The sequence below is a fragment of the Rathayibacter sp. Leaf296 genome (assembly GCF_001423045.1).
GTDB classification, from domain to species: domain Bacteria; phylum Actinomycetota; class Actinomycetes; order Actinomycetales; family Microbacteriaceae; genus Rathayibacter; species Rathayibacter caricis.
This window is the reverse complement of the sequence record NZ_LMNR01000001.1, coordinates 90,449-148,119: the sequence shown is the minus strand read 5'-3', so window position 1 is coordinate 148,119 and position 57,671 is coordinate 90,449. Positions and strand designations below refer to the sequence as shown.

Genomic DNA, 57,671 nt, shown 5'->3' with positions numbered 1-57,671 from the left:
CGCTCACCGTCGCGACCGTCGTGCCGGTAGCCCTGGGCGGTCTCGGTCAGCGCCTCGGGGGCGAGGGCGCGGAGCTCCTCGACGGGCACGTCGACCCGGGTGGGCACCACGCGGGAGCTCCCGCCCCCCTGGAGCCGCGGCTCGGTCGCGAAGGGACCGACGACCGCGAGCCGTCCCGACCGCTCGAGGGGCAGCGTCCCGCTGTCGTTCTTCAGGAGCACGATCGCGCGCGCGGCGACCTCGCGGGCGAGGGCGTGGTGCGCATCGACATCGAGTCGCGCGTCCGGGAACTCCCGCCGCGCCCGCTCGGCGCGGGCGGCCAGAGCGATCATCCGACGGCTGCCGGCCGTGACCACCTCCTCGTCGAGAGCGCCGGAGCGGACGGCTGCGACGATCTCCTCATCGGCAGCGGAGTGCCCCGTCGCCGCGTCGCTCGAGGAACGACTCAGAGCGCGCGCATCCGGACCGCGAGGGACGGCCGGCCCGGCAGAGGGACCGTGACCGTGCCCTCGTGGATGCCGGGGAGAGGCTCGACCGTCATCGCCCAGGTGTCGAGGACGTCGATCGCAGCCCGGCGCCCCTCCGGCACGACGAGGGTGAGCGAGCGCGGCTGGGAGAGACCGAGGTACTGGACCTCGTACTGCTCAGCGACACCGCCCACGTGGCCCTGGAGCCCGCTGCGGATCGGATCGAGGCGACCGGAGGGCGAGGCGGCCACGACCTCGGAGAGGAAGGCGATCCTCGCCGGCGCCTCGCCGACCAGCTCGCCGCCCTTCGACCAGAAGAGCTCCTCCCGCTCGTTCCGGTAGACCTCGCCGTGCGTCACGTACGTCCCGCCGGTCATCGCCTCCCAGAACTGCCGCACGACCTCGGTCGCGGTGACGTTTCCCCACTCCCACTCGATGTCGCCCTCGTAGCCCGGCTCGTCGAAGACGACGGGCCTCCCCCAGCGCCGGCGCACCTCCACCGCCACGTCCGTCGAGCGGATGCTGTCGCACCGCTGGAGGCTCGCATGCGTGGTCCACGGCGAATCGGGATCGAACGGGTGGACGCCGTTGTGGATCGAGAGGAGGTGGGCCGCCGGGTCCTCCTCCTGGACGACCTCCGCGAGCCGGTTCCAGTCGTCGACGTCCTTGGACGGGAGGAAGTCGTACTCGTTGGCGAGCGACCACCAGACGTTCGGCTGAGCCGCCAGTCGGCGGACGACGTAGCGGAGGTAGCGCTCGTCGACCGCCGGCCCGAGGTCGGAGAACCCCCACTTGTCGTAGGGGTGGAAGAGGATGAGATCGGCCTGGATCCCGAGCTCGTCGAGGTCGCGGATTCGCCGCTCGAGAGCCCGGAAGAAGGCCGGATCGAAGCGGGTCGTGTCGTATCCGTCGCCGTCCCGAGCGAAGGGCAGCAGCTCCGGCTCCACGTGGGTGAAGTCGTACCACTTCGGGAACAGGCACATCCGCACCTTGGTGAACGGCGCGGCCTCGAGCGTGGCGAGCGTGCGGCGCTGGAGGTCCTCGGACTGGTGCGTCCAGGCGTACAGGGTGGTGCCGACCGGAACGAACACGGTCCCGTCCGCGTGCGCGAAGCCGAACCGGTCGGCGACGCGGACCACGCCGTGAGCGGTGCCCTCCGCCACGCGGACCGCACCGCGGATGCCCGCGAGCGAGCGGGCGTTCGACTCGGTGACGAAGGTCCACTCGCCCGGGGTCTCGGGCAGGAACCGGAGCAGATGGGCGCCGTTCCCGTCGTAGAAGCCGCCGACCCGACGGACGGACCCCTGCGGGTCGACGATGTCCGCCGAGAACTCCACGTCGACGAACGGGTTGCCCACCGAGTGGCCCTCGAACCGGATCTCGACCGGTCGGTGGACGGAGGCGGTGTCCGGGAGGCGCACGACGGCGGAGGCCGGCGCGCCCGGATCGGCGTAGTCGGCGTCGACGGCGAGCGCCGGGCCGTGGTCCCCGGAGGCGCGGGGAACAGTACCGAGGTCCGCCTCGATCCGAGCGGCGCGGGCTCGGGGCACGTCGCCGAGCAGCAGCGCGATGGAGATCGGCTGCACGCGCCTGCCCGGAGGCAGATCGCCGAGGGCGTCGCCGAGGGCGTCGCCGAGCAGTTCGCGTGCCCGGGGGTCCGCGAGGACCTCCTCGAGCGTCGAGTGCGGACCCATCATCGTCATCATCGGACTCCTCTGCTCGTCACCGTCGCGCTGTCCAGCGCTGTCCATACATCTCGGCGCACCGTTCCGGCTGGGGCTTCTCCGCACGAGCGAGCCGGCCGCTCGGCCACGTCAGTCCCGACGGTGCGGAGGCGCCGTCGTCGCGCGGACGACGAGATCCGAGCCCACGACGTGCCGCTCGGCCGCGATCCGGCCGCCGATGCGCTCGAGCAGCAGGCGGCCGGCCGCGAGGCCGGTCGACCGACCCGACTGATCGACGGTCGTGAGCGCGACCCGGCCCGTTCCGGAGAGGAAGATGTTGTCGTACCCGGCGACCGAGAGATCCTCGGGCACGCGCAGGCCGCGCTCCTCCGCCGCCCGGAGCACTCCCAGCGCCGCGATGTCGGCACCCGCGAAGACGGCGGTCGGACGATCGGGCCTGTCGAGGGCCTGCAGAGCCGCCCGATGGCCACCCTCCTCCGAGTACTCGGTCACGATCACCTCGGGCTGCAGACCGTGCTTGCGCATCGCGGCCTCGTACCCGGCCGCTCGGGCGGTGTGCGAGAGCACGTGCGGGAACTCGAGGCCGCCGGCGCTCTGACCGGTGTGCAGGATCCGCCGGTGCCCGAGCCCGACCAGATGGTCGACCACGAGCTCCGCACCGCGCGCGTCGTCGTCCACGATGGTGTCGAAGTGGGCGGCACCTCCGTGCCGCGCGACCGCGACCAGGGGGATCCGCTCCGCGATCTGCTCGAGCCGCGCGTGCTCGATCCAGGGGGCGATCAGCACGAGGCCGTCGACCTGCCGGTCGAGGAGCGCCTGGATGCGGGCGATCTGGCGGCGGGGCTCGATACCCGCGGCGATCACGACCTCCTGGAACCCGGTGCCCTCCAGCCCGGCGCCGAGACCGTCCACGATCTCGACCTGGAACGGCGAGGACATCTCGGTGAGCACGACTCCGACAGTGAAGGACCTGCCGCGCATGGCGCGGGCGCCCGCGTGCGGGCGGTAGCCGAGGCGGTCGATGACCGCGGTCACCGTGCTGCGCATCTGCGGACTGACACCGGGGGCGTCCCTGACGACCTTCGACACCGCCGAGACCGATACTCCGGCGTCGCGCGCGACGTCGCGGATGGTGACCCGCCGGAAGTCGCTCGGGCCCGGATCCGCCGTCGTGCGCCTGATCTCAGTCATGATCCCCGAACCGTCATGGGAGGTTCCCGTACAACGTTCTACACGGCGCAGAGCCGGGGCTCAAGATGACGGAGGGCCTTTTGCGCAAACGCTTTGACGACCTGCGAGGCCGTCCTTACTCTCGCCGTAGAACGTTATCCGCGGCGCTCTCGGCACACTGTGCGCCGGCTCCCCCTCCGCCGCGATGGAGACGTTCCCCCTCAACAAAGGAGTTGTCATGAGAAGCATGCGGCGACGCATCCTCGTCACGCTGGCCATCCCCGCCGTCGCCTCACTCGCGCTCGTGGGATGCTCCCCGAGCTCGGGCGGCGGCACCGCCGGCGGCGGAGAGAACGATCACGCCAAGCTGGTCCTGGGCATGACCCAGGACATCCAGGGCTGGGACCCGACGGCGCAGCCGTCCTACCAGGGCTGGGGCGCGGACGCCGTCTACGACTCCCTCGTCGCCTGCGACGAGAACGGCGAACCCCTGCCCGACGTCGCCGAGTCGTGGGAGCTCAGCGAAGACCGGACCTCGGTCACCGCGACCATCCGCAGCGGCATGACCTTCTCGGACGGGTCGCCGGTCGATTCCGCGGCGGTCAAGGCATCGTTCGAGTACGCCTCCGAGAACGGTGGATCGGCCACGCGCTTCGCCGGCATCACCATCGACACGCCGGACGAGTCGACCGTCACCATCGCCTGGCCCACTCCGCAGCCGCTGATCGTCCTGCGGCTGTGCGAGGCGCGCATCGCGAGCCCGGACTACCTCGCCTCCGGCGACACTCAGGTCGCTCCGGTCGGCAGCGGACCCTACACGCTGGACGCCGCCGCCACCACCGGCGGCTCGGTCTACTCGTTCGTGAAGAACGACGACTACTGGGACGCGGACGCTTACCCCTACAAGACCCTCGAGCTGCGCGTCCTCGAGAGCGAGACCGCGTCGCTGAACGCTCTGACCACAGGCCAGATCCAGGGCACCCTGCTCTCCGCGACGACGGCAGAGCAGGCCGAGGCGGCCAAGATGAACCTGCAGACCCTCCGCGGCAACACGACGCGGCTCCTCATCACCGACCACCTCGGCGAGAAGATCCCCGCCCTCGGCAGCGTGGACGTGCGCCGCGCGATGAACATGGTCTTCGACAAGGACGCCATGACCTCTCAGCTCTACCGCGGCCAGGGCGACCCGGCCTACCAGATCTTCCGACCCGGGACGACGGCGTACATCGAGGATCTCGAGGACCCGTACCCGTTCGACCTCGAGGGCGCCAAGGCCCTGATGGAGAAGGCCGGCTACGCCGACGGCTTCACCCTGCCGATGCCGTTCCTCGAGGGCCAGAACCTCGACATCCTGCTGCCGTACATCACCTCGCAGCTCGCCGAGATCAACATCACCGTCGAGCAGCAGACCCTCTCGGGCCCGACGGCGATCACCTCCCTGCTCAGCGGCGACTACCCGGTGCCGCTCTGGCAGCTGGGCAACTACGGCGAGTCCCTGCAGGACATCTCGGACTACGTCCTCACCGACGGCAACTGGAACGTCTCCCACCAGCCGGACGCCACGATCGACGGGCTCTGGAACACCGTCCTCACGGGAACCCCGGAGGAGGCGGCGCAGGCGCAGCAGGACATCAACCGCTACATCACCGAGCAGGCGTGGTTCGTGCCCATGGTGTACCCGGACGGCTTCTACGCCACGAGCCCGGACATCGAGGTCGCCCAGTCGACCGACTACGGATCGCTGCACCCGCTGCTGCGCGACTTCAAGTAGACCGAACCGCGACACCGACGGGATCCGAACTGTGCTCTCCCTCCTGAAGAACCTCCTCCGCTCGATCGGGGTGCTGCTGCTCGTCAGCTTCGCGACGTTCTGCCTGATCTTCGGCAACGGCGTGGGCATCGCCCGCGGCATCCTCGGGATCACGGCGAGCGAGGAGGCCGTGCAGATGAAGGTGGTGGAGCTGGGCCTGGACCAGCCGCTCCTCGCGCAGTTCGGCGAGTGGATCTCGGGAGTCGTCACTGGCGACCTGGGCCGGTCGTACTTCACGGGTCAGCCCGTGCTGGGCGCGCTGTCCTCCCGGGTGCCCGTGACGCTCACCCTGATCGTGCTCACCCTCGTGCTGATGACGATCATCAGCGTGCTCGTGGGAGTCGCGGCCGCCCGCTACGGCGGCTGGCTCGACCGCGTCGTCCAGTTCCTCTCGGGACTGGGCGGCGCGGTGCCGGCCTTCATCGTGGCCGTCGTCCTCGTCTTCGCCTTCGGCGTCGCGATCCCCCTCTTCCCCGCCACCGGCTACGTGCCGCCACAGCAGGGTGTCGGTGCCTGGCTCGCCTCGGTGACGCTCCCGGTGATCGCGCTGCTGGTCGGCTCCGTCGCCAGCTCCGCGGCGCAGATCCGCGGGGCGGTGCTCGACGCCCTGTCCCGCGACTACGTGCGCACGCTGCGCGCCCGGGGCATCCCGGAGAGGGCCGTGGTCTTCCGCCACGTGCTCCGCAACGCCTCCGGTCCCGGGCTCACCGCGCTCAGCCTCCAGACGATCGCCCTGCTGGGAGGCGTCGTCTTCGTCGAACAGGTGTTCGCTCTGCCGGGCATCGGTCAGCTCGCCAACACCTCCGCGCAGCAGGGGGACGTGCCGGTCGTGATGGGCACGGTCCTGGCGACGATCGTGATCGTGCTCTGCGTCAACTTCCTCAGCGACATCCTCAACGTCGCGCTCAACCCGAAGGCGAGGACCCGCTGATGTCCCGACCCACCACCGAGGCCATCGCCACCGCCCCGGCGACGCGCCCCTCGACCCGCCCGCTGTGGCTGCGGCTGCTGAGCAACCCCCAGGGCGCGATCGCGATCGCCTTCCTCCTCCTGCTCGTCGTCGTCGGGATCTTCGGCTCCGCCTTCGCACCTGTCGCACCCAACGCGACCGACCTCGCCGCCGCGAACGCCCTGCCGTTCAGCGACGGGCACCTCTTCGGCGCCGACGCGTCCGGCCGGGACGTCTTCTCCCGCCTCGTCATCGGCACACGCGAGACGATCATCGGCTGCCTCGTCGTCCTCGGCGTCTCGGTCGCCCTCGGCGTGACCGCCGGACTGATCGCAGGCTTCTACCGCGGCGCCGCGGAGGCCGTGCTGAGCTTCGTGTCGGACTCGATCATGTCCCTCCCCGGCATCGTGCTGCTGATCGCCCTCTACGCCCTGACCGGTCCGAACATCCTCGCCGCCATGGCCGTGTTCGGCGTCCTGATCGCGCCGGCGTACTTCCGGCTCGTCCGTGCGGTCGTGGTCGGCGTGCGCTCCGAGCTCTACGTCGACGCGGCGAAGGTCGTCGGCCTGTCGGACCTGCGGATCATCGGCAGGCACGTCCTCTGGGCCGTCCGCGGGCCGGTCGTCATCCAGAGCGCCTTCGTCCTCGCGGCCGGCATCGGGATCCAGGCCGGAGTCGACTTCCTCGGCCTCGGCAACCCCTCCGTCCCGTCGTGGGGCGGCGTGCTGCAGGACTCGTTCGACAACATCTACGGCGCCCCCAGCGGAGTGGTCTGGCCGGCCGTCCTGATCAGCGTCACCATCCTCGCGCTGGTCCTGCTGGGCAATGTCCTGCGGGACGTGCTCCAGTCCTCCGGGTCGACCCGCGCCCTCCGCCCCCGCCGCCGGCGCGAGCTGGCCGACGCCGCGGCGAAGGACCGGGTGCGCCCGGGCGACGACGCGCTCGAGAACGACGCGATCCTCTCCATCCGGGGCCTGCGCATGGGGTACCCGCGCGACGAGGACTCAGTGACCGAGGTGCTGCACGGCGTCGACCTCGACGTCCGCCGGGGCGAGATCCACGGACTCGTCGGCGAGTCCGGCTCGGGGAAATCGCAGATCGCCTTCTCGATCCTCGGGATCCTGCCGAAGGAGGCCGTCGCACTCGGCGGCAGCATCCTGCTCGACGGGGTCGACATCCTCGCCGACCCCGCCGCCCTGCGCGCCGCACGCGGCCGCCGGATCGCCTACATCCCGCAGGAACCGATGTCGAACCTCGACCCCTCCTTCACCATCGGCGCCCAGCTCGTCTTCGGCCTCCGCGCCGTCACGAAGACCAGCGCCTCCGCCGCCCGAGCGCACGTCCTCTCGCTCCTGGAACGGGTCGGGATCCGGGACGCCGAACGCGTGATGAAGCTGTATCCGCACGAGATCTCGGGCGGCATGGCCCAGCGCGTGCTCATCTGCGGCGCCCTCGCCGCCGACCCCGACGTGATTATCGCCGACGAGCCGACCACCGCCCTCGACGTCACCGTGCAGGCCGAGGTGCTCGAGCTGCTCCGCGGGCTGAGTGCCGAGCGCGGTCTCGCCATGATCCTGGTGACCCACAATCTCGGCGTCGTCGCGGACCTGTGCGACACGGTCAGCGTCATGCAACGGGGCGAGATCGTCGAGCACGGCGACGTGGAGTCGATCTTCGCGAACCCGCAGAAGCCCTACACGCGGGAGCTGCTCAGCTCGTCGCGCAGCGTCGAACTCACGGAGGTCACGGAATGAACGCCCCCATCCTCGACGTGAAGGACCTCGTGGTCCGCTTCGGCCACCGGTCCAAAGCCAAGACGGTCATCCACGACGTCTCCTTCACGCTCCACGAGGGCGAGACCCTCAGCCTCGTCGGCGAGTCCGGGTCGGGCAAGACGACTATCGGCCGCGCGATCCTCGGACTCGCTCCGGTGTCGGGCGGATCCATCGATTACCGCGGTCGCGAGATCAGCGGCCTCTCCCGCTCCGCGCGCCGCAAGGCCGCGCGCGACGTGCAGGTCGTCTTCCAGGACCCGTACTCCTCGCTCAATCCGTCGATGCGCGTCGAGGACATCCTCGTCGAACCGATGGCGGCCGCCGGGGTGACCGGCGGGCGGGCCCGCATCCGCGAGCTGCTCGATGCGGTGGGCCTGCCCGCCGACACGGCGACGCGGTACCCGCGGGAGTTCTCCGGCGGGCAGCGCCAGCGCATCGCGATCGCGCGGGCCCTCGCACTCGAGCCCTCCGTGATCATCTGCGACGAGCCGACGAGCGCCCTGGACGTCACGACGCAGGCCCGGGTGCTCGCGCTGCTCAAGGACATCCAGCGCAGCACCGGGGTCGCCTACCTGTTCATCAGCCACGACCTCGGAGTCGTGAACGAGATCAGCGACCGGATCGCCGTGCTCTACCAGGGCCGCATCGTCGAGCTGGGCGAGGCCCACCAGGTCGCGACCGCGCCGGCCCACGAGTACACGCGGAAGCTCCAGATGGCGGCGCCGGTCGCCGACCCGGTGCTGCAGCGGGCCCGGCGCGCCAAGCGCCTCGAGGTCCTCGCCCTCTGACCGGGCGCCGCTCCGCACGTCCCCGCTCCGCACACCGGGGCACGCTCCGCCGTGCCCGCACAGAAGAGGATCACCATGGTCATCGCCGCGCGTCCGCACGCCCCCCGACTCGAGCACCGGACCGGTTCCGGCACCGTGCTCGCCCTCGGCTCAGCCGCCCCCCGGCTGTCGTGGAGCGTGCCGAGTGCGGACGAGGGCTACGAGCAGACCGCGGCCGAGGTCGAGATCCGGCGCGCGACCGGCACGTCAGCGCACCTGCTCGAGGGCCCGGAGCAGGTCCTCGTCGCCTGGCCCGCAGCGCCCCTGCACTCCAGGGAGGAGATCGCCGTCCGCGTCCGCGTGGCCCACGGCTCCGACTGGAGCCCGTGGAGCGAGCCGACCCTGGCCGAGGCCGGCCTGCTGGATCCCGCCGACTGGACCGCCCGCTTCGTCACTCCGGTGTCGATCGGCGGCGATTCCGATCCCGCTCCGCTGCTCTCGGGCCGGATCGACATCGCGGGGCGGGTCGTCAAGGCACGCCTCTACGCCTCCGCACACGGCGTCTACGAGGCTCGGATCAACGGGCGACTCGTCAGCGAGGACGCTCTCGCCCCCGGCTGGACGTCGTACGACCACCGCCTCCGCTACCACGCCTACGACGTCACCGCCCTCGTCACCGGCGGCGAGAACACGCTCGACGCCGTGCTCGGCAACGGCTGGTACCGCGGCCGCCTGGGCTGGGAGGACCGGCGCGCCGTCTACGGCGATCGCCTCGCCCTGCTCGCGCAGCTCGAGATCACCACGGACGACGGCGCCGTCCACGTGCTCGCGACGGACCCCGACTGGACGGCCCGCCCCAGCGGCGTCCTCGCCGACGATCTCTACGACGGTCAGACGACCGACCTCCGGCACGAGGACTCCGCGCAGACCCCGACGGCCGTCGAGACCGTGGCCGTCGATCTCGGCACCCTGGTCGCCCCGCAGGGCCCGTCTGTCCGACCGCTCGCCGTGCTGGACGCGCGACGGATCTGGGAGTCCCCGACCGGGTCGCTCCTCGTCGACTTCGGCCAGAACGCCGTCGGGCGCCTCCGGCTGCGCGTGCGCGGGCTCGAGGAGGGCGCCCGGGTGGTCCTGAAGCACGCGGAGGCGCTCGAGGACGGCGGACTCGCGACCCGCGCGCTCCGGTCGGCGCAGGCCACCGACGTGTTCGTCGTCCGTGGCGACGCCGAGGAGGTGCTCGAGCCCACCCTCACCCTGCACGGCTTCCGCTACGCGGAGATCACGGGTGTGCCCGAGCTGCGGCCCGAGGACGTCGACCTCGTGGTCGTCGGCACGGATCTGCGCCGTACCGGCTGGTTCGACTCCTCGCACGCGCTGCTGAACCGGTTCCACGAGAACGTCGTCTGGTCGCTCCGCGGCAACTTCGTCGACGTGCCGACCGACTGCCCCCAGCGCGACGAGCGTCTGGGCTGGACGGGCGACATCCAGGTGTTCACCCCCACCGCCGCGTTCCTCTTCGACGTCAACGGCTTCCTCGACTCCTGGCTCGCCGACCTCGCGGCGGAGCAGCTCCCGGACGGCTCGCTCCCCCACGTCGTCCCCGACGTGATCCGCAGCGAGCTCATGAGCACTCCCGCCGCCGCGTGGGGAGACGCCGCCACCGTCGTGCCCTGGGTGCTGCACCAGCGCACCGGCGATCTCGAGGTGCTGCGGAGGCAGTACCCGAGCATGCTCGCCTGGGTCGAGGCCGTGCTCCTCCGCGCCGGGGCCGACAGGCTCTGGACGGGCGGATTCCAGTACGGCGACTGGCTCGACCCGACCGCGCCTCCGGAGGACCCCTACCGCGCGAAGGCCGATCCGGACGTGGTCGCCACCGCGCACCTGGCCCGCTCGACCTCGATCCTCGCCGCGACCGCCCGCCTGCTCGGTCTCGACGACGACGCCCGCGCCTACGAGTCGGTCGCCGCCGAGGTGCGCGCGGCGTTCGCGCAGGCCTACGTCACTCCCGCCGGCCGCGTCCTCTCGGACGCCCAGACCGTCTACGCGCTCGCCCTGCAGTGGGCGCTCCTCCCCGGCGACGACCAGCGACGTCTCGCGGGCGAGCGCCTCGCCGACCTCGTCCGCGCGAGCGGATTCCGCATCAGCACCGGCTTCGTCGGCACTCCGCTGATCTGCGACGCCCTCACCGACGCCGGCCACCCGGAGCTCGCGCACCGCCTGCTCCTGCAGACCGGACTGCCCTCGTGGCTCTACCCCGTGACGATGGACGCCACGACGATCTGGGAGCGCTGGGACTCGATGCTGCCCGACGGCACCGTGAACCCGGGCGAGATGACCTCGTTCAACCACTACGCCCTCGGCGCGGTCGCCGACTGGATGCACCGCAGCGTCGCCGGTCTCGCACCGGCCGCCCCCGGGTACCGGCGCCTGGAGGTTCGACCCCTCCCGCCGGCGGAGCTCGAGCACGCGCACGCTCGGCACCTCACGCCCTACGGCGAGGCGTCCGTGTCGTGGCGGCGCGCCGGCGGTCGGCTGGTCGTCGAGGCGACGGTGCCCGTCGGCGCCACCGCGACGGTCCACCTGCCCGACGGCTCCCCCTCCTTCGAGGTCGGCCACGGCCGGCACTGCTGGGACGTGGCCGACCCCGATCGACGAACGGGTGCCCCGGCGGTGATCCGCGACGTGCTCGACGACGAGGCGACCTGGCGTGCCGTGGTCGACCGCGCGGTCCGAGAGGGCGTGGTCGACGGGGAGCGGACGGCGGCGACCCGGCTCGCCGCGTACCTGGACGCCCCGGTGTCCGAGCTGGCGCGAGCACTCGTCCCCGACAACACCGACGTCTCCGCTCTCCGCGGCGACCTCCTCTCGACCGTGGCAGGCGGACGAGCATGAATTCCGAGACGGCACCGGTGCTCCCCGGCTTCCACCCGGATCCGACGATCTGCCGAGTGGGCGAGGACTACTACCTCGCGTGCTCGAGCTTCGAGTACTTCCCCGGCGCTCCCCTGTTCCACAGCACCGACCTCGTGTCGTGGACGCAGATCGGCAGCATCCTGACCCGGCGCACGCAGTTCCGCCGCGGCGACGGGCGCCCCTCCGGCGGCGTCTACGGATCGACGCTCCGTCACCACGACGGCCGGTTCTGGTTCGTCACCAGCAACATGAGCGACCCCGAGAGCGGCATGGTCCTCGTCAGCACCGACGACCCGCGCGGCGAGTGGAGCGAGCCGACCTTCGTGCCGGCCGCCCTCGGCATCGATCCGGATCTCTGCTGGGATGAGGACGGCACCTGCTACCTCACCTGGAACGCGCTCAGCTTCCGCACCGGGTACCACGGGGTCCTCCAGGCACCGGTCGACCTCTCCACCGGCGAGCTCCTCGAGGAGCCGTATCCCGTGTGGCAGGGCAGCGGCCTCCCCGCGGCCGAGGGCCCGCACCTGTACCCCGTCGACGGCGTCTGGTACCTCCTGCTGGCAGAAGGCGGCACGGAGCGAGGGCACTGCGTGACCGTCGCACGCGGTCCCAGCCCCCGCGGGCCCTTCGAGGGCCACCCCGCCAATCCGATCTTCAGCAGGCGCAGCTCCATCCACCCCGTGCAGAGCGTCGGCCACGCGGACCTCGTCGAGACCGCCGACGGCGGATGGGCCGCGGTCCACCTCGGCGTGCGCCCCCGGGGGTCGACACCGGGCTTCCACGTCCTGGGCCGCGAGACGTTCCTCAGCGGCATCGCCTGGTCCGACGGCTGGCCCGTCTTCGTGCCCGACCGCTACACGCTGCCCGAGGTCGATCGCTCGTTCGTCGACGACTTCCGCGCGGACGCCCTCGACGCGCGGTGGATCGTGCCGGGCGGGGAACCCGGCGCCTTCACGGCGCCGAGCGCCGACGGCCTCCGGATCAGCGCCGGTCGCGAGTCGCGCTCGCTCGCCTTCCGCGTCACCGACGAGGCCTGGCGCGCCGAGGCGGAGACGGCGGGGGACGGCGTGTTCCGCCTCCGGATCGACGACCGCCACTGGGCGGGCCTGGTCCGCCGCGGCGCGACGGTCTCGGCACGGGTGCGCGTCGGCGACCTCGAGCAGGAGCTCGGCTCGACGACGGTCGCGGAGCACGGCGTAACACTGCGGATCCAGAGCACGGCGCCCGCCTCGAAGCCGGTGCCGCTGGGCGACGCCGGTCCGGACGACCTGATCCTGTCGGTCGTCGTCGGCGAGCAGCCGGCGATCCCGCTCGCCCGGGTCGACGGCCGCTACCTCTCCACCGAGGTCGCCTCCGGCTTCACCGGGCGGGTGCTCGCGCTCAGCGCGCTCGATCCCGCCTCCCCTCCGCTGGCGGTGCGGACGGTCCGGTACACCCCGGACCCGCCCCTCGCCTGACGCCCGCGATCCCGCCCACCTCCCCCCAGATCCACCGATGAAGATGGAGAGAACCAGAATGACCGGACGATCCACGCCGCCCCGCGCGGTCCGTCGACGCGCCTCGCGCGTCGCCCTCGGGAGCGTCGCCGCCGCGACCTCCCTGCTCCTCGCGCTGTCCGCGGCTCCCGCTGCCCTCGCGGCCGACGCGCCCGTGCCCTGCGCCGCGGCCACCCCCGGCGGTCCCGTCCTCGTCGACGCGACCTGCATCGATCCCACCTACTCGACGCCCGTGATCGACGCGGAGGAGGACATCGACGTCCCCGTCCCCGTCCACCGGGTGTCGGGGCACTTCGAGGGCACCACGACGAAGTTCACGATCTACCTGCCGCCCGCCGAGCAGTGGGAGGGGCGCTTCTTCCAGTGGGCGTACCCGATCCAGACCGAGGTCGCGAAGGACCGCACCATCGTGTTCGGCGTCGAGAGCGGCGGATACACGGTGCAGACGACGGGGACGGCCGGCTACCGCCACGACGCGGCGGCGGCGAAGTTCGCCCGGGAGGTCGCGGCCGACTACTACGGACAGCCCGACCGCGAGATCTCCGGCTACGTCTACGGCGGCAGCGGCGGCTCGTACCAGTCGATCGGCGCGGCCGAGAACACGACCGGCGTCTGGCAGGGTGCAGTGCCCTCGATCATCTCGAACCCCACGGGCTACGCCACGACGGCGAGCGTCCGTGCACTGGCCGGCTTCGTCCTCCGCGACCGGGCCGCCGCGATCGAGGATGCCGCCGCTCTCACCGGGAGCATCTCCTCGGTCCCCGGCCTCTCGCCCCTGCAGCAGTCGATCGCCGTGCAGGCCGACCGCTTCGGCCTGCCGCCCCGCGCGTGGGAGGACTTCGACTACGTCGACACCTCCGACACCGACCTCTTCGTCCCGACCGTGCGGAACATCGACCGCACGTACGCGACGGACTTCTGGAGCCTTCCCGGCTATCTGGGGACGGAGCAGAGCGAGCTCGGCGACCGCATCCGCGCCGCGAAGGTCGATACCACGACCACGGTCCGGTCGATCGCCGTGAACGCGGACGGCACCAGGACCGTGACCTTCTCCGGCGTGCCCGCGTCGGTAGACGGCGTGACGTTCGACTTCACGGTGAACGGCGCCGACGGCACGACCCCGGTGGGCCGCCTGTCCGGCACGTTCGACGCGGCCGCCCGGACCTACACGACCTCGGCCACCACCTCCCCCGCCGTCCTCGCCGCGCTGGTCGCCGGCCGCACCGTCCGCCTCGACAACCTGTGGCACCTGGCGATGTACGGGTACCACCGTCACGTCGTCCCCGCGTCGGCCGAGTTCACGCAGTGGGACCAGTTCCGCAAGGCCGACGGCACTCCCGTGTACCCGCAGCGCGCCGTGCAGGTGTCGCCCCTCATCGCCCGGAGCGTCTCGGGCGGAGCGGCGTACAGCGGCGCGGTCACGATGAAAACGATCGTCGTCGACAACCTGTACGACACCGACGCCCTGCCGTGGGGCGCCGCCTGGTACACGAGCAGGGCGAAGGCGTCGCTCGGAGCCGCGTTCGATGACACCTACCGCGTCTACTTCAACGACCACGCCGACCACCAGGAGGGACCCGTCGTCGGGGAGAAGGCGTCCCGCCTGGTCGAGTTCACGGACAGCATCGAGCAGGCCCTGCGCGACGTGAGCGCCTGGGCCGAGGACGGCGTCGCCCCGCCGGCGTCGACGCAGTACCGCGTCGTGGAGAACCAGGTGCTCGTCCCGCAGAAGGCGTCGCAGCGACTCGGCGCGCAGCCCGTCGTCGATCTCACCGCTCGCGGCCGGACGGACATCGAGGTGAAGGCCGGGCAGCCGGTCTCGTTCACCGCCAAGGCCCAGACGCCCCCCGGGGCCGGGCAGATCGTGTCGGCCCGCTGGGACTTCCTCGGCACGGGCGAGTACGGCTCCTCGACGCTGACCGCGGTCGGCGACTCCGTCGTCACGAAGGCGAGCCACACGTACACGACCCCCGGAACCTACTTCGCGACCGTCCAGGTCGCGTCGCAGCGGGACGGATCCACGGACTCCCCGGTCGCGAACGTCGCGAACCTGAGCCGGGTCCGCGTGACCGTGAAGTAGCACGGCGGCGGGGAGGCGGGGAGCGATCCCTCCCTCCCCGCCCCTCGCCGGGGCGGCGTCCGCCGTCCCCTGCACAAGTCCGGGCCCGTACCGGCTGCACCCGCAGCGGGCACGAGCCCGTTCCGCGTTCCCCTCGACGAGGAAGCACTTGTGAGCACACTCCCCCTCCCCGCACGACGATCACTCGTCCTCGCCCTCGGCCTCCTGGTGGTCCTCGGACCCCTGACCATCGACCTCTACCTGCCGGCCTTCCCGTCCGTGAAGTCCGACCTCGGGGCGACCGAGGCCGCGGTGCAGCTGACGCTGACCGCGACCACCCTCGGCATCGGCATCGGGCAGTTCGTCGTGGGCCAGTGGAGCGATGTGATCGGCCGCCGCAAGCCGCTCCTGATCGCCACCGCGGTCCACATCGCGGCGAGCATCGGTGCCGCCCTCGCCCCCGACATCGGCTGGCTCCTCGCGTTCCGCTTCCTGCAGGGCGCGGGTGCAGCGGGAGGAGCGGTCATCGCGACCGCGATGGCCAGGGACCTGTTCGAGGGGAGGCGGCTCATCCTCGTGCTCGCCCGTCTCGCGCTCATCGGCGGGCTCGCTCCGGTCGTCGCCCCGGTCCTCGGCGCTCAGCTGCTCCTCGTGCTCGACTGGCGCGGCGTCTTCGTCGCGGTCGCCTTTTACGGAGCGCTCGTGCTGGCGCTGTCCTGGCGCCTCATCGGCGAGACCCTGGCACCGCTGGACCACTCCTCCCCGCAGCGCCGGCGGCACTCGTCGCGGCTCGCCTCGCTCCTGCGCGATCGCTCCTTTCTCGGGGTCGCTCTGATCGGCGGCCTGATGGTCTCCGGCGTCTTCAGCTTCATGTCGACCTCGCCCTTCGTGCTGCAGGGCACCTACGGACTCGACCCGCAGCAGTACGGCTGGATCTTCGCGATCCACGCGGTCGCCTTCGTGGTCGGCTCGCAGACCTCGTCGCGGGTCATGCTGCGCGTCGGGCCGCAGTGGATCCTCGCTTTCACCCTCCCGGCGGCCGCCTGCAGTGGAGCGGCGGCCGCCGTCCTCGCCGGCACCGGCGCCGGTCTCGCGGCGCTCGTGAGCAGCACCGTCTGCTTCCTGCTCTTCGCCGGCGCCACCGCCCCCTGCACCGGAGTGCTCGCGCTCGCGAACCACCGGGAGGAGGCAGGAACGGCCGCGGCGGTCGTCGGCGTGGTGAACTTCGGCCTGCCCGGCGTCTCGGTCCCCCTCGTCGGAGTGCTCGGTCAGGGATCCGGGACCGCGATGGGGATCTTCATGGGCGGATGCATGGCCCTCGCGGTCGTCGTCCTCCATCTGGTGGTCCGGCCGCGGACCGTCGGGGTGATCCGGTGACCGGGTCCGCACCCTCGGGCTACAGTCTCAGCGGAGGTGCCCCGTGCCCGACGCTCCGATCGTGACACTGCGCGATGTCGCCGCGCGGGCGGGAGTGTCGATCTCCACCGCGTCCCGCGCCCTCTCCGGAGGCGGGGACCTCGGCTCCGCCACCCGGAGCCGGGTTCTGACCGCGGCCACCGAGCTCGGCTACGACAGGGGTTCCTCCCCTCGCGGCCGGCCGCGGAGCGGCGACAGCCGGATGATCGAGCTGATCCTCGGATTCGTCGAGGACGAGTGGACCGACACCGTGACGACGGCGGTGCGCCGGGCCGCCTTCGCGCACGGATACGACCTGGGGCTCACCCTCGAGAGGGACGATGCGGCCGACGACTGGCCCGTCAGGGTCGCGGTCCGCCGACCCGCGGGGGTGATCCTGGGGCTCATCCGCCCGACCCGTGCGCAGCTCCTCCGGCTGCGCGAGCTGGCCATCCCCGCGGTCCTCCTCGATCCGCTCTCGGATCCGGAGGGCGAGGTCGCGAGCGTGGGGACGACGGACTGGCAGGGCGGCTACGACGCCGGGGAGCACCTGGCGGGCACGGGACTGCAGCGGTTCGCCGTCGTCCTGGGGACGCCGCGCTTCCGCTTCGGCAAGGCCCGCGAGGAGGGCTTCCGGCACGCGCTCGACGAGCGCGCACCCGGTGCCGCGGTGAGCAGGATCGACGCCGACTGGAACGACACCGACCTCACCGCGCATCTGCGAGCCCTGTTCTCGTCGGACCGCTCGCCCCTCGGCGTCTTCGCCGCGGACGACGCCCTCGCGCTCGCGATCTACAGCGGCGCGTCCCGTCTGAGTCTGCGGATCCCGGAGGACATCAGCGTCGTCGGCTTCAACGATGAGCCCCGCTGCGCCCTGGCCGTGCCACCACTCACCACCGTGCACCAGCCCTTCGCCGAGATGGCCGCCCGCGCAGTCGAGCTCGTGCACGAGCAGCGCGTGCTGCCGAGCGGATCGTTCGAGCGGGTGGAGGTCCCCACCCGTCTCGTCGTGCGCAGCAGCACTCGGCACTCCGCGAGCTGAGTGCGTCCGGGCTTTTTGCGCAAAGGTTCGCCTCGCCCCCGCCGACGCTGGAAGAGTGATCGAGTCGGACGCGCACTCCCGATCCTCCTGCGAGCGTGGGCGCCGCTCGATGCGCCTCCACGAACGGTCGGGACCCCGACCGGCCGCGGCTCGACCGTGGGACGCGCGGAGGCCGACCCCCGAGGACACCGTGGTTCAGACATCCTTCACCAGCGGCTGGCGCGTCCAGCCGAAATCGAGCATCTTCGGGCAGCTGTTCGCCGCGGCACAGGAGCCGCCGACCGTCACGCTCCCGCACGACGCGATGCTGGGCCTGACCCGCTCGCCCGATGCGGTCGGCGGCTCCGGGAACGGCTACTTCCCCGGCGCAGCGGTGCAGTACACCAAGCTCTTCGACGCCCCGTCGTGGTGGAGCGACCGCCGCGTGTCGGTCGAGTTCGACGGCGTCTACCGCGACGCGATGGTCTTCGTGAACGGCGTCTTCGCCGGGCAGCGCCCCCACGGGTACATCCCGTTCCGGATCGCCCTGGATCCGTTCCTGCGCTACGGCGAGCAGAACGAGATCCGCGTCGAGGCGCGCAGCCACCAGGACTCGCGGTGGTACTCGGGCCTCGGCATCCACCGCGGGGTCATGCTCTCGGTCACCGCGCTGCAGCACGTCCGAGCGGGCGGGACGAGGATCACGACGACGGATGTCGATGCTCGACGAGCCGTTGTCGAGATCGAGCTCACGCTCGAGAACGAGGAGATCCTGACACGGACGCTCCGCGTGCGCACCGAGATCCTCGATGCCGAGGGCACTCTCGTCGCCTCCGATTCCGCGCCGATCACGCTGCGCCCCCACTCCAGCGGCGTCCTCCGGCACCGGCTCGTCGTCGCAGCGCCGCACCTGTGGAGCACCGAGGACCCCCACCTCCACACCTGCACCACGACGATCGAGGTCGACGCGTTCGTCGTCGACGAGCAGCGGACGCGGTTCGGGATCCGCACTCTGCAGCTCGATCCCCTCGAGGGCCTGCGCATCAACGGCGAGGTCGTGAAGCTGCGCGGTGCGTGCATCCACCACGACAACGGGGTCCTGGGAGCCGCGGCGATCCCGCGCGCCGACGAACGGCGGATCGAGATCCTCAAGTCCGCCGGCTTCAACGCCGTCCGTTCCTCCCACAACCCGCTGAGCACCGCGATGCTCGACGCGTGCGACCGCCTCGGCGTCCTGGTGCTCGACGAGGCCTTCGACATGTGGGCGGAGTCGAAGAACAACTTCGACTACTCCCTCGCCTTCCCGGAGTGGTGGGAGCGGGACATCGAAGCGATGGTGGTGCGCGGCTTCAACCATCCCAGCGTGATCGCCTACTCGATCGGCAACGAGGTCCTCGACGCGGGCAAGCCCCTGGGCGCAGGCATCGGCCGCGCCTTAGCCGAGAAGGTGCGCTCGCTCGACCCCACCCGCTTCGTCACGAACAGCATCAGCAGCTTCGTCGCCACCATCTCGGATCTGCTGCCCGTCTTCCTCGCGGAGGCGGACGTCGTGCGCTCGCAGGGCAACGTGAACGATCTGATGGCCGAGCTGCACCACCTGATGGACCGCTTCGGGCTCTCGGACAGCGTGACGGACGCGACCGAGGAGTCGCACGCCGTCGTCGACATCGTCGGGCACAACTACGGCGACGACCGCTACCTCGGCGATCGCGAGCGCTTCCCGAACCGCGTCGTCCTCGGCACGGAGACCCTCTCGCACCGCATCGACCTGCTCTGGGACCTCGTGATGAGCAACCCGCACGTCATCGGCGACTTCACCTGGACGGGCTGGGACTACCTCGGCGAGGCGGGCCTCGGACAGACCCAGTACGTGCCCGCCGGCGAGGAGCCCGCCGGACCGGCGTACCCCTGGCTCCTGGCTTGGTGCGGGGACATCGACATCACCGGGTACCGCCGCCCCGCGTCCTACTACCGCGAGATCGTCTTCGGGCTCCGCGCCGAGCCCTACCTCGCCGTCCACCGGCCCGCCCCTCCGCACGAGCGGGTCACGACCCTCAACTGGGCCTGGAGCGACACCGTCGGCAGCTGGACCTTCGATGTCGAGGCCGGAACACCGATGACAGTCGACGTCTACAGCGCAGCACCCGAGGTCGAGCTGCTCCTCAACGGCCGCTCCCTCGGAATCCGGGGCGCCGGCGCGGAGAGCCGCTTCACCGCCACCTTCGACGTCCCCTATGAGACGGGGGATCTGGAGGCCGTCGCTCGTGACGGATCGGTCGTCACGCGGACTCTGCTCCGTTCCGCTCGATCTGTGGCCGGGATCTCGGCCGAGGTCGATCGCGCTGTCGTTCGAGCCGACGACTCGGATCTCGCCTACGTCGAGATCGAGCTCGTCGACGAGAACGGCGTGCTGAGCACCGCGGACGACCGGGTCGTCACGGTCGCCGTGGCGGGAGCGGGACGGCTCCAGGGACTAGGGTCGGCGCGGCCTGCGACCACCGAGTCGTACCTCGCCGACTCGGTCACCACGTTCGAGGGGCGCGCGATCGCAGTCGTGCGACCGACGGGCGCGGGAGTCGTCCGTGTCACCGTCTCAGCTGACGGCTTCAGCACCGTCACCCTCACCGTCGATGCCCGGGCTTCAGCGGAATCGCCCTGATCGCACCGCCGCCACTGCCCGGACGGCGTCGACTCCGCCCGGCCCGCACGGCCCCCTCCGACCCGAACGGCGGGGGCCGCGGCGCAGCCCGGGACGGACGCGCAGCGGCTCCGCCCCGGGGACCTCACGGCAGGTCTCAGAAGACCTGCCACTCCTTGATGCCGACGCTGCCCTTGCCCGACACCGTGCCCCGAGGGGTCAGCTGCAGGCGCAGCCGTGTCGTCGTGACCGGAGCGAACGTCGCCGTGTTCCACGAGTCGGCGGCCGTCGGGTAGGCACTCGGCGACGGCACCGGCTTCCACGCCGCTCCGTCCCAGTACTCGGCGCGCCACGACGCCGGCACCGCGATGCCCGTGCCGGAGGAGTCGAGGTTGTCGACGAAGTACGCGGCGACGCGGCGCACCGAGGTGGCGGCCGACCAGGTGTACTGCACCCACTGCGCGCTCACCTGCGGCCAGGCACCCCAGGTCGTGGCGTTGTCGTCGGGCACGATGTCACGCGACGTCGCCGGCTCCGCCCCGTCGTTCAGGCCGGTCACTCGGTTCCAGCTCGCCGTGAACGACGCCGCGGCGACGGCGGCCGGCGCGAGGTTCTTGTCGCGGACGATGCGGACGACCGGGGCGGCGGCACTGGTGGTCGGGACCGCGACCCGCACCGGCGAACGGCCGTCGCTGCGGACGGTGCCGACCACGGCGCCTCCGTCGACCGTGACGGAGTAGCTGCCCGCGGGCAGGTTGACGAGGTCGATCCGCGGAGCGAAGCCCGCGCCGCCGATGTTGCGCAGGGTCAGCGCGATGTCCGCTCCGCCCGACTGGATCTCGGCGCGCGTGTAGGTGCCGTTCTCGATGCGGATGTCGAGCTTGCCGAGACTGAACAGCGTGATCCGGCGGCGGACGCCGTCCTTCGGCACGAGCACGAGACCGGTGGCCGTCGTCGTGAGGTCCGCGCCGTAGGCGTAGAGCCCGACGATCGGATCCTCGACCACGGTCGCCGTGGCGGTGCGCAGACCGCCCCAGAAGCCCAGGGCCGCCTCTCCGGACCACGCCCACCAGCCGTCCATGATCGGCATGAAGCCGTACTCGTTCGTGCCCTTCTCGCTCTGGAAGATCCAGGACGCCGCTCCGATGTTGCCCGCGAGGGGGCTGATCTGCCCGGAGTTGATGTTCGCCCAGCCCGACAAGTAGGCGCCGTTCGTCGATCGGACGGAGTCGGCGAAGTCGCGGGCCCGCGTGTCTCCGTAGGTCAGCAGGTAGTCGTGCTGCTGCCAGGCGCCGAGCTGGCACTCGTAGCCGAGGTTCCACCACGACTCGCCCATGTGCCGGTTGTCGGAGCCGTAGAAGTACCACAGCGGCTGCATGCCGCGGCAGGTGAGCGAGGCCTTCTGCACCTTGTCGGCGAGCTCCCTGTTGCCGAACTTCTTCGCCAGCGTGTACGACACCTCGAATCCGGTCGTGTCGATGCTCATCTCGGAGCCGAACGGGTACTTCTCGGCGAAGAAGAAGTCGCGCTTGGGAAGCAGGAAGCGCTCGAGCGAGTCGGCGTCCGCCGTCATGCCCTCGGCCCGGAGCGCGGCGAGGATGTCGGGGTAGGTGTGCTCGCCCATCATCCCGTGCTTGATCGCGCCGTCCCCGATCGGGCTGGGGAGGGGGATCTTCGTGAACATGGCCTCCAGCGTCTTGAACGTCAGCCGGAGGTAGTCGGCGGCGGACCGCTTCGTCAGCGCCGGCTTCACCCGCGCGATGCGGTACATCGCGTAGTAGGTGTTGGCGATGTGGATGTAGTTGTAGGTCCGCCAGACGCCCTGGTCGTTCGGAGTGCCGTCGCGGCCGTCGTACCAGCGGTACACCTGGTAGGTGGGCTGGCCGGCCGAGTCCTTCCTGCCCTGCAGGTAGCCGAGGATGAACGTGTCGATGTAGGTGTCGACCGCCGCGATCTCGGCGGCGACCGGAGCGTCGATGTTCTTCTCGGCGAGGAACACGGCGGGTGCGAGGCCGAGGTCGTCGGCGCCGCCCGCCATCCACTCCTTCCAGCCGCCGCCGGGGTAGTCGTCCCAGGTGACGAGCTTCTGGTTGCTCATGTCCCACTGCAGGAAGGCGCCGTTGTAGCCGCGGGTCGTCTTCGCCTGCTGCTTCGCCGCGATGAAGGCCGCGTGCAGCCCGATCAGCTTCTCGACCGGCTCGATCGAGAAGTACTGCAGGACCGAGGTCTTCGAGCCCCCGTACGTCACCGTGACGGTGCTCGCGCCCAGCTGCGAGAGCGTGATCTCGTAGAGGGAGTAGCCATTGCGGGTCCCGCGCGAGGCGACGGCGACCCCGCGGCCGGCCTGGCCGACGACCGAGGTGATGCCCGCCTTCGCGCGCAGCGCGAGCGTCGCCTTCGTGTCCTGCGGCACGACCATGCCCGGCAGGGAGACCACGTCGACCACTCCGGAGTCGAACAGCACGTCGCGGAGGTCGGTCGCGTCGGCGGCCCAGCGGAAGGTGAATCCGTAGGTCTTCTCCTGCCCGGGCGCGAGCGTGAGCGAGGTGCTCGGCAGGTACGTGCCGGCCTGGTTCCTGCGCTGGGGCACGGCGGCCGAGGAGTGCAGGTAGAACTCGACGAGCCCCTCCCACGACGGGTCCTGCTCCGCGAACGGGCCCTCCCCCGGCCGGGCCTTGTTCTTGAACTCGAGCGACGTGCCGTCCTGGGGCACGAGGACGAGGGTCGAGCCGTCGCCGTTCGGGCGCTGCCAGGTGACGTAGGAGCCGTCACGGCCCACGAAGGAGTGGCGGGCGACGTTCTTCTCGTAGATCCCGGTCTGGTTGCCGCCGTCCCACCACGCGTTCATCAGGAACGGGAGGCCGACGTCGAGGAACTCGAGCGACTCGGTGGAGGTGTTGCGGAGCGTCATGGTCCAGCTGACGCGGTCGCGCTGGGCGCCCGTCAGCTGGTAGCGCTGCGTGAGGTCGAAGTCGCGGATGCCGTTGGCGTCGGCGGCCCGGCCGGAGTAGGCGACCGTGACCGTGTCGGTCGAGGTCGAGACCGTGCGGATGTCGTCGGAGCGGCCGGTCACCATCGCAGTGCCGGAGGTGGCGGCTCCCCTGCGCACCGAGAAGACCGCGTCGCCCGTCCAGCGCGAGTCGCCGACCGAGAAGATCGGCCGGATGTCGGGGTTGGCGACGTAGTTCGTGCCGTAGCCGTCACGCGGATCGGAGAGGACGAACACGCCGCCGGTAGCCCGGTCGACCCGGAAGTCGAAGGCCGGCGAGGAGAGGTCGGCGGTCGGGCCGAGTGCGAAGGCCGACGGAGCCGCGTGCACGGCGAGCGCCGCACCTCCGGCGGCACCGGCGGCGCCGAGCAGGACCGACCTGCGGCGGGGACCGGGCGCGGAGGCGCCGACGGCGCCCGAGGAGGAGGGGACAGTGGTCATGGGGTCTGCTTTCACGTCGGTGGGAAAGAGGGTGCCCGGAGAGACGGTCGGCCGCTGAGGCCGTGCGCTCCACGAAACCTTTCTCACCGAGTACCGCGGCGGGCCGGGTCTCGGATCGAAAGAGGCGAAATGCCTTTCGATAGTAAAGACCTCGCGCCGCGGTGTCGTCAAGACGGGGACACGCACTCGCAGGGTTCCCCTTGAGGAGCGCCGCGGCGCCCGTGACGGTGCATCCCAGCTGCCGGAGGGATGCACGGGCGCCGACGCACGGCGGCCCCGCTGCCGGTCGGCGTCCTGCAGAACCTCAGCTCTGACGGGGGTCTCTCGGCTGTCAGCCGCTATCCCTCCCTCTCAGCCGACGTTGCGCACGCGACGCCGCCGAGCGCGCCCGCAAGCACCCGCGGCCTCAGACCTCCTCGGCCCCACCCGGCAGCAGCGGCCGCTGCATCCGCCGCTCGTAGCGCACGATGCACCGGGAGTCCCGCGCCAGCTCGTACGCGGCGATGCACTCCGGGTCGGTGAGCGAGTCGATCCGGTACCGCTCGTAGTCCGCGAGGGACGGGAACGTGAAGAGCGCGAAGGCTTCGTCGCTGTCCCCCCTCCGCCGGGAGGAAGTAGCCGTGGTGCTGCCCGCCGAAGCGGTCGACCAGGGTCATCCACCGGGTCGCGTAGTCGGTGAACACGTCCAGGAGCGACGGGTCGATCCGGTACCGGAGGTGGATCGTGATCACGCGCGTCCCCCTCGGAGTCGATCGGGTGTCGTCGTGCTGCGCATGGCTCCCCCTCGGGAGATCGGCCGTCTCCGGCGTGCGGACCCTCCGCACTGCTCCCACCGTGTCAGCGCGCAGCGTCCCGCGAGGCGCGACGACGGCCGATCACCGTCGAGAAGCCGCCAGGACGTCTCACCAGCCCGCGGGACCCGCGCTCCCCGCCTCGTACTCCTCGAGCGGCGCCGCCCCGTCGGCCCAGTGCGAGAGCACCGGAGTCACGATGCGCCAGCACTGCTCGGCGACGTCGCCCGGCACCGACAGCAGGGTGTCGCCCTGCAGGATCCCCGCGAGCACCTGTCCGTAGGCGTCGAGGGTGGCGGTTCCCGGATGCGCCTCCAGCGTCGCCCGCTCGAGATCGGTCAGGTCGTCGGCGCTGTTCACGAACAGGTCGAGCCCGACGTCGCCGCCCTTCAGCGACAGGCGCAGAACGGTCCCGGCGTCCTCCCCGCCCGAGCGGAGGCCCCGGGGCGGAGTCGCGGCGCGGAAGTGCACGGCGACCTCGGTGCGCGGGTCGCCGATCCCCTTGCCGGAGCGCAGCACGAACGGCACGCCCGCCCAGCGCGGGACGTCGACCTGGAGGAGGAGCTGCGCGAGCGTCTCGGTGCCGGCCTCGGGGTCGACGTCGGGCTCGTCGACGTAGGAGGGGAGCAGGCGTCCCTCGAGGCGGCCCTCGGTGTAGCGGGCGCGGCGGGCCGTGGCGGGATCGTCGCGCCAGAGGCGGACGGCTCCGAGGGCCTCGGCCATGCGGGCGTGGACGTCCTGCGGGGAGACCTCGTCGGGCCGCTCCATCACCGTCAGCGCCAGCACCATCAGCAGGTGGCTCTGCAGCATGTCGCGCAGCGCCCCGGTGCCGTCGTAGAACTTCCCGCGCCCCTCGATCCCGAGCGTCTCGTCGTAGACGATCTCGACCTTCTCGATGTGCTCGGCGCTCCAGCTCGCCTCGAGCAGCCGGTTGCCGAAGCGCAGGCCCAGCATCCCCATCACCGTCGCGTTGCCGAGGAAGTGGTCGATGCGCCAGAGGCGGTCCTCCGGGATCACGGCCGCGAGGGCGGAGTTGAGCGAGACGGCGTCGTCGAGGTCCTCGCCGAACGGCTTCTCGATCGCGACGACGAGGTCCTCGGGCAGCTCGATCCGCGCCAGCGACTCCGCGACCGCGTGCCCCATGGCCGGCGGGAGCGCCACGTAGAGCACGGGCGTCGACGGGCACGCGTCGAGCAGGGCCGTCAGCTGCTCCGGATCGGAGGCGTCGGTCGCGACGAAGCGCGCCCGCGAGGCGAGGTCGTCGACGGTGTGCGCCGCGATCCCCGCGTCCTCGAGGCTGCGGCGCACGAGCGCCTGCCACTCCTCGTCGCTCTGCGGCGTGCGGGCGGCTCCGACGAGGGTGAGCTCCAAGGCGCGCGCGAGCTCCGCGACCCGTCCCAGCCCCGGGAGCAGCAGTCGCTCGGTGAGGTCGCCTCCGGCCCCGAGGATCGCGACGGTGCGCCGCTGCTGCTCGAGTGCGGTGGCCTCGGGGATCCCGATCTGCTCGGTCATGGTGTCTCCTCCTGTGGGTGGTCCCGGCTCCGGCTGTCCGTCCTGGATCCGGCGTGCGTCCTGGATCCCGTCGGCGGTGCGAGCCGCCACGCTAACCGACCGGTCTGCTCGTGCCCCGAGAGGGGGCTGACCGAGCGGTGACTCCGCCGCGGGAACCCCGGAGCGTCGAGGGAGCCCGCTCGAGCGGGTTCCCTCGACCGTTCGGGGTTCCCCCGCCGTCCGCCGACGCGCGCTAGCGTCTCTCCCGACGGCGGACCACCGCCAGGGGGGAAGGTCCGCATGCTCGAGGAATCCGACCGGGAGCTGATGCGGGTCGTCTCCCGCTACCTCAAGCACGTCGAGAAGCTCGCCGCGACCGAGCAGATCGCCGAGCGCACGCCGCTCGGCGACGCCGTGAGCGAGCACCTCGGCGTCGACGCGACGACCCTGTCGGTCACGACCGAGGAGGTCCTCCCGCACCGCCTGGTCGACGCCGACCTCGCGCTCGACGTCCTCTCGGGAGCCGACTCCTCCGTCCTCGGCGTCGGCGGCGGCGAGCAGCGCGGCCACTCCTCGATCGGCGAGATGCTCGCGAACCCCTACAACCGCTTCGCGCCCGGACCCGTGACGTACGCCACCCGCGCCACCGGGCCCGACTCCGACCGCCGCGTGATCGCGTTCGGCGTGCGCCTGCTCCGCTTCGAGGGCGTGCCGGTCGCCGTGCTGCAGCGGGACGCGATGCCGCAGGTGGGTCGCGAGAGCGCGACGCTCGAGATCCTCGCGGCCGACGAGGAGATCGTGCCGGCGTTCGTCCGCCGCCTGCACGCGCTGATGATCGAGCACAGCGTGCTGCGCGGCCAGGTGCTCTCGTTCGCGGGCACCGAGTTCGGCCGTCACGCCGGAGCCGTCTTCCTCCCCCGTCCCGCGGTCGCCGCGAGCGAGGTCGTGCTCGAGGAGGGCGTGCTCGACTCCGTCGTCGACCACGTCGTCGGCATCGGCGAGCACCGCGCCGAGCTGCTCGAGGCGGGCCAGCACCTCAAGCGCGGCCTGCTGCTCTACGGCCCGCCCGGCACCGGCAAGACCCTCACGGTGCGCCACCTGCTCTCCCGCACCCCGGGGACCACCGCGATCGTCCTGACCGGGTCGAGCATCCGCTTCATCGGCGCCGCCGCCGAGATCGCGCGCACCTTCCCACCCGCGCTGGTCGTGCTCGAGGACATCGACCTGGTGGCGATGGAGCGTTCGCACAGCCCGCAGCCGCTGCTGTTCGAGGTGCTCGACGCGCTCGACGGCCTCGACGGGGACGCCGACGTGGCCTTCGTGATGACCACGAACCGCGTGCAGGTGCTCGAGCGCGCCCTCGCCGCGCGCCCCGGCCGGGTCGACCTCGGCGTCGAGATCCCGCTCCCGGGGCTCGAGGCGCGCCGCCGCCTCTTCCGCCGGTACGCCGAAGCCCTGCCGTTCAGCGGGGCGGCGCTCGACGCCGCGGCGGAGCGGGCGGAGGGGACGACCGGCTCGTTCGCGAAGGAGCTCATGCGCCGCAGCGTCCTCGCCGCCGCCCTCCGCGGCTCCGCGCCCGGCGACGGCGATCTGGCGGCGGCGCTCGAGGTGCTGCTGTCGTCGGCGGAGTCGCTCACCCGTTTGCTCCTGGGCAGCCCGGGCGAGCGGCGGGATCCGGAGGGCGATGACGCAGACCTGCACGACGTCGACCCGCACGACACCGACCCGTACGACGTAGGCCCCGACGGCGAGGTGACGACCGCGGGGTACTCCGCGTCCGCGATGAGCAGCTCCTACTCGGTCACGTACGACGACGACCCGGGCGTCTGACGGGGGCCCGCTAGCAGCACCGGCCCCACTCGGCCAGTCCCTGCGCGGCGTCGGCCGGCGTGGTCGACTGCAGGAACACCTCCCGAAAGCCGGTCCCATGCTCTCCCTCGTCTACTCCAGCCGCGCCACCGCCCCGTTCGACGAGGCGCGCCTCGCGTCGCTCCTGCAGCAGAGCCGCGCCGACAACGCGCGGGTCGACCTCACCGGCATGCTCCTGTACCGCGACGGCCGCTTCCTCCAGGTGCTCGAGGGCCCTGACGACGCGGTGCGCGAGCGGATGGACGCCATCGAGCACGATCCCCGGCACGAGTCGATCCGCATCCTGCTGAAGGAGACGACGACCGAGCGCCTGTTCCCGGAGTGGTCGATGGCGTACGCCGCCGTGCCCGAGACCGCGCAGCCCGAGGGCTTCCGCACCACGTTCGAGGACCTCGCCGGCGACCGCGAGACGAGCCTGACCCTGCCGGCCCTCCGCGAGCTCGTCCGCTGGTTCCAGGAGCGGCCCGCCGCCTGAGAGCGCGGCGACTCCCCGCGTCGCCACCGGCTCAGCGCCCCGATCCGTCGCGAACGGCCGCCCGTGACGGCGCCGAGCGGCCCTTGGTGACGGATCGAGGCTGAGGCGGCCAGTCGGCGTCGGAGTTGCGACCGGATGCCCGCCGATCCGTCGCGAACGGCCGCGTTCCGAACGCTGCCGGGCCTCTGCCCGCGTCGATCCGTCACGGACGGCCGTCCGGATCCTCCCGCGGCGACCAGCAGCGACGGATCACGCGAGCGCCACTCCGATCGGCGCCTCAGCCCCAGCCGAGCTCGACCAGCGCCTCGCGCGCGTCGCGGCGCGGCGAGTACGGCACCTCGACCCCGCGCACCAGCCGGTAGTCCGTGTCGCCCGGCCCCACCCACAGCACGCTGTCGGAGTCGGTGGCCGAGCCCAGCGCCGAGCGGATCGCCTCCGCGGGCTCCGCGATCTCGCGCACGTCGCCGCCGAGCCGGGCCCCCTCGAGCAGGGCACGGCGGATGCGCGCCGGGTCCTCGGACCGCGGGTGGTGGTCGGTCACGACGACCACGTCGGCCCCCTCGGCCGCCGCCCGCCCCATCGGTGCGCGCTTGGAGGGGTCCCGATCGCCGTCCGCTCCGAGCACCACGATCACGCGTCCCGGAGTCACCTCGCGCAGCGCCGCCACCGTCTTCTCGATCGAGTCCGGCGTGTGCGAGAAGTCGAGGTACACCCGCGGCCCGCGCTCCCCCGAGATCAGGAGGGAGCGGCCCGGCACGCGCGCGTCGATCCCGTCGCGCACGGCGTCGGAGAGCGCCGCGAACGGATGCCCGGCCGACAGCAGCATCACCAGCGCGAGCCCCGCATCCGCCGCCATGTGCCGACCGACGAGGGGGACGGAGGTGGTCAGCGAGCCGCCCGGCCCGCTCAGCCGGAACGCGGTGCGCGTCGCCGTCGACTCGAGCACCTCCACCCGCCAGTCCGCGCCGGTGCCGGCGATCGACGCGACGGTGACCACGGGCACCTCGGCCAGATCGCGCATCCGCTCGCCCGCCGGCGAATCGAGCAGCACCACCGCCCGGCGCGAGAGCGACGGATGCAGCAGCCGCGCCTTCGCCCGCAGGTACTCGTCCATGCCGCCGTAGTCGTCGAGGTGGTCGTGGCTGAGGTTGGTGAACCCCGCGACGTCGAAGTGCAGCCCGTCGACCCGGTGCCGGGTCAGCGCCTGCGCGCTCACCTCGAGGGCGGCGGCGTCCACTCCGTCCTCGACCATGCGCGCCAGCAGCGCGTGCAGCTCCGGGGCCTCGGGCGAGGTGAGCCGGCTCGCGATCTCGACGGACCCGCTGCGCCGCGTCGCCGTCGAGCTGTGGCCGACGCGCCTCCCGAGCTGCTCGAGCACAGCCGTCAGCAGGTGCACGGTCGTCGTCTTGCCGTTCGTGCCGGTCACGCCGAAGAGCGGCGGGCGAGCGGAGCCGGTGCCGTAGACGCGCGCCGCGATCCGTCCCAGGACCCGCCGCGGATCCGGAGCGACGAGCACCGGGAGTCCGGCGGTCCGCGCGGCCCCCTCCTCGTCGGTGAGCACCGCGACCGCGCCCGCCGCCCGAGCCCGCTCGACGAAGTCGGCACCGTGCGCGCCCCGCCCCGGCAGCGCGGCGAACAGCCCGCCCGGCTCGACCTCGCGGTCGCTGACGGTCACGCTCGTCACCCGGACGTCGGGGCCCTCGAGCCGCGCGCCCGTCGCGGCGAGCTCCGAGAGCACCGCCCCCGCCGTCGAGCGCGGCCGGAGGAACGAGAAGTCCGGCACTGCGCCCCTCGCTGCTCCCGAGCACCGCGATCCGGCCCGACCAGCCGATCGTAGGAAACCCGCCGACCGGGGTGAAGACGATTGACAAACCGGACCCGGTCCGATCCGCCGGGAGCGCTCTCAGCGTTGCCGCGCCCTCCGCGTTCGCCCGTGAGCACCCGAGACCATATGATGCTTATTAATAGTCATGGAGGATCGATGTACACCGCACCGGAGCTCACGGACGAGGAACTCGAGGTCCGCCGCGAGATCAGAACCGTGAGCGACTCCCTGCTGCACCAGGTGCGCCAGGCGAACCGCTGGACGGCACCGCTGCGCCGCATGACGATCGCGCGCAACGTGCAGGGGTCGAACAGCATCGAGGGCATCACCGCGAGCGTCGACGAGGTGGGCGCACTCGCGCAGGGCGAGCAGCCCCCAGGAGTGGGCGACGACACGGCGCGCGCCCTCCTCGGCTACCAGCTCGCGATGACCTACGTCCTCCAGCTCGCGCAGGATCCGGTGGTCGTCGACCCGACCCTCCTGCGCAGCCTGCACTACATGGTGGCGTCGCACGACCTGTCGGTGCGGCCCGGGCGCTACCGGCTCGGGCCGGTGTTCGTCCAGCAGGAGTCGACCGGGGACATCGTGCACGAAGGCGCGCCCGCCGAGGACCTCCCTCCGCTCGTGGAGGAGTTGGCCACGACCGTCCGCGGCACCGGCGACAGCCTCGTCGACGCGGCGATGGCGCACCTCAACTTCGTGCTCATCCACCCGTTCCGAGACGGCAACGGGCGCATGGCGCGCATCCTGCAGTCCCTCGTCCTCGCCGCCGACGACGACGTCTCGCCCGTCTTCCTCTCGACGGAGGAGTACCTCGGCCGCCATACGCAGGCGTACTACGACGCGCTCGCCGAGGTCGGCGGCGGGGGGTGGTCTCCGGGGCGCGTGCCTCCCGGACGAGCCCGCCCATGGATCCGGTTCATGCTCACCGCGCACCTCAACCAGGCCCAGGAGCGAGCCTTCCGCATCGCCGCCGCGAGCGAGGCGACGACGGCCCTGAGCGCGATGGTCCTCGCGGCCGGCGTCGACGACCGCACCCTGGACGCGCTGTTCGACGCCCTCCTCGGCGCGACGCTCACGAGAGGCCGTTACATCTCCTCGCTCGCCGATATGGGCGCGACGATCAGCCCCCAGACCGCGACGCGCGACCTGGCGACGCTCGCGCAGGCCGGTCTCCTCGAGGCGACCGGAGAGAAGCGGGGTCGCGCCTACACGGCGGCCGCACCCCTTCTCGCCCTGCGACGCGAAGTCGGCCTCGGGCGCGCGTGGCGGCACGTCGATCCATTCGCCGGCTCGTGAGCGCGACGCCCCGCCGCGGCCCTCAGGCCCGCTGCCGGAACCAGTCCAGCAGCAGCTGCGCCCGAGTCGGCTCGTCCCAGCTGCTTCGGCGCTTCTGCGGGGAGTCGAAGAACGCGTCGCAGTCCGGAGCCCGCCGGCTCGGCGTCGGGAAGCCCCTCCGAGCCGGATCGGCGCCTGGCATGCTCGAGGAATGAGGAGCCGACCGGACGCCCGCGAGCTTCGGCGCCTCCGGACACAGCACCGCGCACTCCTCCAGCGTCCCGTCCACGAACCTGACGATGCTGAGTGGGCACTCGTCCGCGACGCGGTGCTGGCCGTCCTGACGGGCGAGGACCTGTGGGGTCTCTTCCCGGAGTCACCGGCCGACGAGTACCTGCCCGAGGCGGTCGACCTCACCCGGCTCCTCCTGCAGGACGGGGTCTGCCTCGGACTGCACGTGCGGACCTGCTGGGCGGCGCTGTTCGACACGGTGCTCGAGACCGAGGTGGCCGAACGGCTCGCGGGGCGCATCACGGCGGAGGTGCGTGAGGCGATCGCCCTCTCCGCCGGCTCGTCGCCGGACGGCGTCCGCGAGGCCGGAGGCGAATTCCTCCTCGGCGGGGGCTCTCCCCGTCAGGTCGTCGCGGCGGCCGTCGACCGCGTCGCCGCGGGTGTCCCGGGTGAGCGGCTGCTCGCGCTCGCCTCCCTCTACTCCGACGCCTCGTCCTGGGAGGTCCTCGACGCCCTGAACGCCGCCCTCGCCGAGGCGGGGGAGCCTCCGCTCGTGGAGGGCACCGACGAGATCGCGATCCTCGCGCTCCGCTCGGCCTGCCGTCGCTTCCTCGCGGGAGAGACGGACGTGCGCTCGCTCTCGTCCTGGGCGCACGCGAAGATCGGACACGAGGGGCCCGAGGTCGCGGAGCCGCTCGTCCTCCTCGACGACGACCTGGACGTCGTCGGACCGCAGGGAGTCGATCCGGCGATGCTCCTCGATGCACGCCTTCGCGCCGTCGCCTTCCTCCGCGCCACCGCCTGAGCATCCCCGGCGAGCGCCGTCGCCCACCTCGCGGTCATCCGTCACAGACGGCCGCCCCGACGCTCCGGCGACGGCCGTTCGTGACGGATCACGCGCCCCGCCGCGGCCCTCAGGCCCGCTGCCGGAACCAGTCCAGCAGCAGCTGCGCGCGAGACGGCTCGTCCCAGCTGCTCCGGCGCTTCTGCGGGGAGTCGAAGAACGCGTCGTAGCCCGGCGCCCGCCGGAGCTCGGCGTCTTCGGGCGTCGGGAAGCCCATCGACCACTGCGGGAAGCGCCGGCCCTCGATCGACTCGCTCAGCAGCTGGGTGACGTCGGTGTGCCGCGGGTCGGCCGCGATCACGCGGTAGCGCTCGAGCACGTCCTCCTCCTCGCCCTCGAGGACCTGCATGAAGCGGCCGTTCTTGAACAGCAGCATCCCCGTCAGCCCGGAGCGCGCGTTGTTCTCGCGGCTCTGCCGCAGCAGCTCGGCGAGGTCGGCGTCGCCGAACGTCTCGGCCGCCGAGCTGACGTAGGTGACGGACAGCATCAGCGCTCTCCTCCTTCTTCCTCGTCCCGGCGGAGGACCAGCAGGGTGACGTCGTCGTCGGGCGGGACCGAGGCGATGAGGTCCTCGACCGCGGCGAAGAGCTCGCCGTCGTCGGCGCACGAGCGGACGAGATCCGCCAGCTCGTCGAGCGCCGCCAGGGTGCCGTCGTAGAGGTCCAGCGCCCCGTCGGAGCAGGAGAGCAGCGTGTCGCCCGGGAGGAGCGTCGTCGCGCGCGCCTCCCAGCCGACGTCCTCGCCGATGCCGATCGGGAAGTCGGACGACGTCAGCCGCTCGGCGGTGCCGTCGGCGCGGACGATCACGGTCAGCCCGTGGCCCGCGTCGGCGTAGTGGAGCTCGCCGCTGCGCGTGTCGAGGCCGAGGTGGACGAGGGTCGCGAAGGTACCCGTCGCGGACAGGTCGGCGAGCAGCTGCTCGTTGACCGCGGTCATGGCCGCGCCGGGCTCCCAGCCGCGTCGGGCCTGGAACGCCGAGCGGACGGCCGAGGCGACGAGAGCCGCGGACACGCCCTTGCCCATGACGTCGGCGAGCGTCGCGTCGACGCGCCCCTCGAGCACGTCGACCGAGAAGTAGTCGCCGGCCACCTCGGAGTGGGGCCGCGTGAATCCCGCGAAGGAGTAGCCGTCGACGCGCACCGGCGCGGGCAGCATCTGCCGCTGCGTCCAGCCCGCGTGGTCGGCCGCGCGCTGCTGCACGAGCTCGCGCTCCACCCACCGGCCGAGCTCGTCGAGGAGCTCCTGGTCCTCGCCGCTGAGGTCGCGCGGCGCCGTGTCGACCAGGCAGATGGTGCCCACGCGCGCACCGTCGGCCACGCTGAGCGGGCGGCCGGCGTAGAAGCGCACGTGCGGCGGACCGGTGACCGTGCCCCGCTCCGAGAACCGCGGGTCCTCGAGCGCATCCTGCACGACGACGATGTCGGGCTGCTGCACGACGACGTCGCAGAAGGAGTCGGCCCGCGGTGTGTAGGGGGACCCTCCCGGCCGCTGCGGCGACTTGGTGAACTGGTGCTGCTGGTCGATGAAGTTGATCTCGGCGATCGGCACGCCGAACAGCTCCTTGGCCATCCGCGTGACCCGGTCGAACCGCTCCTCCGGGCCGGTGCCCACGATGTGCAGGTCGTCGAGTGCCGCGAGCCGGATGCGCTCCCGCGCCACCGACCGGTCGACCGGCGCATTCTGCGTCACGTGACAGCACCTCTCCCCAGAACCGCACAGGCGGCCCGAGCGAGCCGCTCGCGCTCGTCCCGCAGGGGAGCGCTCGAGGGAACTCTGGCAGACGACACGTGTCGGATCGACGCGATCAGCCGGTACGCCCCGCAGACGGGGGTGGCGCGAAACGTCACACGCCCCCGTCAGTCGTCCGTCGGACGCCGCCGCTGCCGCTTCGTCGCCGACCGCTGCTGCTTCGCCGCCAGGTGGCGCCGCGCCGATCCGCGGGTCGGGCGGGTCGGGCGCCGCGGAGCCGCCGGGGGCGCCAGCGCCGCGCTCACCAGCCCGCGCAGGGACTCGAGAGCCGCCTCGCGGTTCCGCAGCTGCGACCGCTGCTCCGACACCGTCACGGTCACGGTCCCCGCGACCAGCCGCCGCTCCAGCCGTTCCAGGAGGCGCGCCCGCTGCTCCTCGCCGAGCACCGCCGATCCCGCCACGTCCCAGGTCAGCTGCACGCGGCTGTCGGACGTGTTCACGTGCTGCCCGCCCGGCCCGGACGACCGCGAGAAGCGCCACTGCAGCTCCGACGCCGGGATCGTCAGGCCGCGCCCGATCTCGAGATCCATCGCGGCCTCCCCCTCGTCCGACGGTCGCTCCCGCACGCGGCGGCCCGGCACGCTCGACGGCGGCGACTCCCTCCGCTCACGCTATACGGCGCTCACGGCGGAACGGAGTGGGGCCGGGGCGACCCTCCAGACACCCCGGCCCGAGGAGCGGACGCGGACGCCCGCTCCCGTTCAGCCCGGGACGCGACGGTCCCGGTGGTCTGCGCTCACGCCGGAACGGGCGCGAGGTCCCTCCTGGGCGCGACGGCCGGGAACGACGGCGCCTGGCCGCCGGCCAGGGTCTCGAGGACCCGCACGACCTGGCAGCTGTAGCCGAACTCGTTGTCGTACCAGACGTAGAGCACGACGCCGTCCTCGGTCGCGATCGTCGCGAGGCCGTCGACGACGCCCGCGTGACGGGAGCCGAGGATGTCGGTGGACACGATCTCGGGCGACTCGAGGTAGTCGATCTGCCGGCGCAGCGGCGAGTCCAGCGAGGCGCGGCGCAGGTGCGCGTTGATCGCGTCCCTCGTGATCGGCCGCTCCGTGCGCAGGTTCAGGATCGCGAGCGACACGTCGGGCGTGGGCACCCGGATCGAGCTCCCGGTGAGCCGCCCCTCCATCTCGGGCAGGGCCTTCGCGACGGCGGTCGCCGCTCCGGTCTCGGTGATCACCATGTTCAGCGCCGCCGAGCGGCCGCGGCGATCGCCGGCGTGGAAGTTGTCGATCAGGTTCTGGTCGTTGGTGAACGAGTGCACCGTCTCGACGTGCCCGCTGCGCACCCCGACCAGATCGTGGACCGCCTTCAGGATCGGCGTGATCGCGTTCGTCGTGCACGACGCGGCCGACACGATCCGGTCGTCGGCGCTGATCGCGTCGTGGTTGATGCCGTGCACGATGTTCTTCAGCGCGCCCTTGCCCGGGGCGGTCAGCAGCACCTGCCGGGCACCGGGCGATTCGAGGTGCCGGGAGAGGCCCGCCTCGTCGCGCCAGCGGCCCGTGTTGTCGACGATGATCGCGTCCTCGATCCCGTGGGCGCGGTAGTCGATGCTCGCCGGGTCGTCGGAGTAGAGGAACTTCAGCAGCGTGCCGTTCGCGAGGATCGTGTCGTTCTCCTCGTCGACCGTGATCGTGCCCGCGAACGGGCCGTGCACCGAGTCGCGCCGGAGCAGGCTCGCGCGCTTGCGCAGATCGTCGGCCGACCCGCGGCGCACGACCACCGCGCGCAGCCGCAGGGTCGAGCTCTGCCCGCCCCGCTCGATCAGGAGTCGCGCCACCAGGCGCCCGATCCGCCCGAACCCGTAGAGGACCACGTCCCGCGGCCCCTGCCCGCCCACGACCCGCGGCACCCCGCCCACGACCTCGGCGAGCTGCTCCCGGAGGAACTCCTCCAGCGACTCGGACCCCTCCCGCGTGCGGAACAGGAACGCCAGCTGCGCGACGTCGATCGACGCCGCGCCCAGCTCGAGCCCCGTGAGGACCCGCAGGATCGGGAGGGTCTCGGCGAGCGACAGCTCCGACTCGTCCAGGTGACGGGCGAAGCGGTGCGTCTTCAGCAGCTCGATCGTCGACCGGTTGATCAGGCTCGTGCCGTGCAGCGACGTCACCACGCGGCGGCGGCGGTAGAGATCGCCGATCAGCGGGATCATCGTCTCGGCGAGCGCCTGACGGTCCTCCCACGTCGCGGCCTGCAGCTGGTGATCGGTCAGGTTCACTCGGGGCTCCTGGAGGGTCTCGCGGTCGCCGGAGGGTGCGGCGTCCCGGTGGCGTCGATGGGCCGCCGCGGAGTGCTGCTCCACGGCCGGCCGCCGGTTCCCGCTCCGCTCGGCAGGGGCGTCAGCGTCCTCGCGAGTCCTCGTCGAGCAGCGGATCGGGTCGCTTCGAGCCTGTCGCAGGGATGGCGGAATGCGCCGACCGGAGGCGGCGTAAGAACCGGGCTTTTTACGCTCTCGTCAAACCTCGGACCGCGCCGACCCTCGCGGCGTCCCTCAGCACTGCAGCACCACGGCCCCGTAATGGGTGCCCGCGCCGGTCCCGACGAGCAGCACCGACTCCCCCTCCTGCACCCGAGCGCGGTGCAGCGCGAGCGGGATCGCCGAGCCGATCGTGTTGCCGACCTCCGCCAGCGTGACGACCATCCGCTCGCGCCCCCACAGCCGCGCCATGCCCTCGAGGCCCGCCTTGCTGGTCTGGTGCGGCACCACGCGGTCGATGCCCGGCAGCCCGGAGCCCAGCCCCGGCCGCACCGTCTCGAGGAACGCGGGGAAGTGCCGCAGCGCCTCGATCAGCAGACGGGTGCCGTCCATGTCGAAGCGGAAGTCGGCGAGGCGCTCGGTGGCCTCCTCGATCCGGATGCGGGTCCCGAACCCGCGGATCTCGGCGTGCATGACCCCGCTCGTGCGCGTCGTGAACCTCGACGTCGTGATCCCCTGACCCGGAGTCGTCGCCCGACCCACGACGACGGCCGCGGCCGCGTCGCCGATCAGCAGCGCGCTCTCGGGCTGGCCGACGTCGATGCCGCGGCTGCCGCCCTCCGTCGACACGATGAGCACGCGCTCGGCGCGGTGCGTCGCGAGGAGGAACCCCGCCTCCTGCAGAGCGAAGAGGAACGAGAGGCACGTGGCGTGGAGGCTGTAGGCCGAGACGTCGGCGAGGCCCAGTCCGGCGGCGAGCAGCGCTCCGCCGTCGGGGATCGCCTGCAGGTGCGTGCCCGAGGCGTTGAGCACGACGTCGATGTCGCCGGGCTCGAGCTCGGCGGCGGCGAGCGCCCGGCGCGCGGCCAGCAGGCCCAGCTCCAGCGGATCCTCGTCGTCCGCGAGCCAGTGCCGGGTCACGACGCCCGTGCGGCGGATCGCCTCGTGCGCGTCGATGCCGCAGAGGGCGGCCACCTCGGCCGTCGGGACGACGCGCTGCGGCAGGGCCTCGCCCGTGCCGAGGATGCGGACGGGGAGCACATCGGACACGGTCGCGTCCCTCCTGCGCCGACCTGCCGGAGGGACGCCGCTCCCCCTGTATAGCGGGGATATGCACTCGGCGCTCACCCGCGAGCGGACGCCCGCCGGCCGGGCAGCCCCGCCGCCGCGTCTCGAGACCCTCCGCTCCCACGAGGCCGCCCCCTCCCCTCGCTAGGGTGGTCCCGGCGGAGCGCGAGGGGGTCCGGGTGAGCTTCTGGGTCGTCGTGCCGCTCTTCAACGAGGAGAAGCTGCTCCGCGGCACCCTCGACGCCCTCGCGGCGCAGTCCGATCAGGACTTCACCCTCCTGCTCGTCGACAACGGCAGCACCGACGGCTCGCGCGCGGTGATCGACGCCTTCGCCGCCGAGCGCCCCGAACGGCCGGTCCTCACGATCGGCGAGGCGCAGAAGGGCACGGGAGCCGCCTCCGATACCGGGTTCCGGTACGCGATCGCGCACGGGGCTTCCGTGGTCGCGCGCACCGACGCCGACTCGCTGCCGGACCCCTGCTGGGTGGAGCTGCTGAAGGCCGACTTCCGCGCCGGCTTCCGCTTCGTCGGCGGCCGCGTCACTCCGCGCACCGACGAGCCCGAGTACCGCTGGTACGACGGAGTGATCGGCACCGGCCTCATCCGGATCCTCGAGCGCGCGCCGGGCATCGTCTACCGCCGCCCGGGCCAGCGCTACCGGATGTTCATGATCGCCGGTCTGAATCTCGCCATCGACGCCGCGCTGTACCTCGAGGTCGGCGGATTCCCGCGCTCGAGCATCGACGACACCGACGAGGATCTGGAGCTGCACCTGAAGGTCTGCCGGGTGATCCCGGGCACGCAGGCGAGGCTGAACCGCCGCGCGATCGTCCGCTGCTCCATCCGCAAGGGCAAGGCGCTGGGCTACCTCGGGATCCTGCTCTGGTACTGGGGCCGCAAGAAGGGCCTGGAGGTCGTCGATGTCCGCTGAGCCGTCGATGTCCACCGAGCCGTCGACGCCCGCCGAACCGTCGATCTCCGCCCGCCCCCGAGCGCCCCGCCGCGTCCTCGTCACCGGCGCCACGGGATTCCTCGGCGGCCACGCCGTGCGCGAGTTCCTCGCCGAGGGCGACGAGGTGATCGCCGCCGGCCGCAGCCTCCCCGCCCTCGAGCGCCTCGCCACGGTCGGCGCCGAGACGATCGCCGCCGACCTGGCCGACCTCGCCACCCTGCCCGTGCGCGCCGACGTGCTCGTCCACTCCGCCGCCCTGTCGAGCCCGTGGGGCCGGTGGAGCGAGTTCCGCGAGGCGAACGTCGACGGCACGGAGGCGATGGTCGGCCTCGCCGAGCGCGTCGGCATCCCGCGCATCGTCTTCGTCTCCTCGCCCAGCATCTACTCCGCCCGCCGCCACCAGCACCTGGTGCGCGAGGACGAGTTCGATCCCGCCGGCCGGATGAGCCTCTACATCCGCAGCAAGATCGAGGCCGAGCGCCTGCTGCAGCGGGCGCTCGCCGAGGGACGGATCCGCGAGCTCGTGATCCTGCGCCCGCGCGGCCTCATCGGAGTCGGCGATCCGAGCCTGATCCCCCGCTTCGTGGCCGCGAACCGGCGCCGCGGCATCCCGCTCTTCGACGGCGGGCGCAACGTGGTCGACGTGACCTGCGTCGAGAACGCCGCCCGCGCACTGGTCCTCGCCGCCGCCACCGAGCACGCGGACGGCAGCGTCTACAACATCACCAACGGCGAGCCGACCCCGTTCGGCGAGCTCCTCCGCGCCTTCTTCGCCGCGATGGGCGAGGAGCCGCGCTTCCTCACCGTCGACCTGCGCCTCCTGACCGCAGTCGCCGAGGTCCTCGAGCGGGTCTACGCCCGGCTGCCCGGCGGGGCCGAGCCGCCCTTCACCCGCTACACCGTCGCGACCCTCGCATACGCGCAGACCCTCGACATCTCGCGCGCTCGCGCCGAGCTGGGCTACGAGCCCGTCGTGCCTCTCGCGGAGGGCATCCGCCGCGTCGGCGAGCACTACCGGGCCGCGTCCCGTGCCTGAGCGCGAGCCCGCCCTGCGCGTCTTCGCGTGCGGAGACACGACCTTCCCGCTCTCGCGCGTGTTCCGCGGCGAGGGCCTCCCCCGCCGCACCTTCCCCTCGGCGGTCTTCCTCTACACGCACCCCAGCGGCCGCCGCGTGCTCGTCGACACCGGCTACCCGCCGTCCTTCGCGGGCACCGGCCCCGTCGGCGCCCTCTACCGGCGGATCCTGCCGGCGCGCGTCACTCCCGCCGAGACCGTCGACGCCCGGCTGCGCTCCGAGGGCCTCGAGCCCGGCGACATCGAGTTCGCCGTCCTCACGCACCTCCACCCCGATCACGTGGGCGGCCTGCGGTACTTCCCCGACGCGACCCTCGTGCTCTCGCGCGGCCAGCTGCAGAGGATCGAGCGGAGCCGCGTCACCGACGGCGTCTTCGCCGGCCTCATCCCACCGTGGTTCGCCGACTCCGCGCGCCTCGTCGTCGACGAGCAGCCGGTCAGCACGGTCGCCGGCGTGAGCGGCTTCGATCTCTTCGGGGACGGCCGCTGCGTCGTCACTCCGCTGCCGGGGCACGCACTCGGCCACCTGGGCGTCCTCGTCGAGGGCCGGTTCCTGATCGCCGGCGACGCGGCGTGGGGCCGCGAGTTCCTGGAGTGGTCCGACCGCCTGCGGCCGCTCCCCCGCCTCATCAGCGACGACCCGGCGGCGCACCACCGCACCTCCGAGCAGCTGCTGCGCCTCGAGGCCTCCGGCATCACCCTCTGCTTCAGCCACGACGCCTACCCGTCCCGAGTGCTGCTCGACTGAGCGCCGCTCGCGCGGTCGGCTCAGGCAGACAGAAGCCGCAGAAACAAGGCTGAGCGCTCGCGCCCGGACGAATCTGCCGGACTCGTGGCTGCCGGCCTTAGTTCTGTTGGTACAGCGACTCGTAACCGAGGGTGGGAGCTCTTCGAGCGCCCGGGGGGATCGAAACCGCCGTCTCCTCCTCGGTTGCGAACGCCTTCAGCGTCACTCCGTCACGGTCCGACGGTCCGGCGGTCCGGCGGTCGAGTTCTGGCACTCCTTCTCGAGGCCGGATCGCCGTGCAGACCCTCAGCCCGGGAAGTCCTCCGGCCAGCCGCGCTCGGCGAGCGAGCGGCGCACGCGCTCGACGTCCTCGTCCGAGGGCAGCTCCGAGGTGACGCGCGCGATCGCCGCGGCGACGTCGATCCGGCTCGCGGGCAGGGCGCCCTCGGCGGCGAGGCGGGTGCCCACCTCCGTCACCTCGTCGTCGGTGAGGCGGCGGCGCAGCAGCGCGACCAGCGGGATGAAGTCCTGCTCGGGCAGGCCGGCCGGGTAGCCCGCGCGCAGCCAGCGGACGATCCGCGTGACGAGCCCGGCCTGCGGCGCGTCCTCCTCCGGGATCCCGAGCGGCCAGCCCGCGCTCGCGAGGCGGACGGAGACGCGCACGAGATCCTCGGGCAGGGCCGGACCCAGCAGGAGCTCCTCGATGCGGTGCCGCAGCTGCGCTCGGTCGAGGGGCACGCCGTCGGCATCGGCCCGCGCCGCGTCGAGCACCAGGCGCTCGACCACCTGCTCGACCTCGTCCGCGGTGAGGCTGCGCCGGAGGATCCCCAGCAGCGGCACGTAGTCCTGCTCGGGCACCCCCGTCGGGTAGCCGGCGCGCAGCCAGCCCACGACGCGGGCGACCGGCCCCGACGCGGTCTGCTCGCCCACGCTCAGTCCTTCGGCACGAAGACGGGCACGCCGTGCGAGAAGTCGACCTCCTGGCCGAAGCCGGTCGCGAGGATGACGCTCAGCCCCACGACCACCGCGAGCACCACGATCGCGAAGCAGGCGACTCCGATCGCGCGCAGCAGCGGGACGGGCAGGCGCGGCTGCTCCCCGGCCGCGCCACCGGCGACCGCGAACGAGCGCACGCCGAGGGCGAAGAGGACGGGGAGCCCGGCCCCGAGCAGGACGGCGACCACGGCCACCTGACCGGCGGCCTCGAAGAACAGTGCGAGCACGGTGCGACTCCTCAGGCGTTCGTGGGCTGGGGCGAGCGGCGGGCGTCCTGCCACTCGTCGTTGACGTTGTGCGAGCCGATCGCGTCGCGGCGCGAGCGGAGGTAGATGAGGACCGCGACCGCGACGAGGACCGCCGCCATCAGCAGTCCGCCGAGCGCCCCTCCCGCGAGGTGCCCGATCCACCACATGACCGCGCCGACGAGCCCCGCGGCGGGCAGCGTGATCACCCACGCGATCACCATCCGCAGCGCCACCCGCCAGCGCACCTGGGCGCCGGGCCGGCCGACGCCGGAGCCGAGGATCGAGCCGGTCGCGACGTGGGTGGTCGAGAGGGCGAAGCCGAGGTGGCTGGAGGCGAGGATCACCGCGGCCGACGAGCTCTCGGCCGCCATGCCCTGAGGCGTGTCGATCTCGACGAGGCCCTTGCCGACCGTGCGGATGATGCGCCAGCCGCCGAGGTACGTGCCGAGCGAGATGGCGAGGGCGCAGCTGAGCTTGACCCAGAACGGCACCGACTCGGTGTCGCTCCAGCCGCCGGCCGCGATCAGCGCCAGCGTGATCACTCCCATCGTCTTCTGCGCGTCGTTGGTGCCGTGCGCGAGCGAGACGAGGGAGGCGCTGCCGATCTGGCCGATCCGGAAGCCGTGGTCCAGGCCCTTCGAGGCCAGGTTCCCGACGACCTTGAAGACCAGCCAGGTGCCGATGGCCGCGACCGCTCCGGCGAGCACGGGCGACATCAGCGCCGGCAGGATCACCTTGCCGACCACGCCGTCGAGCTTCGAGCCGTCGCCCGCCCAGTTGACGCCGTCGACGCCGAGTCCGGCGAGCGTCGATCCGATCAGCCCGCCGAAGAGGGCGTGCGACGAGCTCGAGGGCAGGCCGAGCAGCCAGGTCAGCAGGTTCCAGATGATGCCGCCGATGAGTCCCGCGAGCACGATCAGCAGCAGAGCGGATCCGCCGCTCTCGAGCAGCGCCGGGTCGGGTGCGCCGGACGAGTCCTGGATCCGGACGACCGCGTTCGTGACGGTCAGCGCCACCTCGATGCTGAGGAAGGCGCCCACGAGGTTGAGCGACGCGGAGAGGGCGACGGCGACCTTCGGCTTCAGCGCACCGGTCGCGATGGACGTGGCCATCGCGTTCGCGGTGTCGTGGAAGCCGTTGGTGAAGTCGAAGGCGAGGGCGGTGACGACGACCAGGACGAGCAGAACGAGGGGATCCACGCAGGAATGATGCGCCTGTCGGCGGCCCCCGTGGCGGGGTCCCCGGATGTATTTACCGGCTATTCACTTTCACCGGGCGAGCGGGCTGCAGAACGTCGGTCGGGAGTGCTCCTCGCGCACGAGGGCGGCTGAGGAGCGCTCCCGGCCGAGGTCGCACTCTCAGTGACCCGAGGGCAGCGGCGGGGTCAGATCCGGGGTGTGCTCCGGGTCGGAGTCGACGACGGGCTCGTCCTCGTGCGGCACGCTCGGCAGCGGCGGAGTGAGGTCGGGGGTCGTGTCGGGATCGGCGGCCGGTGCCGCGTGCTTCGGCTCGCTCGGCTGCGCTCCCCGCTCGGCGGCGGCCGCCTTCTTCGCGGCCTTCTCCTGCTGGCGGCGCAGCTTCTCGGTCTGCTCCGACAGCTTGCGCGCCTTCTTGCGAAGCTTCTTGCTCGAGTCGCGCACGGCCTCGTGCGCCGCGCGGACCGACTTCTCGGCCTTCTTCAGAGCCTTCTTCGCCCGCTTCTGAACCGCCTTGTCATTCCCGGTGGTCTGCGCCATGGTGTCGTCCTCCGCTCGTCGGGCCCGATCGGCCGTGATCCTCCTAAAGTACCGAGCCGGGCCAGTGCGGCGCCTGGGCGATCCGCGGAGTGGTGGCGGTGGCGGCGGGGCGCGGGTCGGCGTAGAACTGCCGCATGAGCGATCGGATCTCCCCCCGCACCTTCCGCGCGACGCCCGGTACCGAGGGCTGGCGCGTCGTCGGCGACGGCGCCCGCGCCTGGTTCCCCACCGGCTCCTTCGCCCGCGGAGCCGAGCTGGTCGCCGCCGTCGCCGCGCTCGCCGCCGAGGCCGACCACCATCCGGACGTCGATCTGCGCTTCGGCGGTGTCGGGGTGCGCCTGATCAGCCACGACGTGGGCGACGTGAGCCGCCGCGACGCGGAGCTGGCCGGCCGGATCTCCTCCGCGGCGCAGGAGCTCGGGCTGGTCGCCGACCCGTCGGCCGTGCAGAGCCTGCAGATCGCGATCGACGCGGTCGACGTCGACGCCGTGCGGGCCTTCTGGGCCGCCGTGCTGGGCTACTCGCCCCGGGAGGACGCGGATGCGGCCGATCCCCGCGGGCTCGCCCCGAACGTCTGGGTCCAGCGCATCGACGAGACGCGCGCCGAGCGCAACACCGTGCACCTCGACCTGTACGTCCCGCGGGAGGCGGTCGAGTCGAGGATCGCCGCCGCCCTCGCCGCCGGCGGGAGGGTGGCCGACGACGACCACGCCCCGGACTGGTGGACGCTCGCCGACCCGGAGGGCAACGAGGTCGATCTCGCGCCCTGGCGCGACGACAGCCCGTGGGGCGAGTGAGCGCACGGGCGCGCCCCTCCGCATCTGGGAGTCGCGTTCGAATGCCGCCCGCCCCGCGGCCGCGCCGGGCAGGCTGAGGTCATGGCTTTCCAACCCAACCCCACGGGCTTCTTCGGGAAGGCCGCCCAGCGGCGGCCGATGCGCGGCCCGAGGCGCGACCGCTGGATGTGGTGGCGCCTGGGCACCGGAGTCGCGGTCGTCGTCGGCGGAGTCGTCGCCCTCCTGGCCTTCACGGCGGGCTAGGCGCGACCGTGGAGCGAGTCACGGGGATCGGCGGCCTCTTCTTCGCCGCGCGCGATCCCGCGGCGCTCGGGCGCTGGTACGCCGAGAACCTCGGCGTCGACGAGCCGCCGACCTCCTACGGATCCTCGTCGTGGCGGCAGGAGTCCGGAGCGACCGTCCTCGCACCGATGCCGGCCGGCTCGGAGCACCTCGGCCCGACCGGTTGGGCCGTGAACTTCCGCGTGCGGAGTCTCGATGCGATGGTCGAGCAGCTGACGAGCTCCGGGACGACGGTCGTGGTCGACCCCGAGCACTACCCGAACGGTCGCTTCGCTGACCTGCACGACCCGGAGGGCAACCGGATCCAGCTCTGGGAGCCGGCGGGCGCCGACGACTGACACCACACACGACGGCCGGAAATGCGAGCCCGCACGAGGGGGCTTGACTGCCGACCCCGGACGGTGAGCGGTCTCCCAGGTGCGTTCCGGAGCATCCCGGGTACCCTGGAGGGTCGTACGGCGCGGACAACCCCTCCGCGCCCGACGGTTCCCCGCCCCAGCCGCGCGCATCTCCGCGCGGCGCACGACCCGGAAACTCTGACTGCATGCACCACTCCGATCTCGCCCCGACCCCCTCCCCCCGGGGAGTCGAGCAGACCGACAGCTCCACCGCCCTCCCGACCCGGAGGCAGCTGCGCGCCCAGCAGGAGGCGCAGCGCACCGCGTCGCGTCGCGCGTCGCGCCGTCCGACCAGGCCCCGCGCCTCCGCGATGGCGGCCATGTCGTTCGTCGTCGGCATCGCGGTCACCACGACGATGCCCGCGTTCGCCACGCCGGGCACCCCCGACTCCGAGCTCGCTCACGACACGGCGACCGCCGTCGCGGCCGCCCGCCCGCAGAGCTTCGTCGCCGCCGGTGCCGTGCAGCACACCGTCACCCGCGACGCCTTCGCCGCCGAGGCGAAGCCCGAGGTCCTCGTGCCCACTGCGTCCCTCGACGCCATCACGGCCGGAGCGGGCGAGTCGACCGCGGCGGCGAACGGCGCCTCCGGCACCTGGGTCCTCCCCGTCTCGGGCCGCATCAGCAGCAGCTACGGTCCCCGCCCGGATGCGCCCGTCTCGGGCGTCAACCTGTTCCACAAGGGCACCGACCTCGCCGCGGCCTGCGGCACGCCGGTCGTCGCGGCCTCCGGCGGCGTCGTCGAGGAGTCCCGCTACTTCGGCACCTACGGCAACTGGGTCCTGATCGACAACGGCGGCGGCATCGAGACCGGCTACGCCCACAACAGCGAGCTGCTCGTCGGCGTCGGCGACGTGGTCGAGGCCGGCGACGTGGTCGCGCTGCTCGGATCCACCGGCGCCTCCTCCGGCTGCCACCTGCACTTCGAGACCCGCGTCGACGGCGAGGCGGTCGACGCCGTGCCGTTCATGAGCGCGCTGGGCGTGCCGCTGGGCTGACCGGCGTCACTCCCGTGACCCGCCTCAGCCCGGAGCCGGCACCGTCCGCCGTCCGGTCGACACGGTCCCCGACCACCGGGCGTCCGCCGGCACGGTCGTGACCACGATGCGGGCGTCCTGATCCACGGCGATGTCCATGCTCGCGCCGTTGCCCTCGTTGGGGTCGCCGCGCGTGATGCCCTCGTTGTAGACGCACTTCGAGCCGCTGGTCATCAGGCCCTCGATCTCGACGGTCACCTCGGCGTCCGCGGTGTCGCACGCTACTGCCAGCCGGATCGAGAGCGGCTCACCCACCAGGCGGACCGTCTGCGGCTCGGGTGCCCCGATCTGGTCGGTCCAGGTGACCGCCGCGGTCTGACCCTCCGGCAGATCCAGCGGTCCGATGGGACCCGGAGTCGGAGTCGGAGTCGACGTGGCCGTCGCGGTCGGCGTCGCCGCCTCCTCCTCGGCCGGTGCCGTGCAGCCCGCCAGCGCGAGCACCGCGAGCATCGTCGCGGCCCCTGTCGTGGTCGTCCTTCTCATCACCATCGCGGCTCCCCCTGTCCGTCTCGGTCCTTCCGGTCTACCCGAGGTCGGCGCCGAGCGGGACGGTCTCTGCGACCCTTGCCAGGGTCCGCCGGAGCGGCGCTGCACCCCGGCACGGAGGCCGCACCCAGAAAACCGAGCGACACTTGGGAGTGAGTCGAAGGGCGTCCGTGAACGAGCACGGAGCCGGACTCGCCGGCCCGCCGACCCCTTCGCTCATCGAGCAGGAGGTCACCATGTCCACCACCCAGCGCTTCGCCGACCGCGTCGTCCTCATCACCGGAGGAGGGTCGGGACTCGGCCGCGCCAGCGCCGTCCGCCTCGCCGAGGAGGGCGCGAAGCTCGCCCTCGTCGACATCTCCGAGCAGGGGCTCGCCGCCACGGTCGAGGCCGTCGCAGCGGCCGCGCCCGGTGCCGAGACTCTCACCGTGACCGCCGACGTGTCGAAGGAGGAGGACGTCGACGCCTACGTCGCCGCGACCCTCGAGCGCTTCGGCCGGATCGACGGCTTCTTCAACAACGCCGGCATCGAGGGGAAGCAGAACCTCACCGAGGACTTCACCGCGGCCGAGTTCGACAAGGTCGTCGCGATCAACCTGCGCGGTGTGTTCCTCGGCCTCGAGAAGGTCCTCAAGGTGATGCGCGAGCAGGGCTCCGGCATGGTCGTGAACACGGCGTCCGTCGGCGGCATCACCGGAATCGGCAACCAGTCCGGCTACGCGGCCGCCAAGCACGGCGTCGTCGGCCTCACCCGCAACTCCGGCGTCGAGTACGGCCGCTACGGCATCCGGATCAACGCGATCGCGCCCGGTGCCATCTGGACGCCCATGGTCGAGAACTCGATGAAGCAGCTCGACCCCGAGAACCCGCGGAAGGCCGCGGAGGAGTTCATCCAGGTCAACCCGACGAAGCGCTACGGAGAGGCGGCCGAGATCGCCTCCGTCGTCGCGTTCCTGCTCTCGGACGACGCCGCGTACGTCAACGCCGTCGTCCTCCCGATCGACGGCGGCCAGTCCATCCAGTACTGACCTGCGCGTCGGACGGACGGGACGCGCCGCCACGGCGGCCGATCCCGTCCCTCCGCCTCCGCGGGGGAACCTCGGCCGCCGGCGCGACCGGAGGAGAATGAGCGCATGAATCCCACCGGGAGCTTCCGCGCTGCGCGCGACGTCCTGCTCGAGCACCGCACCGACGTGGCGGCCGCTACCGAGGCCTTCCACTGGCCCGATGTCGGCCCCCGCTTCAACTGGGCCGTCGACTGGTTCGACGCGATCGCGATCGGCAACGAGCGCCCCGCGCTGTGGATCGTCGAGGAGGACGGCTCGGAGCAGAAGGTCTCGTTCGACGAGATGCGCTGGCGGTCGGACGAGGTCGCCACCTGGCTGCACTCGGTCGGCGTGGAGCAGGGCGATCACGTCATGCTCATGCTCGGCAACCGGGTCGAGCTGTGGGAGTCGATGCTCGCGATCATGAAGCTCGGCGCGGTGATCCTGCCGACCACGACACTCCTCTCGCCCGCCGACCTGGCCGACCGGCTCGAGCGCGGCGAGGTGGCGCACGTCATCGCCGACGCCTCCGAGACCGCCAAGTTCGCCGACGTCGAGGGCGGCTTCGGCCGCATCGCCGTCGGCGGCGCCGTGGACGGCTGGCTCGACTACTCCGACTCCGCGGAGCCCTTCGGCATCAGCCCGACGGTCACCGTCGAGAGCACGGATCCGTGCCTGATCTACTTCACGTCGGGCACGACCTCGAAGCCCAAGATGGTCGTCCACACCCACGAGTCGTACCCGGTCGGCCACCTCAGCACCATGTACTGGCTCGGGGTGCAGCCCGGCGACGTGCACTCGGCGATCAGCTCGCCCGGCTGGGGCAAGCACGCGTGGAGCTGCTTCTTCGCCCCGTGGAACGCCGAGGCCACCGTCTTCGTCTACAACTACAGCCGCTTCTCGCCGTCCGCGATGCTCGAGCAGCTCGACCGGGCGGAGGTGAGGACCTTCTGCGCTCCCCCGACCGTCTGGCGGATGCTGATCCAGTCCGAGCTGGGCGCGAAGCCCCGCGCGCTGGCGCAGATCCTGTCGGCGGGCGAGCCGCTGAACCCCGAGGTGATCGGCACGGTCGAGCGCGAGTGGGGTCTGGGGATCCGCGACGGCTACGGCCAGACCGAGACCACGGCCATCATCGCGAACCCTCCCGGTTCCGAGATCGTGCCCGGAGCGATGGGCCGCCCGCTGCCCGGAGTGGCGATCGCGCTGATCGATCCGCTCACGGGCGAGCGGTCCTCCACCGGCGAGATCTGCCTCGACCTCTCCACCGAGCCGGTGAACCTGATGTCGGGGTACCACGGCGACGACGAGCGCACCGCCCGGGCCCGCGCCGACGGCCTGTTCCACACCGGCGACGTCGCGGTGCGCGCGGTCGACGGCACCATCACCTTCGTCGGCCGCACCGACGACATCTTCAAGTCCTCCGACTTCAAGATCTCGCCCTTCGAGGTCGAGAGCGTGCTGCTGCAGCACCCGGCGGTCGCCGAGTCGGCGGTGGTGCCCGCTCCGGATGCGGTGCGGCACAGCATCGTGAAGGCGTACGTCGCGCTGGCCGAGGGCTGGGAGCCGACGGCCGAGACCGCGGCGTCGATCTTCGCGCACACCCGGGACGTGCTCTCGTCGTTCGAGCGCGTGCGCCGGATCGAGTTCGCCGAGCTCCCCAAGACGATCTCGGGCAAGATCCGCCGCGTCGAGCTGCGCCAGCGCGAGCAGGCGGCCGCCGATCGGGGCGAGGAGATCACCACGGAGTGGCGGAGCGACCGCGTCCCGTCCGCAGCGACCGCGCCGGATGCGCACCCTCGACCGGAGTGACCGGGTCGGCCTCCGCGGCCGGCCCTCACCCCTGATCACGGGAGTCCCGTGCTGAGCGATCCCGGACGCGTCCCGCGCTCCCGTCTCACGGAGGCGGTCGCCTCCTCCCGCCTCGTCGTCCTGCGCGCGCCGTCCGGCTTCGGGAAGACCGCGCTCCTCGCGGAACTCGGCGACGAAGCCTCGACCAGGGTCGCCCTGACCGCCGAGCAGCCCTCGCGTTCCGCGTTCTGGAGCGCGGTCGTCGCGGCGGCCGGAGGCGACGGGGAGTCGGTTCAGGAGGACGTCGACGCCGGCCGGATCGCGTCGCTGCTCGCGGAGCGGAGCACCGGCCGCCTGCTCATCGACGGCGCCGACCACTGCACGGAGGCGGCGCAGGTCGCCCGGGACCTGCTGGCGGTCATGGAGCTCCTCCCCGGCCTGTCCGCCGTCGTCGCCTCGCGGATCCGGTCCCCGCTCGAGGACGCGGCGGGAACCGTCGGCACGACGGTGCTGACCGCCGAGGACCTGCGCTTCACCGAGAGCGAGATCGCCGCTCTCGCCGAGCGTCTCGACGTCGCGATCGGCGACGACGTCCTCGCGCAGGTGGCCGCCCTGACCGACGGGGTCCCCCTGCTGCTCCGCATCGTGCTGCAGAGCCTGCAGCGACTCGGGCCGCTCGACTCCCTGCCCGCGGGGCTGAACGACCGCGTGAGCGACGTCCTCGATCGGATCCTGTTCGACGGCGAGGACGAGGCGACGGTCGACGCGCTCCTGTCGTTGGCGCCCGCGGACGCTCTGGACGAGGCGCTCGCCACCGACCTCGTCGGCCTCGGGGGCCCGGCCGCCCTGGCCGAGGCCGAGCGGCGCGGCCTCGGCGATCGCTCCGTCCACGTGTCCGGGGAGGGAGACGAGGCGGCGCTGCACGACGTGTTCCGCTTCACCTCCGCGGTCCGGTCCGCGCTGCGCCGACGGGCCCGCTCGACCGTGCCCGACCGGTACCTCGAGGGCCGTCGACGAGCGCTCCGCTGGGCCGTCGACCACGACTTCCCCGTGTTCGCGCTCGAGACGGCCGCCGATCTCAGGGAGCACGAGACCGCGAGCTGGATCATCGTCGACCGGTGGTCCGTCTTCTCCATCGCGGCACGCGGCACCATCGCCCGGGTGTACGGGAAGGAGAATCGACGCACCCTGCTCGAGCACCCGATCGTCGCCGCCGCCCTCGCCCTCGCCCATTTCGCCCAGCGGGACCAGCAGTGGAAGGCCCGGGAGTACTTCGGTCTCGCCCTGCTCGGGATCGCGACGAGGCGACGAGCAGCACCGCCGGCCGAGCGCTACCTGTTCCTGGTCGTCGAGTTCCTCGCCACCCGCCTGGTCGGCGACGACGGCAAGCGGGTCCGGGTGCTCGGCGCGCGCCTCCTCGAGCGGTTCGCGGAGCTCACTCCCGACGACCAGCAGCGACTCCGCCACGTCGTCCCGACGCTCGTCAACCAGATCGCCGCGTCACTCCTCTTCTCGGGCGACACCGCCGGCGCGCTGCAGGCCCTCGCCTCCGGATCGACCCGTGCGGCCCTGCTCTCGCCGACCCGGCGCGTCCGCTACGCGGCGCTGTCGCTCCGGGCCGGAGCCTCGGCGATCGCCGGTGAGCTCGCCTCGGCCCGCGAGTCCCTCGCCGCGAGCGAGAGGCTCGGAGTCCCCGACGAGATCCGCACCGGGTACGCGGGATCACCGGCGCGACTGGCCGAGGCGTGGCTCCACCTCGAGGATCTCGACCCCGAGGCCGCTCTGGCCGCTCTGCGCCCCGTGCATCCGCACTACGACACGATCGAGAACGTGCACCTGCTCGCCGCGGCCGAATCCTGGGCGCACATCCTGCTCGGTCGACCGGCGATGGCACTGGAGCTCGTCGTCGACGTCCGCTCCCGCGTCGCACGGCAGCGCCCCCTCTCGGCCGTGGTGCAGGAGTCGTTCGCCTGCGCCACCTCGTTCGCGGCGCTCTCGGCCGGCGATCTCGAGCTCGCGGAGTCGGCGGCGAAGGACGCGGGGAGGACGGCGGCGGGCGCTCTCGCCCGAGCACGGGTCGTCCTCGCGCAGGGCCGACCGGAGCGGGCACTCGCCGCACTCGCGTCCGTCGGCCCGGCGGAGTCCCTGACCGTCCGCCAGCGCGCGGCCCGGCACCTGCTGCTCGCCGCGATCGACGCCGAACGGGGCGACAGGGGTGCGCGCCTGGAGGCGGAGCGGGCCGAGGCGCTCCTCCGCCTGCACGGGATGCGCCTGCCCCTGATCGAGCTGGGCCGGCACGGGCGGGACGCGCTCCGGCCGCTGATGGAGACGATGCCGGTCGAGGGGGATCCGGCTCTCGGCCCGCAGCACCGGCCGACGCCGCAGCTGACGCCGAGGGAGCGCGCGGTGCTCGCCGCCCTGGCGCAGTCGGCCGGCTACCGCGAGGTGGCCGCCGCTCTCGGAGTGAGCCTGGGCACGGTGCAGCGCCAGGTCAACTCGGCCTACCGGAAGCTCGGAGTGACCAACCGCGCCGATGCGCTGCGGGTCGCGCGGGTCCACCACCTCCTCCCCGAGGAGTGACGGGAGCCCGCCGCGGAGGTGCGGCCCGCTCCTCCGCGGCGCCTCCGCCGGTCGAGCCTCCGCGTCAGCGGGCTCGCGACGGGCGGAGGAGACTCGCCGCGACCGCGCTCGAGAGCAGTGCCGTGGCCGCGCTCGAGACCAGCAGCGCCGGGAAACCCCCGGCCGACGTGATGAGCGCGGCGGCGAGCACCGGCGCCGCCACCTGGGCGAGGTTCGACGCGACGTTCAGGAGTCCCAGCCCGTACGCCGCCCCGCCGCGGGGGTCCGGGAGCAGCTCGGCGCCCAACGCCGTGCCGCAGGCGAGGGCGAGCCCCAGCCCCGCGCCGAACGCCGCGCCCGCGGCGAGCAGCCCGCCGAGGCTCGGCACGGCTAGGAGGACGAGGTCGCCGGCGATGACCAGCGCTCCCGCGGCGAGGAGGAACGGCGCCGGTCGGCCCGTGCGGTCGCCGATCCGGCCGCCGAGGAGCGCCGTCACGATCAGCGCCGCTCCACCCGCCGCCGTGGCACCGGCGACGGCACCCGCCGCGCTCGCCTCCGTCGCACCGAGATGGTCGGTCGCGAGGTAGAGGAGCATCCCGGAGACGCAGCCGTGCGACAGCAGGAACAGGAAGCGCCATCCGATCAGCACGACGAACCGGGGGTGCTCCCGTGGGTCGATCAGCAGCCGCCGAAGGACGAGCGGCGCCGCGTGCCCGGGTGCCGCGGCCCTCGCAACGCGATCCGCGGCCCCCGGGACCCGAGCGGCGAACACCGCGCAGGCGAGGACCACGAGCACCGCGATGCCGACGAAGGCCGGCACCGGCGGGACCCGCCCCACCACCGCCACCCCCGCGGCTCCGCCCACGACGGCGGCGACTCCGGTGAGCGCGAAGGCGAAGCCGCGCCGTCCGCGGTCGACGCGGTCGATCAGAAGCGCGCTCGACGTCACGTCGACGCCGTTGAGGAGGAACTGCGCGAGCGACCACAGGACGACCAGCCCGACGATGCTCCCCGCGGCGCCGAGCAGACCGTAGGCGAGCCCGCCGAGGAGCGCGTAGCCGACGAGCCACGGCGTCCGCGAGCGCCCGCGGTCGCTCAGGGCGCCGAGGAGCGGCTGCGCGACGATCGTGACGGAGGCCGAGACTCCCGCCACGACGGCGAACGAGCCGACCTTCCCCTCCGGATCCACGCGTGCGACCTCCGAGGGCAGCAGGACGCTCAGCGCCGCCGCGTACGCCGCGAAGAGCGGGATGTTGAGGAGCGCGACTCCCCGCACGGTTCCCCGCGCACCGGGTGCGGACGCGAGGGACCGCTCCCGCGCATCCTCCATTCCGACCGTCACGCCGCCCATCCTTCCGTGGCGCATCGTGGACCCGGAAGCTGTCGCGAATTGAACCGGAGATTGAACTCCTCGAGCACGGCGTCCGGCCCAGCGGCGTCGACCTAGCGTCGGGTCGGGGCGAGAGGCGGACCTGTTCCGCCCCGCCCCGCTCCGGGGAGGCACCTGCTCGCGGCTGTCGTGGCCGAGGGCCCGCCCGCAGCGTGAGCGCCGTGCCCCTCCTCCTCGTCCACGGAAGGAGCCGCCCATGGAGACGCACGTGCCGACGACCGATCGCGACCGCCTCCACTCCGCTGTCGGCGAGCGCCGGTGGCACGCCGTGATCGAGACGCTCGAGGTGCTCTGGCCGCACGCTGTGCACGAGAGCCCCGCGGAGCTGCTCGAGGTGCTCGAGCTCGTCCCGGAGAGCGTGCTGGACGAGCGGCCGCGCTGGATCCGGGCTCGCGACGTGCTGCGGAGCCGAGCGACCGCCGAGCTCACCCCTGCGAGAGGACCGCGCACTGTCACCGCGAGGATCGCGGACCTGCGCCGCGCCGGCCGGGCGCACGAGGCGTTGGCGCTCGACGACGCGCGCCGGGCTCTTCTGAGCGAGGTGGGGGTCGACACCGAGGGGGAGCGCGCCGAGCTCCACTACCAGTGGGCGCGCGTCCTCGAGGACGTCGGAGCGACGGACCGTGCCCTCGCCGAGTACGAGGCGGCCGCGGGCTCCGCAGGCACCCGACGGATGCGCTCCCTGGCGGGCGGTGCCGCGGCGCTCCTGGCCGCCCTCCAGGGCGAGCGGGCCCGAGCGGAGCGGTGCCTGCACGAGTACTGCGACAGCACCGAGCCCCTCGGCGGCGCGGCGTCCGCCGGTCTCGCCCGCGCGCTGCTCCGCGTGGACGCGCTCGACCGCGAGGGGGCGCGCACCCTCCTCGACGCGATGGAGGCGGAGTCGGTCGGGCACCGGTGGGCCCTGCACCTCTTCGTCCGCGCCCTCGCCGACCGGGAGCACCAGGGGCCGCCCCACCGGCCGCTGCGGGCGGAGGCGCTCCACGGGACGATGCCGTCTGCGCCGTCACCCTCCGAGCTCGACACTGTGCGGATCGCCCGCTACCTCCTGCACACGTCCTCGGGACGCCGCGACCTCGCGCACGCCGCGCTCGGCCCGTCGACGGGCACGGAGGGCGTCCTCGGCCACCTCGTCGTCGCGCTCCGCGCTCTCGATCTCGTCCGCATCGGCCGTCCGGCGGAAGCACGACTCGTCCTGGCGCCGCTGCGCGGGAGGCGGCTCGCGCCCCGGGCCGAGCTGCTGATGCTCGTGGTCTCGCCCGACCGCTCCGCCGACGAGTCCGAGCGGATCGAGGCCCTCGCGGCCGAGCACGGCCTCTACCGGATCCTCACCCTGCTCCCCGACGGCGAGCGCCGACGGACGGGAAGCCGACTCGCCGGCCTACGCACGGCCGTGCCGGTGCCCTGCCTCGAGCCCGCCGTCACCGTGGTCCGCGCTCCGCTGACGTCGCGCGAGAGGGAGGTCGCCGAGCACGCCGCACTCGGCGAGTCGACGGCCGACATCGCCGCTGCGCTGTTCGTGAGCGCCAACACGGTGAAGACGCAGCTGAGGAGCGTCTTCCGCAAGCTCGGCGTCTCCTCGCGCGACGAGCTCTTCGCCGCGCTCGCCCGCGCCCCGCGCGAGGTGCCGGCCGACGCCTGGACGGTCGGAGTCGCGGTGCCGCGCCGGAGCGCGACCGCCGCGCGCTGAGCGCTCGCCTAGGCCGTGTTGATCAGGAGGTCGCCCAGCCGAAGGTCGATGCGGGCATCGACCGAGGATTCCGACGCCGCAGATCGTGCGATCAGGACGAGCGGAGCACGCGAGATCGTGATCACCACGGCCTAGCCGTGCAGCGGCGTCTCGAGGCCCCGGATAGGGACGGCGGGACGGCCCTCCGCGTCCGGCTCGGCGCCGGCGGGCGGCGCGGGAGCGGTGCCTCGGCTCGACCCCATCCGGAACCAGGCGGCGAGGGCGGGAGTGCCGCGCCAGCGGCGGAAGTCGCGGTCGAGGGGCACGACGCCGCGGTAACCGGAGGCGCGGGCGATCTCCTCCAGAGCGCCGAGGCGGTGCGGAGTGCTCGCCATGAGGACGGCGGCGAGCTCGGTCCGGCAGCGCGCCAGGTGCTCGTCGATCGAGAACCCGTAGGAGCGCCGGAACCGCACGCGCAGCGTCAGCACCGGCACGCGCAGCTCCTGGGCGAGGCGCGCAGGCGTGAAGTGCGGATCGAGGAAGCGCTCGGTGACCAGCGCGGCGGTGGCGACGGCGAGCACGTCGAGGCGACGGGGTGTCCGCGATCGGGAGGGACGGGATCCGGGAGTCAGGAATCGGGAGAGGGCCATGGTGAGGAGACGCGCGGGCCGCCGGTCGATGACGCGGTGGCGCGCGATGATCTCACCCTGGCGTCCCGGTGGGACTCGGCCCCCGCCGACCGCGCGCCCGCGACGAGACCCGGTCGAGGTCGGCCGTCGAGCGGAAGCCCGCGGCCTCGACGGCCCGCAGTCGAGCCGACTCCCCCGGGCCGGGGTGAGCGCGCAGCACGTCCTCGGCGACGGCGAGGCGGATGCGGTCGAGGCACCGGCGGATCGAGACGCCGTGGTGGAGCCGGTGGACGACCCGGACGCGGGTCTCGGAGACGCCGAGGACCCGGGCGACGGATCCGGCGTCGAGTCCCGGCACGGCGTGGAACTGGCGCAGGGCCCGGTCGACGCGGTCGGCGAGACCCGTCGTCCGCCCGGGGTCCTGCGTTCGGGGCGGTCGCGGGCTCGCTGCGCGCAGGGTCTCCGTCGTCATCGTCGATCACCTCTGGTTCGGGTCGGGGCGGACGCCGACGGATCGGCGGTGCGGGCTCGGTCGCGCCGGGAGCCCGGGGCGGACGGCCGGGGCGACGCCTCCGAGCGCGGGGCGTCGGAGCGAGCGGGATCACCTGATTATGGGTGCGGCCCACCGAGCACGACCGGTCTGGCACGGGGTCCGGACCGAGTGGCGCGAGCCGTCGCGGATCCCGCCGGTCGCGCCCGGGCGCTCCGTCTTCGCGACGGGACCGGGCGGAGCAGGAGCGCACCGTCGATCATCGTCGTGCCGCCGCCGCGTCCTGCCCCCGAAGGAGAACCGATGCCCCCGTGCCCGCTCGCGGCGCCCTCGTCGATCCGGACCGCTCCGCCCGCCGGACCGGTTCCCCGCCTCGAGATCGAGGTCATCGTGTCGCACCTCGTGCGCTCCGGCGCGGAGGGGCTCCCGCGCGACGCCCTCGTCCTCGTGTTCTGGATCCACGTCCGCAACGGCACCGGGGAGAGCCTCCACGACCTCCACCTGCTGCAGCGCCGCTTCTCGGACGGGTCGTCCGACGAGCTCGAGTACGACGCGGCTCCGACGACCCTCGTGGGCCGCGTCGAGCGGATCGCTCCCGGCGCGGGGTTCGTCACGGCCGCCCGCTACACCGTCCGCCCGCTCGCGGCGCGGCGGACGATCGTGAACGCGCTCGACGTCCGGGGGACGGGCGCCGACGGCGTTCCGATCAGCGGGCACGGGCGCGTGCTGATCGCGGTCGACCCCGACCGCGCCCCGTCCGTGCTGTCACCCGGAAGGGTTTAGCGCGCGACGACGAGGGTGATCTGCGGGCCCTCGAAGGGTGAAACTCTCTCAGGAGTCCGGCCGCCGCGGGCAGTCTTCTGCCTGTCGGACCGCCCGAACGGCTCGGCAGAAAGGTGCACCGCCATGACCATCAGCGCATTCGACCGGACCTCCGTCGAGCGGGGCGTCACCCGCCGCGACGACGAGGCGAGGTCCTGGTTCCGCCGGATCGGACTCGAGGCGCGACCCTCCGGTCCGCTGCGCGTCGTCGCCGACGCGCTCCGGAGCGGCTCGTTCGACGTCGTCCGGCTCTGGCACACCGCGGCCCGGCTGCACCGCAGCGCGCCGACCGGCTCCGGGATCCGGCTCCTCATCCCGCTCGAGGGCGAGATCGTCGTGCAGCCGGACGACCCCGCGGCCCTGGAGGTGCGGGTGCGCGTCGGGTGCATCGCGTACCTCCGGCGCAGCCACTCCTACACGCTCGTCACCGACGGGCCCAGCGCGCGGATCGAGATCGCTCTCGAGAGCCCGCTCCTCGGCCTCCTCGACTGGGAGGACAGCGGCGCGCTGGTGACCGAGGCGGACACCGCGGGCCGGGGCATCCTGCTGTCGACCGTCAACGCCACGTTCGGCTCCTCGCTCGACGCCGACTCCCCCGCGTTCCCGCTCGTGCGCGCGGCGATCGAGCAGCTCACCGGCGCCGTGCTCGCGACCTCGCTGCCCCGCGAGCGGACGGAGACGGTGCACACCCGCGCCCTGGCGCTCATCGCGGCGATGTCGACCGATGCGAACCTCTCGGTGCAGGAGGTCTCGGAGCGCCTCGGGGTGCCGAAGCGGACGCTCCAGCGGGTGTTCGCCGCCAACGGCACGACCGTCTTCAACGAGATCCGGCGCGCGCGGCTGGCGACGGCGCGGGCGGTCCTCGGCGACCTGTCCGCGCCTCCCGTCCCCGGCCACGCCCTGAGCGGCTACCTCCGCTCGCAGCGAC

The 57,671-nt window shown here is 72.8% G+C and carries 46 protein-coding genes and 1 pseudogene (1 of these 47 cut by a window edge); 27 read left to right on the top strand and 20 right to left on the bottom strand.

The window, feature by feature from the left end; all coding sequences use genetic code 11:
- The 3 genes from ASF46_RS00680 to ASF46_RS00670 form a co-directional block, all read right to left on the bottom strand.
- Window positions 1–332 carry the start of a glycoside hydrolase family 3 C-terminal domain-containing protein gene (locus ASF46_RS00680; RefSeq protein ID WP_056866001.1) on the bottom strand. The gene continues 1,105 nt to the left of window position 1, outside the view, so the window shows 332 of its 1,437 coding nt (coding positions 1–332); the start codon lies at window positions 330–332; its stop codon lies beyond the left edge, outside the window.
- 113 nt (window positions 333–445) lie between these two features.
- Complete coding sequence (locus ASF46_RS00675; RefSeq protein ID WP_235576815.1) at window positions 446–2,173, bottom strand: DUF5605 domain-containing protein; 1,728 nt, start codon at window positions 2,171–2,173, stop codon at window positions 446–448.
- A 108-nt stretch (window positions 2,174–2,281) separates the two neighbouring features.
- Window positions 2,282–3,343, bottom strand: coding sequence for a LacI family DNA-binding transcriptional regulator (locus tag ASF46_RS00670; protein WP_056866000.1), 1,062 nt, complete (start codon window positions 3,341–3,343; stop codon window positions 2,282–2,284).
- A 217-nt stretch (window positions 3,344–3,560) separates the two neighbouring features.
- Between ASF46_RS00670 and ASF46_RS00665 the strand changes: the two genes are divergently transcribed.
- The 10 genes from ASF46_RS00665 (at window position 3,561) to ASF46_RS00620 (ending at window position 20,166) form a co-directional block, all read left to right on the top strand.
- Complete coding sequence (locus ASF46_RS00665) at window positions 3,561–5,093, top strand: ABC transporter substrate-binding protein (protein WP_200919641.1); 1,533 nt, start codon at window positions 3,561–3,563, stop codon at window positions 5,091–5,093.
- A 31-nt stretch (window positions 5,094–5,124) separates the two neighbouring features.
- Window positions 5,125–6,063 (top strand): ABC transporter permease, encoded by a 939-nt coding sequence (locus tag ASF46_RS00660; RefSeq protein WP_056865998.1) that lies wholly within the window; start codon window positions 5,125–5,127, stop codon window positions 6,061–6,063.
- Entirely contained in the window at window positions 6,063–7,835 is a 1,773-nt protein-coding gene (locus tag ASF46_RS00655; RefSeq protein ID WP_056865997.1) for a dipeptide/oligopeptide/nickel ABC transporter permease/ATP-binding protein, read from the top strand. The genes ASF46_RS00660 and ASF46_RS00655 overlap by 1 nt, the downstream gene beginning before the upstream one ends.
- Complete coding sequence (locus ASF46_RS00650) at window positions 7,832–8,644, top strand: ATP-binding cassette domain-containing protein (RefSeq protein WP_056865996.1); 813 nt, start codon at window positions 7,832–7,834, stop codon at window positions 8,642–8,644. Before ASF46_RS00655 ends, ASF46_RS00650 begins: the two co-directional genes overlap by 4 nt.
- Window positions 8,645–8,719: 75 nt before the next feature.
- Entirely contained in the window at window positions 8,720–11,515 is a 2,796-nt protein-coding gene (locus ASF46_RS00645; protein WP_056865995.1) for a family 78 glycoside hydrolase catalytic domain, read from the top strand.
- The gene (locus ASF46_RS00640) at window positions 11,512–12,993 is read left to right on the top strand and encodes a glycoside hydrolase family 43 protein (RefSeq protein WP_082485090.1); all 1,482 of its coding nucleotides are present in this window, start codon (window positions 11,512–11,514) and stop codon (window positions 12,991–12,993) included. The genes ASF46_RS00645 and ASF46_RS00640 overlap by 4 nt, the downstream gene beginning before the upstream one ends.
- Before the next feature lie 58 nt (window positions 12,994–13,051).
- Window positions 13,052–15,112, top strand: coding sequence for a PKD domain-containing protein (locus ASF46_RS00635; protein ID WP_056865994.1), 2,061 nt, complete (start codon window positions 13,052–13,054; stop codon window positions 15,110–15,112).
- Between the two features lie 150 nt (window positions 15,113–15,262).
- Window positions 15,263–16,468 (top strand): multidrug effflux MFS transporter, encoded by a 1,206-nt coding sequence (locus ASF46_RS00630; protein ID WP_056865993.1) that lies wholly within the window; start codon window positions 15,263–15,265, stop codon window positions 16,466–16,468.
- A gap of 61 nt (window positions 16,469–16,529) precedes the next feature.
- A complete protein-coding gene (locus ASF46_RS00625; RefSeq protein ID WP_162240143.1) occupies window positions 16,530–17,528 on the top strand; it encodes a LacI family DNA-binding transcriptional regulator in 999 nt (332 codons plus the stop codon).
- A 190-nt stretch (window positions 17,529–17,718) separates the two neighbouring features.
- Entirely contained in the window at window positions 17,719–20,166 is a 2,448-nt protein-coding gene (locus tag ASF46_RS00620; RefSeq protein ID WP_056865991.1) for a glycoside hydrolase family 2 TIM barrel-domain containing protein, read from the top strand.
- Between the two features lie 136 nt (window positions 20,167–20,302).
- Here ASF46_RS00620 and ASF46_RS00615 read toward each other — a convergent pair whose 3' ends face one another.
- The 3 genes and pseudogenes from ASF46_RS00615 to ASF46_RS00610 all read right to left on the bottom strand — a co-directional run bounded on the left by ASF46_RS00615 (window position 20,303) and on the right by ASF46_RS00610 (window position 25,878).
- Window positions 20,303–23,575, bottom strand: a complete 3,273-nt coding sequence (locus ASF46_RS00615) for a DUF5695 domain-containing protein (RefSeq protein WP_056865990.1) — start codon at window positions 23,573–23,575, stop codon at window positions 20,303–20,305.
- Between the two features lie 406 nt (window positions 23,576–23,981).
- Window positions 23,982–24,116: pseudogene (locus tag ASF46_RS19635) on the bottom strand (hypothetical protein); the annotation flags it as partial.
- Window positions 24,117–24,477: 361 nt separating this feature from the next.
- Complete coding sequence (locus tag ASF46_RS00610; RefSeq protein WP_056865989.1) at window positions 24,478–25,878, bottom strand: glucose-6-phosphate dehydrogenase; 1,401 nt, start codon at window positions 25,876–25,878, stop codon at window positions 24,478–24,480.
- 279 nt (window positions 25,879–26,157) lie between these two features.
- Here ASF46_RS00610 and ASF46_RS00605 point away from each other — a divergent pair, with 279 nt between their 5' ends.
- Entirely contained in the window at window positions 26,158–27,687 is a 1,530-nt protein-coding gene (locus ASF46_RS00605; RefSeq protein WP_082485088.1) for an AAA family ATPase, read from the top strand.
- A 97-nt stretch (window positions 27,688–27,784) separates the two neighbouring features.
- On the top strand, window positions 27,785–28,201 hold the full coding sequence (locus ASF46_RS00600) for a BLUF domain-containing protein (RefSeq protein ID WP_056865988.1): 417 nt from the start codon (window positions 27,785–27,787) through the stop codon (window positions 28,199–28,201).
- A gap of 277 nt (window positions 28,202–28,478) precedes the next feature.
- Here the strand turns inward: ASF46_RS00600 and ASF46_RS00595 are convergent, their stop codons facing one another.
- Window positions 28,479–29,984 carry a Mur ligase family protein gene (locus ASF46_RS00595; protein ID WP_056865987.1) on the bottom strand — a complete coding sequence of 502 codons (1,506 nt, stop codon included), beginning with the start codon at window positions 29,982–29,984 and terminating at the stop codon, window positions 28,479–28,481.
- Between the two features lie 198 nt (window positions 29,985–30,182).
- Between ASF46_RS00595 and ASF46_RS00590 the strand changes: the two genes are divergently transcribed.
- Together ASF46_RS00590 and ASF46_RS00580 are read left to right on the top strand one after the other, a co-directional pair.
- A complete protein-coding gene (locus ASF46_RS00590; RefSeq protein WP_056865986.1) occupies window positions 30,183–31,325 on the top strand; it encodes a Fic family protein in 1,143 nt (380 codons plus the stop codon).
- Window positions 31,326–31,515: 190 nt separating this feature from the next.
- Window positions 31,516–32,340, top strand: a complete 825-nt coding sequence (locus ASF46_RS00580) for a hypothetical protein (RefSeq protein WP_157602112.1) — start codon at window positions 31,516–31,518, stop codon at window positions 32,338–32,340.
- Window positions 32,341–32,449: 109 nt separating this feature from the next.
- Here the strand turns inward: ASF46_RS00580 and ASF46_RS00575 are convergent, their stop codons facing one another.
- The 5 genes from ASF46_RS00575 to ASF46_RS00555 all read right to left on the bottom strand — a co-directional run bounded on the left by ASF46_RS00575 (window position 32,450) and on the right by ASF46_RS00555 (window position 37,600).
- Window positions 32,450–32,866, bottom strand: a complete 417-nt coding sequence (locus tag ASF46_RS00575) for a BLUF domain-containing protein (RefSeq protein ID WP_056865983.1) — start codon at window positions 32,864–32,866, stop codon at window positions 32,450–32,452.
- Entirely contained in the window at window positions 32,866–34,068 is a 1,203-nt protein-coding gene (locus tag ASF46_RS00570; protein WP_056865982.1) for a PP2C family protein-serine/threonine phosphatase, read from the bottom strand. The genes ASF46_RS00575 and ASF46_RS00570 overlap by 1 nt, the downstream gene beginning before the upstream one ends.
- Before the next feature lie 167 nt (window positions 34,069–34,235).
- Window positions 34,236–34,658, bottom strand: coding sequence for an alternative ribosome rescue aminoacyl-tRNA hydrolase ArfB (arfB, locus tag ASF46_RS00565; RefSeq protein ID WP_056865981.1), 423 nt, complete (start codon window positions 34,656–34,658; stop codon window positions 34,236–34,238).
- 206 nt (window positions 34,659–34,864) lie between these two features.
- Entirely contained in the window at window positions 34,865–36,352 is a 1,488-nt protein-coding gene (locus tag ASF46_RS00560; RefSeq protein WP_268788633.1) for a glyceraldehyde-3-phosphate dehydrogenase, read from the bottom strand.
- Window positions 36,353–36,625: 273 nt separating this feature from the next.
- Entirely contained in the window at window positions 36,626–37,600 is a 975-nt protein-coding gene (locus ASF46_RS00555; RefSeq protein ID WP_056865980.1) for a 3-oxoacyl-[acyl-carrier-protein] synthase III C-terminal domain-containing protein, read from the bottom strand.
- Between the two features lie 197 nt (window positions 37,601–37,797).
- On the opposite strand from ASF46_RS00555, the gene ASF46_RS00550 reads away from it, so the two are divergent.
- From ASF46_RS00550 to ASF46_RS00540, 3 genes are read left to right on the top strand one after another with little or no spacing between them, the layout of a single operon-like run.
- Complete coding sequence (locus ASF46_RS00550) at window positions 37,798–38,550, top strand: glycosyltransferase family A protein (protein ID WP_162240142.1); 753 nt, start codon at window positions 37,798–37,800, stop codon at window positions 38,548–38,550.
- Window positions 38,540–39,607, top strand: a complete 1,068-nt coding sequence (locus tag ASF46_RS00545; RefSeq protein ID WP_235576814.1) for an NAD-dependent epimerase/dehydratase family protein — start codon at window positions 38,540–38,542, stop codon at window positions 39,605–39,607. The genes ASF46_RS00550 and ASF46_RS00545 overlap by 11 nt, the downstream gene beginning before the upstream one ends.
- On the top strand, window positions 39,600–40,394 hold the full coding sequence (locus ASF46_RS00540; protein WP_056865978.1) for an MBL fold metallo-hydrolase: 795 nt from the start codon (window positions 39,600–39,602) through the stop codon (window positions 40,392–40,394). The genes ASF46_RS00545 and ASF46_RS00540 overlap by 8 nt, the downstream gene beginning before the upstream one ends.
- Before the next feature lie 285 nt (window positions 40,395–40,679).
- Here ASF46_RS00540 and ASF46_RS00535 read toward each other — a convergent pair whose 3' ends face one another.
- The 4 genes from ASF46_RS00535 to ASF46_RS00520 all read right to left on the bottom strand — a co-directional run bounded on the left by ASF46_RS00535 (window position 40,680) and on the right by ASF46_RS00520 (window position 43,353).
- On the bottom strand, window positions 40,680–41,303 hold the full coding sequence (locus ASF46_RS00535) for a DUF3349 domain-containing protein (RefSeq protein WP_082485084.1): 624 nt from the start codon (window positions 41,301–41,303) through the stop codon (window positions 40,680–40,682).
- A gap of 2 nt (window positions 41,304–41,305) precedes the next feature.
- Window positions 41,306–41,596, bottom strand: coding sequence for a hypothetical protein (locus ASF46_RS00530; protein ID WP_056865976.1), 291 nt, complete (start codon window positions 41,594–41,596; stop codon window positions 41,306–41,308).
- Window positions 41,597–41,607: 11 nt separating this feature from the next.
- Entirely contained in the window at window positions 41,608–42,816 is a 1,209-nt protein-coding gene (locus ASF46_RS00525) for an inorganic phosphate transporter (RefSeq protein WP_055785155.1), read from the bottom strand.
- Between the two features lie 159 nt (window positions 42,817–42,975).
- Window positions 42,976–43,353, bottom strand: coding sequence for a hypothetical protein (locus ASF46_RS00520; RefSeq protein WP_056865975.1), 378 nt, complete (start codon window positions 43,351–43,353; stop codon window positions 42,976–42,978).
- A 134-nt stretch (window positions 43,354–43,487) separates the two neighbouring features.
- Here ASF46_RS00520 and ASF46_RS00515 point away from each other — a divergent pair, with 134 nt between their 5' ends.
- The 4 genes from ASF46_RS00515 (at window position 43,488) to ASF46_RS00505 (ending at window position 45,828) form a co-directional block, all read left to right on the top strand.
- Window positions 43,488–44,150 carry a VOC family protein gene (locus ASF46_RS00515; protein ID WP_056865974.1) on the top strand — a complete coding sequence of 221 codons (663 nt, stop codon included), beginning with the start codon at window positions 43,488–43,490 and terminating at the stop codon, window positions 44,148–44,150.
- Window positions 44,151–44,231: 81 nt separating this feature from the next.
- Entirely contained in the window at window positions 44,232–44,393 is a 162-nt protein-coding gene (locus ASF46_RS18985; RefSeq protein ID WP_157602110.1) for a hypothetical protein, read from the top strand.
- Between the two features lie 8 nt (window positions 44,394–44,401).
- Window positions 44,402–44,770 carry a VOC family protein gene (locus tag ASF46_RS00510; RefSeq protein ID WP_056865973.1) on the top strand — a complete coding sequence of 123 codons (369 nt, stop codon included), beginning with the start codon at window positions 44,402–44,404 and terminating at the stop codon, window positions 44,768–44,770.
- Window positions 44,771–44,976: 206 nt separating this feature from the next.
- The gene (locus ASF46_RS00505) at window positions 44,977–45,828 is read left to right on the top strand and encodes a M23 family metallopeptidase (protein ID WP_056865972.1); all 852 of its coding nucleotides are present in this window, start codon (window positions 44,977–44,979) and stop codon (window positions 45,826–45,828) included.
- A gap of 24 nt (window positions 45,829–45,852) precedes the next feature.
- Here the strand turns inward: ASF46_RS00505 and ASF46_RS00500 are convergent, their stop codons facing one another.
- Window positions 45,853–46,356 (bottom strand): hypothetical protein, encoded by a 504-nt coding sequence (locus tag ASF46_RS00500; RefSeq protein WP_157602108.1) that lies wholly within the window; start codon window positions 46,354–46,356, stop codon window positions 45,853–45,855.
- Window positions 46,357–46,589: 233 nt separating this feature from the next.
- Here ASF46_RS00500 and ASF46_RS00495 point away from each other — a divergent pair, with 233 nt between their 5' ends.
- The 3 genes from ASF46_RS00495 (at window position 46,590) to ASF46_RS00485 (ending at window position 51,767) form a co-directional block, all read left to right on the top strand.
- Window positions 46,590–47,381, top strand: coding sequence for a glucose 1-dehydrogenase (locus tag ASF46_RS00495; RefSeq protein WP_056867371.1), 792 nt, complete (start codon window positions 46,590–46,592; stop codon window positions 47,379–47,381).
- Window positions 47,382–47,486: 105 nt separating this feature from the next.
- On the top strand, window positions 47,487–49,208 hold the full coding sequence (locus tag ASF46_RS00490; protein ID WP_056865970.1) for an AMP-binding protein: 1,722 nt from the start codon (window positions 47,487–47,489) through the stop codon (window positions 49,206–49,208).
- 48 nt (window positions 49,209–49,256) lie between these two features.
- Complete coding sequence (locus ASF46_RS00485) at window positions 49,257–51,767, top strand: LuxR C-terminal-related transcriptional regulator (protein WP_056865969.1); 2,511 nt, start codon at window positions 49,257–49,259, stop codon at window positions 51,765–51,767.
- 64 nt (window positions 51,768–51,831) lie between these two features.
- Here the strand turns inward: ASF46_RS00485 and ASF46_RS00480 are convergent, their stop codons facing one another.
- The gene (locus ASF46_RS00480) at window positions 51,832–53,088 is read right to left on the bottom strand and encodes an MFS transporter (protein ID WP_162240141.1); all 1,257 of its coding nucleotides are present in this window, start codon (window positions 53,086–53,088) and stop codon (window positions 51,832–51,834) included.
- Window positions 53,089–53,332: 244 nt separating this feature from the next.
- On the opposite strand from ASF46_RS00480, the gene ASF46_RS00475 reads away from it, so the two are divergent.
- The gene (locus tag ASF46_RS00475) at window positions 53,333–54,823 is read left to right on the top strand and encodes a helix-turn-helix domain-containing protein (protein WP_056865967.1); all 1,491 of its coding nucleotides are present in this window, start codon (window positions 53,333–53,335) and stop codon (window positions 54,821–54,823) included.
- A gap of 131 nt (window positions 54,824–54,954) precedes the next feature.
- On the opposite strand, the gene ASF46_RS00470 is transcribed toward ASF46_RS00475, so the two are convergent.
- The gene (locus ASF46_RS00470; protein ID WP_157602104.1) at window positions 54,955–55,452 is read right to left on the bottom strand and encodes a hypothetical protein; all 498 of its coding nucleotides are present in this window, start codon (window positions 55,450–55,452) and stop codon (window positions 54,955–54,957) included.
- A 52-nt stretch (window positions 55,453–55,504) separates the two neighbouring features.
- Entirely contained in the window at window positions 55,505–55,903 is a 399-nt protein-coding gene (locus ASF46_RS00465) for a hypothetical protein (protein WP_056865965.1), read from the bottom strand.
- 321 nt (window positions 55,904–56,224) lie between these two features.
- On the opposite strand from ASF46_RS00465, the gene ASF46_RS00460 reads away from it, so the two are divergent.
- Both ASF46_RS00460 and ASF46_RS19300 read left to right on the top strand, forming a co-directional pair.
- Window positions 56,225–56,704 (top strand): hypothetical protein, encoded by a 480-nt coding sequence (locus tag ASF46_RS00460; RefSeq protein ID WP_056865964.1) that lies wholly within the window; start codon window positions 56,225–56,227, stop codon window positions 56,702–56,704.
- Window positions 56,705–56,827: 123 nt separating this feature from the next.
- Window positions 56,828–57,671, top strand: an 844-nt coding sequence (locus ASF46_RS19300; protein ID WP_162240140.1) for a hypothetical protein, incomplete at its 3' end; no start/stop codon positions are given.

Bases quoted from the DNA above. Each gene is read 5' to 3' on its own strand.
- arfB (WP_056865981.1), bottom strand. From the start codon at position 34,658: ATGGATCTCGAGATCGGGCGCGGCCTGACGATCCCGGCGTCGGAGCTG.
- ASF46_RS00605 (WP_082485088.1), top strand. From the start codon at position 26,158: ATGCTCGAGGAATCCGACCGGGAGCTGATGCGGGTCGTCTCCCGCTAC.
- ASF46_RS00500 (WP_157602108.1), bottom strand. From the start codon at position 46,356: ATGGTGATGAGAAGGACGACCACGACAGGGGCCGCGACGATGCTCGCG.
- ASF46_RS00675 (WP_235576815.1), bottom strand. From the start codon at position 2,173: ATGATGACGATGATGGGTCCGCACTCGACGCTCGAGGAGGTCCTCGCG.
- ASF46_RS00600 (WP_056865988.1), top strand. From the start codon at position 27,785: ATGCTCTCCCTCGTCTACTCCAGCCGCGCCACCGCCCCGTTCGACGAG.
- ASF46_RS00610 (WP_056865989.1), bottom strand. From the start codon at position 25,878: ATGACCGAGCAGATCGGGATCCCCGAGGCCACCGCACTCGAGCAGCAG.
- ASF46_RS00465 (WP_056865965.1), bottom strand. From the start codon at position 55,903: ATGACGACGGAGACCCTGCGCGCAGCGAGCCCGCGACCGCCCCGAACG.
- ASF46_RS00545 (WP_235576814.1), top strand. From the start codon at position 38,540: ATGTCCGCTGAGCCGTCGATGTCCACCGAGCCGTCGACGCCCGCCGAA.
- ASF46_RS00665 (WP_200919641.1), top strand. From the start codon at position 3,561: ATGAGAAGCATGCGGCGACGCATCCTCGTCACGCTGGCCATCCCCGCC.
- ASF46_RS00490 (WP_056865970.1), top strand. From the start codon at position 47,487: ATGAATCCCACCGGGAGCTTCCGCGCTGCGCGCGACGTCCTGCTCGAG.
- ASF46_RS00470 (WP_157602104.1), bottom strand. From the start codon at position 55,452: ATGGCCCTCTCCCGATTCCTGACTCCCGGATCCCGTCCCTCCCGATCG.
- ASF46_RS00655 (WP_056865997.1), top strand. From the start codon at position 6,063: ATGTCCCGACCCACCACCGAGGCCATCGCCACCGCCCCGGCGACGCGC.
- ASF46_RS18985 (WP_157602110.1), top strand. From the start codon at position 44,232: ATGGCTTTCCAACCCAACCCCACGGGCTTCTTCGGGAAGGCCGCCCAG.
- ASF46_RS00495 (WP_056867371.1), top strand. From the start codon at position 46,590: ATGTCCACCACCCAGCGCTTCGCCGACCGCGTCGTCCTCATCACCGGA.
- ASF46_RS00615 (WP_056865990.1), bottom strand. From the start codon at position 23,575: ATGACCACTGTCCCCTCCTCCTCGGGCGCCGTCGGCGCCTCCGCGCCC.
- ASF46_RS00575 (WP_056865983.1), bottom strand. From the start codon at position 32,866: ATGCTGTCCGTCACCTACGTCAGCTCGGCGGCCGAGACGTTCGGCGAC.
- ASF46_RS00580 (WP_157602112.1), top strand. From the start codon at position 31,516: ATGAGGAGCCGACCGGACGCCCGCGAGCTTCGGCGCCTCCGGACACAG.
- ASF46_RS00520 (WP_056865975.1), bottom strand. From the start codon at position 43,353: ATGGCGCAGACCACCGGGAATGACAAGGCGGTTCAGAAGCGGGCGAAG.
- ASF46_RS00515 (WP_056865974.1), top strand. From the start codon at position 43,488: ATGAGCGATCGGATCTCCCCCCGCACCTTCCGCGCGACGCCCGGTACC.
- ASF46_RS00640 (WP_082485090.1), top strand. From the start codon at position 11,512: ATGAATTCCGAGACGGCACCGGTGCTCCCCGGCTTCCACCCGGATCCG.
- ASF46_RS00590 (WP_056865986.1), top strand. From the start codon at position 30,183: ATGTACACCGCACCGGAGCTCACGGACGAGGAACTCGAGGTCCGCCGC.
- ASF46_RS00635 (WP_056865994.1), top strand. From the start codon at position 13,052: ATGACCGGACGATCCACGCCGCCCCGCGCGGTCCGTCGACGCGCCTCG.
- ASF46_RS00670 (WP_056866000.1), bottom strand. From the start codon at position 3,343: ATGACTGAGATCAGGCGCACGACGGCGGATCCGGGCCCGAGCGACTTC.
- ASF46_RS00475 (WP_056865967.1), top strand. From the start codon at position 53,333: ATGGAGACGCACGTGCCGACGACCGATCGCGACCGCCTCCACTCCGCT.
- ASF46_RS00650 (WP_056865996.1), top strand. From the start codon at position 7,832: ATGAACGCCCCCATCCTCGACGTGAAGGACCTCGTGGTCCGCTTCGGC.
- ASF46_RS00505 (WP_056865972.1), top strand. From the start codon at position 44,977: ATGCACCACTCCGATCTCGCCCCGACCCCCTCCCCCCGGGGAGTCGAG.
- ASF46_RS00460 (WP_056865964.1), top strand. From the start codon at position 56,225: ATGCCCCCGTGCCCGCTCGCGGCGCCCTCGTCGATCCGGACCGCTCCG.
- ASF46_RS00645 (WP_056865995.1), top strand. From the start codon at position 8,720: ATGGTCATCGCCGCGCGTCCGCACGCCCCCCGACTCGAGCACCGGACC.